Below are 53320 nucleotides of genomic sequence, written 5' to 3' on the forward strand. Positions count from 1 at the left end.
ATTAAAAACCATTTGACATCCCTTACCGGATATGAAGTAAAAAATCCATGGAAGTTTCGCTAAAAAAATAAGAGGGCTAGGTTGAAAGCACTTGCCAGTGAATTTACACATAAACAAGGACTTGACTTTTACAAATAATCCCCTAAACGAAAAGGCCTCTATTGTTTAATTATTTACATCAATAGAGGCCTTTTTTCCTTGAATTATTCACTTTATGAGACGGGGCACCCGCCAAAATTTATCCCAATCTCGTCCCATTCGGAACCGGCTTTTCGGGTTGTGCCAATACAGGGACAATGCCATCCGCATAGCCGATATCAAAAAGCATTCCTTCAGAAAGCTCGCCTGCCATTTTTCGTGGTGCTAGGTTAACGACAAATAACGCCTGCTGTCCTTCAATTTCCTTCGGATTTTCTCTTTCACCCTTCATTCCGGTTAAAATCGTTCTGGTAAAATCGCCAAAATCCACCGTCAATTTAATTAACTTTCTCGAGTTTTCAACGTCTTCGACTAATTTAATTGTGCCGACACGAATATCAACCTTTTCCAGCTCATCAAACGTAATCACAGGTTTTACTGGTGCTGTCATATAAAGTTCCCCTTTACATATGATATTAACTTTTGGACTCATTTTAAAAAAAGAATGGGACAATCAATGTAATTGTAACACTCTTTTTTACTGAAAAAAATCATACTCAGTTCCCTCTTCATATTTTTTCTCATTCTAAATCAATGCAAGTATCAGCCAAAAGTTATCCACCTTTAAAGGAAGCATAAGCTAGCTATTCCTCCCTAATTTATTCAATAATTTTCCATAATAAAGGACATTCTATATTTGACATTGGAAAAGAAGGGTGATGATGTTGAAGCATTTTTTTAAAAGGAGGGCAAGGCTTTTTCGTATTTTTTCATTATTGCTTATTTTGACGATAACGACATTGTTTTTCTATCAGCCCTCTAAAGGAAAAGAATCTAAGCAGTTAAACCTTAAATATGGTGACAAACCAGGGCAAACTTTGGACATCTACACACCTACTATCAACAAGAATTCTCCGGCCATTATTTATGTCCATGGCGGTGGTTGGATGAGGGGGGATAAAAGCAATGTTGCGGCAAAACCTGCCTTTTTTACCAATAAAGGCTATGTATTTGTATCCGTTAATTATCGTCTCGCCCCTCAAGTAACATATGAGGAAATGGCAAAAGATATTGCATCAGCGATTAAATGGATTTACCTTCACGCCGGACCTTATCATATTGACAAAAGGAAAATAAATTTGATGGGGCATTCTGCAGGCGGCCATTTGGTCATGCTGATTGGAACAAAACCTAACTTTTTAAATCGGGCGGGTCTTCCTCCGGAAATAGTGAATTCTGTCGTAAACCTAGATGGACCGGTCGATCTCATGAATTATATCCCGAAAAATAAAAAATACAAGCAAGTATTTGGTGACGATCAGCAAGTTTGGCGTGAGGCGTCGCCGATTACCTATGTTGCCCAGCGAAATTTACCGCCGATGCTGCTGGTTGGGCCCAATAATAAATCTACTTCCTCATTTTTAAAAATAGCAAAAAACTCTGGCAACACGTTACAAACATTTACAAGCAAAACATTGACACACCACGAAATTACAAAACTGTTAGGGGGGAAAAACGGATCAGAAGAGGCGAAAAACATGACTCAGGCAGTGGTGAAGTTTTTAGAAACGCATAATTCAGAGTTAAAAAAGGATGATTTCAGCAAAAGATTCAAAAAGGAATTACTTTTCGGTAAATTATGTTACTATAATAATAAACCCAAAATTGCTGGAGGTAAAAAAATGGTACTGCCAAACTTTGAAGAAAACCTACAAAAATACGCAAAGCTTTTAGTGGCGAAAGGAATTAATGTTCAGCCCGGAGATTGGGTAAAAATGACGATTAACGTTGATCAGGCACCTTTAGCACGGCTTATCACCAAAGAGGCTTATGCCTTAGGTGCGGAAAAAGTCATCGTCAAATGGTCTGATGATGAAATTACGAAACTGCATTACTTGCATCAGCCGACAGAAGTGCTGACGGACATTCCCGATTATGAAATCCAAGAATCCGAAGATCATGTATTAAATCATCGCGTCAGCAGGCTATCGATCGTCTCTAGTGATCCCGGCCTACTGAATGAAGCCGACCCTGCTAAGGTCGCGGCTTATCAAAAGGTAGCCGGCAAGGCGTTCAAAGCGCAGCGGGTGGCGACCCAAAATGATGATTTAAAATGGACGGTTGCTGCGGCTGCCGGAGCCGGCTGGGCCGCTTCAGTGTTCCCAGACCTGAAAACATCGGAGGAACAAGTGGATGCGTTATGGGATCAAATTTTTAAAACCTGCCGTGTCTATGAAGATGATCCTATTGCCGCCTGGGATGAACACAAAAATACCTTGGATGAAAAAGCAACGAAATTAAATGAAATTCAGTTTGATGCCTTGCATTATACAGCACCAGGCACAGATTTAACCTTAGGACTGCCAAAGAACCATATTTGGGCAAGTGCCGGAAGTTTAAATCCAAAAGGTGAAGAGTTTATTGCCAACATGCCAACAGAGGAGGTATTTACCGCTCCTGATACGCATCGCATGGAAGGCGTTGTTCGCAGTACAAAACCATTAAGCTACGCTGGGACCTTGATCGAAGGCATTGAAGTGCATTTTAAAGATGGCAAAATCGTCGATATTTCTGCTGAAAAGGGGGATGAAGCGATTAAGAAGCTGGTGTTTGACAACGAAGGCGGAACCGGCCTCGGGGAAGTCGCTCTTGTTCCGGACCCATCGCCAATTTCACAATCGGGGATCATTTTCTTTAACACGTTATTTGACGAGAATGCCTCCAATCACTTAGCGATCGGGGCAGCATATCCAACGACCATCCAAGGCGGGACAAAAATGAGCGAAGAAGAATTATTAAAACACGGTATGAATACATCTACGGTTCACGTCGACTTCATGATTGGCTCTGACAAAATGAATATCGACGGAATCAAACAAGACGGTACGGTTGTTCCAATCTTCCGCAACGGAGACTGGGCAATCTAACAATAGTATTGGGAGAACTGAGCCGGCCCTGTCGCCATGTGGTTATTCCACACTTCATGAGAACTGGGCTGGCTCTTTTTTTCTGCGGATTGTCTTCATAAACGCTTCATGAGAACAGAAAGCGGTGCCGGCGAGGTCTAATCGTTCTCATAAACGCTTCATGAGAACTTAGACGGAACTTTTTCTACTGGAGTTGTCCTCATAAACACTTCATAAGGACCTTTCGGGCAATTTTTCACCTTTTAGATTATTACATCAGGCTGGTTTAATGAATAATTTAGTGGGATACCTTTTACTCCATCGATAATAATCTGGCAGGTTCTTCGTTTTAATTCTGCTAATGATTCTTCCGAAACATAAGAAGAGTGCGGTGTGATGAAAACTTCCTTCATCGACAAAAGCGGATGGTGCAATTCCGGTGGTTCCTGTGCGAGTACATCTAGCCCTGCTCCTGCTATATGCCCTTCTTTAATAGCCCTCTCGAGAGCTTCCTCGTCAATGACGGCACCGCGGCATGTATTAACAATAAAAGCTCCTTTTGGCAGCTGTTTCAGCCGCCCGTAATTAAGCAGGTTTTCCGTTTCTGGTGTAAGTGGAACATGAAGGCTTAATATATTGGATTGTCGTAAAAGCTCATCCAGAGAAACAGGTTCCACGCCATGAGAACTGAAAACCTCCTCAGAAACGTATTCATCATGGGCGATAATACGGACGCCGAATGCCTTTAGTTTTGTTGCTACCATTCGGGCAATTCGGCCAAATCCCAGTAATCCTACCGTGTTCTGATTGAAACGGTGGATTGGCAATGTATCCAGCGGATCCCATTTGCCTTCCTTCACCTTTTGGTTAAACGCCGCGATCCGGCGCGTAATGGCCAGCATTAATGTTACCGTATGATCAGAGACCTCTTCAGAACAATAGTCGGGAACATTTGAAACAACCATTCCACGTTTCGTGGCTTCCTCGATATCGACATGATTAAAGCCAACACCGGAAATGGCAATGACCTTACACACATCCAGCTTATCAATCAGTTCAGCTTTACAAGGAAAGCCAACCTGGGCAACCACACCGTCGGCAAATGCGGCATAGACAGGTACGTCCTTTTCCAATGTATCGGACCGAGTAACCTTCACCTCAAACCCCTGTTGAGCGAAGATCTCCTTTTCTATGTCATGGTTTTTCCATTCATCATCCAGTATCCATACTAAAAACTTTCCATCCTTCACTCGTAATCCCTCTTTTCCCTAAGATTTTGCTAACTTAGCGCTGATCTTCCGTAATGACTGCAACAAACGTTCATTTTGTTCGGAGGTTCCAATGGTTATCCGTGCATGTGTTTTTAACCCCCAAGCCGTGCATGGTCGAATGATGATCCCATCGTGTAATAATACCTCACTAACCTTACTTACATTTTCCTTGACGTCAACAAACAGGAAATTGGCATGTGTATCATTGACATCAAAGCCAAGCCCGCGAAGCTCTTTGATTAGCTTTACAGCTTCAAAGCGATTTTCCCTAATGCTTTTTGACTTATATTCTGTATCATCAAGGGCGGCCAAAGCTCCGGCCTGGGCTATTCGATTAGCGGCAAACGGCTCTCTTACAGCACAAATCGGCTTTAGATGTTCCTTACTGCCGACGGCATAACCAATTCTTGTCCCTGCTAAACCATACAACTTGGAAAAAGTCCGAATGCAGATGACGGGATAGCCATCCTTTAAAAAATCAATGCCGTTTCGATAACCCTCACGAGCAATAAACTCCACATAGGCTTCATCAAGAACCACGATAACATGGGGTGGCAGTTGCTGAAGGAATGCTTCAAAATCGGCGTTCTCCACGATAGTTCCAGTTGGATTATTAGGATTGCAGACAAAAATTAGTTTCGTATTTTCAGTGATGGCTGCTAGAATCCCCTCAAGATTATAGGTATAATCCTGGGTCATCGGTACCTCAACGGGAATTCCCTCCATCAGCAGGGTAGTTGTTCTATATGCCGGAAATGTCGGCGTACAATAAATCACTTCATCACCCGGATTGATATAGGCCGTTCCTATTAAACTAATAACATTATCACCGCCGTTGGCTATTAATAATTGGTCGAGAGCAAGTTGATATAAGTTTGCTAGTTTTTCTCTCACTTCCCTGCCGGTAGATTCCGGATATAACTGACTATCGGCTACTGCAGCTTGCATCGCCTGAACTGCCTTGGGCGATGGTCCAAACGGGTTTTCATTCGAAGCCAGACGAATGATTTTATCTAATCCCAATTCCCGTTTCACTTCTTCAATTGCTTTACCGGGAATGTATTCCTTGAGCTGCCTTATACTTCTGCGCCACTGATCTTGAGCCATTTTTCCTTCTCCCCTTCAAAAAATCAGCGACGCCTCTTCTGCCCGCTGATTTTTGGATTGTATTTTGCATATCGTTCGTTCATTTGCCCTCAAATTTAGTTTTTCTGCTTTAGAGGTCAGATAGCGATCTTCTATGGGACAGTTTCACGAGTTCTCAAGCTGGTTTCGTCCCATAGAAAAAAGCAAATGTTTTTATTTTGCTTCCTGCATCGCCTTTAAGCTTTCCTCGCGAATCAGCTCTGTTAACTGTTCTTTATATTCGAGGAAACGAGGCGTTGTTTTTATATTATAAGGACGTGGATGCTCCAATTCGATTGGAATATCCGCTTTTATTCTCCCTGGTCGAGATGTCATGACAATTACTCGGTTAGCAAGGAATATGGATTCCTCGACGTCGTGCGTAATAAAAAGAATGGTCTTGTTTGATTTCTCCCAGATTTCCAGCAGAAGTTCCTGCATCAGCGTCCTTGTCTGATTATCTAGCGCCCCGAACGGCTCATCGAGTAACAAAATCTCCGGGTCATTCGCCAGGGCTCTGGCAATTGCCACCCTCTGCTGCATCCCGCCTGACAGCTGCTTTGGATAATGTTTCTCAAAACCTGTTAGTCTCACCAGCTCAACATATTCCTTGGCAATCTCTTTCCGTCTAGCAGCAATGACGCCTTTATTTTTCAGGCCGAATTGAATATTTTCCTCCACCGTAAGCCACGGAAACAAAGAGTAAGCCTGAAACACCATTCCCCGATTGGAAGAAGGTCCATGAACCTCTTGACCATCGAGATAGACATGACCGGATGATTGCTCTTCAAGTCCAGCGACAATCCGGAGAAGTGTCGATTTACCACAGCCGGACGGACCAAGGATGGTGATAAATTCATTCGTCATAATGTCCAAGCTGACATGATCAACGGCTAGGACTTGAGCATGCTTGCGGCTGCCGGAGAAGACTTTGACAACATTATCAATACGTACCTTCGGATTCGACATCGACATCATCACCTTCCATAATTCCAAGGGAACATTTTTCGGATGGCTACTTTTAAGATTAAATCAGATAGCAACCCTAACGCCCCAATGGTCAAAATACCAAATATGATATTGCTTGTTTTCAGCATTCGCTGTGATTCCAGAATCAAGCTTCCGATTCCCGATGCCGAGGCAACCAGTTCTGCAACAATGATATAAGACCAGGCCCAGCCAAGGATAAGCCGAATCGTCTCCATAATCCCGGGGATTGCTGCCGGGAGAATGACCGAGCGCAATACTCCAAAGGTGGAAGTTCCTAATGTATACGCTGCCTCTAAAAGCTCTCTGCGGACATTCGAGACTTCCACCGCTGTCATCAGGACAAGTGAAAAGAAAGTTCCAACGAAAATAATCGTGATTTTCTCCATTTCTCCTACCCCAATCCAGAGGATAAACAGGGGAATAAAGGCAGAAGCAGGCATGTAGCGAATGGACGAAATAATTGGTTCAAAAAATGCCTCCACTACTTTAAACGTTCCCATTAAAATACCCAGCGGCAGCCCAATGACTACGGCAATTAAAAAACCGGCAAAAACCCGATAGATCGTAATAGCAATATCATTGATAAAGCCAAATTCGGTAAACAGGGTGATGCCTGATTGAATAATCTCCGTCGGGGTTGGAAGAAATAGTGGGTCTACGATTCCGCTGTACGTCAGCAATGACCAGATCGCGAATAAAATAACGATGCTGGATACGCTAATCCAGAGATATAAATGATATGGAATATTTTCCTGCGGCTGCAGCCACTTTCTTCGTTTAGGTGTTCCATTCTGTTGGCTTTGCAATTGCAGCAGAGGTGCCTGTTCGGCAATTCCCTGCTTTTTGGCCACCTTTTCCATAGGATCTCCCCCTTCATTATTGAATGAATGAATAATCAACTAACTCATCAGTATTTGGTTCCTTATCGATGATTTTTAGCTCACTCCACAGCTTGGAGCTTAATTTCGTCAATTCCATTAATTTTCCTGGCTTTTCTTTGGTCCCGAAATATTCTTTATTCTTTTCTTGATCGTAGAAGCGTACGCCTTTTAACGACTCCTCAAGTTCGGCACTTGTCTGGCCCATCGCCTTGGCCATGATACTGATGGCATCTTTATGATCAGTTTCAATGTAATCCAGTGCTTCATACCAAGATTTCACTAACGCTTTTACCGCCTTTGGATTTTTATCAACAAAATCTTTACGCAGCCCGATTGTGTCAGCAATAACTCCAGGAGTTTGATCGCTGGATGTAAGAACACTTCCAAAGGATGTTTCTTTTGCTTTACTTAACCACGGCTCCCAGGTAACAGCTGCATCGACCTTATTTGCAACAAATGCTGCCCCGGCATCACCGGCTGTCATATTTTGTGTCTTGATATCTTTATAGTTGATTCCCTCCTGCTCTAATTGGTAGAGGAACCAGAAAAAGCTTGCTCCGCCGTCAGTCTGAACAGCAACCGTTTTTCCAACCAAATCTTTCAAACTTCGAATCTCTTTCTTGGCGACAATTCCATCTCCTCCATAGGAGTCATCCAGCGCTAACACTTGTACAACAGGGAGGTCACTTGCTGCCGTAACAACATGGGAATCTACAGTGGTAGCAAAGCCCTGAATACGATTAGCGGCCATTGAACTCCTGCGGTCGGAAACGCTCTCCATCTTCATCAAATCAACTTCAATGCCATTCTTTTTGAAGAAGCCCTTTTCCTTTGCGATATACAGCGGTGCGTACCCTATCCATGTAGACACGGCAATCGCAAACTTATCAACAGATTCACTATTACTTTTTTTCGCTGTATTATTGGAACATCCAGTAGCAATGACCATAACAAGAAGCAAAACAGAAATTATTAACTTTTTCATTTGCTTTCCCCCTATTACTCTCCAATTTTTAAAATATTTTCCTAAAATAATTTATTGATCTTATACAGATGCATGGCGAGAACCTTTTCCTACCAACTCCTTTCATAGCTTTTACCAACACAAAACTCAGACTAAAAAATATATTAAAAATATTCGGTTATTTATAACGATACCTATACTCTTTACGCATGCTTCCAGCTAACTTGTTTTCACTTTATTCGATACATTGGTTACTAACATGGAGTTTCTAAATTCACTGGGGGTCATGCCCATATATGCTTTAAATACCCGGCCAAAATAGCGGGAATTACGGTAGCCTACATCTTCCGAAATTTGATAAATAGTGCGGTTCAAATCCATTAACATTGATTTTGCCTTGTCCATTCGTAAATGGGTAAGGTATTCAATAAAGGAGGAACCAGTTGTCTTTTTGAAAATATTACTAAAATAATTCGGGCTTAAGTGAACCTGTTTGGATACACTTTCTAATGAGATTTCTTCTGTATAATGGGAATTAATATATAGCAGTGCTTTTTGAACGGACTTTAACATCGTTTCATTATGATTACTGATGATCTGATTTAAGAACTGATGAACCACTTCATAGAACCATTGGCAGATTTGTTCAAGGTTTTCCAGGACAAGCAATTCTTTAGCAAACTTTAGCTGCGTCGTTAATACTTCCTTCAGGTGTGCTCCCCCATCAATAGCCGCATGAGCCAGAGTAGAAAGCAAATCCAACGTTTGCAATTTAAACAAATTTGGGTTTATCTTTCTCTTTGATGCGATCTTCCTTATAACAATGTCTAAACTATGTTTAACCCCTTCAAAGTCCCCTATGGTCAGCTGATTGGCCATAACCGTTGCTTCTTGCATTTGAAGTAAATCCAGTTCATTAGAAAACGGCTCAACATCCTCATAATGGATGACTGTATTACTCCCGTTAAAAAACTTATTTGCCAGTGCCTGCAACGATTCTTTATAGGATAAATGAAGATTTCTCGCATCTTCATAATAATTGCCGACACCAATAGTAACTGAATATCCGGTATTTTTCTGGATCATTTTCCTTATTTTCTGAGCATAATTGGATGAGATTGTTTTAAACTCCATACTATTATTCTGTACAGGCAGCGAAAGAAGTACATTGACTATTTCTGCCCCATTAATGATAACCACCCAATCTTCCACTTGATTGTCTTCAAAATATTGATGGACAGACTTAATGACTCCTTCTCTTATTGACTGCCCCCATGACTCACTTTTATTTTCGATTAGCCGCTTAAAGTTATCGATACAAATAGTCATACATGTATTTGGAATATTTGATAATCCGGCTAATTGACTTTGATTCCATACTTTCTTGGAGTGTTTAACATTGCCAAAAATTAAATCATAGGCCAAACTTCTTTTTAGATCGTTTTGTAAAAGTTCATTTTTGTCGTCCGGTCTGGAATAGGAATAATTACGCTCCTCCTTAATGATTTCCAGGAAAAGTTGGTATATGGCTTCTTCATTTACAGGCTTTTTTAAACAGTCAAAAACACCATTTTTAAAAAAGCCTCTAATCTCTTCATGTTCAAAATGCTCTTTCAGAATAACAAAATGGAGGTTTCTTTGTTCCTTTATCGCCCCTATAACGAGATTTTGTTCTTTAATAGAGAGATGGTCTATATCAAAAAATACCACTGCTGCTTTGTCATCCAAATGATTCATACTATTATTCAAAAAAAAGGAATCAATTTTTTTTATTGAAAATGGAGAATGAAGCAGCTCATTTACACTGGCCATCTGCGCTAAAAGACTTGCATCTTCAGAAACAATGAAAACCCTAAAGTTCATTTCATCCCAACCTTTCAATACATAAGAAGTGAGCGAATATGTTATAAAGGTTTTTTCAAGCCCAGATCCTGTGCTTTATTGATCGCTTTAATATAGCCGGCATCAGCATGTCTGATAATATTTAACCCCGGGTCAATCGTGAGTAAGGTTTTTAACTTTTTTAAAGCCATTAAACTTCCATCTGCTACCGCTGTCATCCCTGAATGAATGGAGTTTCCTATCCCGACACCGCCTCCTTGCTGGATACTTACCATGGTTGCCCCCGACACGGCATTTAACATCGCATTTAAAATCGGCCAATCGGCGATCGCGTCACTGCCATCCGGCATCCCTTCCGTTTCCCTGCCAGGTGCCGCCATGGTGCTGCCTTCTGAATGGTCCCGGGTAATCGCAATTGGAGCTGATAATTCACCTTTTGCAACCATGCTATTAATTAGTTCGCCTATCTGGCTACGCTCCTGATAATCAAGCCAGCAGGTCCTCGCCGGCAATCCATAAAAATATATTTTCTCCTGTACATAGTTAATCCAGCGGCAAATTCTTTCGTCACTTCGAAAAGTAGATAGGATCACTTCGTCCAATTTATATATGTCTCCCGGATTTCCGGAAAGAGCAATCCAGCGGCATGGTCCTCGGCCTTCACAATAAAGTGGGCGCAAATATTCCGATACAAAGCCTGGAAACGAAAAAGCTTTTTCATAGCCGGCTTTATAGGCCTGACCACGAATATTGTTTCCATAGTCAAACACAACAGCACCTCTATGCTGCAGCTTACACATGGCATCCACATGAGCAATTAGCGTTTCCTCGGCCATTTGTAAGTACTTCTCAGGTTTTCTTTTTCGGAGGAAATTGGCTTGCTCTAATGACAAGCCACTGGGTATATACCCATTTAATAAGTCATGAACAGCTGTTTGATCGGTCACGATATCAGGAGTCACATCTTTATTGAGTATTTCACAATATATATCTGCTGCATTGCCATTCAGAGCAATGGCAAGCGGTCTTTCTGCCTCAATCGCTTCGTTTGCCAGCTTCAAAGCTTCATCAAGTGTATGAACTTTCACATCACAATAATTATTAACTAATCGTTTGGTTATTTTTGCTTCATCAACCTCGACAACAATACAAACACCACCGTTCATGGTTACCGATAAGGGCTGGGCTGAACCCATTCCTCCCAGTCCTGAGGTTAGAACAAGCTTTCCTTTTAAGGAACGATTAAAATATCGATTGGCGATTTCACTCATCGTTTCAAACGTTGCTTGTAATACGCCTTGAACTCCAATATAGGCCCATGATGCAGCAGTTGATTGCCCATACATTGTTAATCCCTTTTTTTCAAGCTTGGTAAAATACTCATCGTTTGCCCATTTTGGTACAACCATTGCAGTAGAAGATATAACACGTGGAGCAAATGAAGAAGTTTGAAATGTCGCAACCGGCTTTCCTGATTGAATCAATAGCGTTTGGTTATCCTCTAACTGTTTTAGTTCACGGATGATTACCTCAAACGCCCGCTTGTTTCTAGCAGCCTTTCCTCGGCTGCCATAAACAATTAATTCTTTACTATTTTCGGCTACACGAGGGTCAAGACTGTTCAGAAATAACCGTAACAATGCTTCCGTTTCCCAATTCTTACAATTTAATTCATTGCCGGTCGGTGACTGTATGGTTTGAAACATAAAATCGCTCCCTTTAAAACTAAAACAACACGGATAACTTATTAATTCACTAAAAACTTTTCATTTTCCTTCATTCGACTTTATTTTAAGAGATGACTGGCAATGACCATTTTTTGTACTTGAGAGGTGCCTTCAAAAATTTCCAAAATCCGTTGATCACGGTAAAAGCGCTCGACTGGATATTCTTTCATGTAGCCATATCCACCATGGATTTGAACAGCTTTATGAACGATACGGTTCGATATCTCGGAGGTAAATAATTTTGCAATAGAGGCTTCTTTTGATAGTCTGTACCCTTTTTTATCTTTAAGGCTGGCAGCATAATACGTGTATAACCGGCCTACTTCCAGCTCTGCCGCCATTTCGGCAAGCATCCATTGAAGCCCTTGGAATTGCGATATTGGTTGGCTGAATGCGATCCGCTCTTTTGAATAAGAAATGGCTGAATCTAATGCAGCTTGGGCAAGTCCAATGGCCATGGAAGCAATCCCAATCCGCCCGCGGTCAACAACCGTCATGGCAATTTTGAATCCGTCGCCTTCCTTTCCAACAAGATTCCCCTTGGGAATTCGGCAATTTTCAAAAATAACTTCATTGGTCCTGGCCCCGCGAATACCCATCTTGTCGTCTCCAGCCCCAAATGATAATCCCGGTGTTCCTTTTTCAACAATAAATGCGCTAATTCCCTTCGAACCTTTTTCTTGCTCGGTCTTTGCATATACCACATATGTATCGGCATATACAGCATTGGTAATGAATATTTTTGAACCGTTTATGATATATTCATCCCCTACAAGTTTAGCATTCGTCTTCATGGAGGAAACGTCAGTCCCCCCATTAGGCTCTGTTAAACAGAAAGCAAATAACTTTTCGCCAGCACAACCAGGAACTAAATATTTTTTTCGCTGTTTTTCATTGGCCGCTAAGTATAGGCCATCAATTCCCAAGTAGTGGGCTGTAAGAATAGAGCCAGTTGCCGCACATGCATAAGTGATTTCTTCAACAGCGATTGCCTCTGCAATCGAATCGGCCCCTACTCCGCCATCCTTTTCCGGATAGGCAATCCCCATTAACCCTAATTCCGCTAACCTGGGTATGTGTTCTGTTGGAAAGCGATTATCCCTATCTAATTCAGCCGCTTTGGGTTGTAAAACCTCCCTGCTAAATTCCCGCACCATTTGGCGAATGCTTCTTTGTTCCTCTGTTAATTCAAAATGCACCGTTATTCCCCCTTTTTCCATTGTATTAAATGATGCCTTGCTTCCTGTATTTGCTGAGAATTTCATCTGTATGTTCACCAAGTGAAGGGCTCGGCTTATTGATAATTGCCGGTGTCTTGGAAAACTTTACAGGATTTCCAAGGATTTTTGTTTTCCCGGCAATTGGATGTTCTAATTCAACAAGCATTTCGCGAACAGCAATATGATCATCTTCACAAATCTCTTGAATATTTAATATTGGTGAGCTTGGAACACCGCCATTATTCATCATTTCAACTGCTTCCTCGACGGTATAAGCCCGGAGCCAATCTTCAATGATAAGTTTAAGCTCATCCACATGTTTTGTTCGTAACGCATCCTTACAGAACCGTTCATCCTGTTCCAGCTCTGGACGACCCATAATGGAACATAATCGTTTAAAAAGAGAATCATTTGCCACCGCAATCACAATGTACCCGTCTTGGGCCTTAAAAATATCGAAAGGTGAACTAATTGGATGACGGCTGCCAATTCTTTCTGGTACTATCCCTTCAATCGTATAGCGCATAACATTGCTTTCTAATAAGGAGAAAATAGAATCTACCATTGCCACATCAATACATTGACCCTCACCTGTTCTCTGCCGGTGAAATAGGGCAACCATAATTCCATAGGCCGTATACAAAGCTGCACTCATATCACCTAGGGAGGATCCAACTCGGGTTGGTGGTTGCTGCGGATGACCGGTAATACTGGCCAACCCGCCCATTGCCTGGGCAACGAGATCATAGGCCGGCCGGGCGCTATAGGGACCATACTGACCAAACCCGGAGATAGAAGCATAGATAATTCCGGGATTGAGTTGCTTTAAATTCTCATAATCTAAACCAAGTTTTTTCATTACCCCCGGACGAAAGTTTTCAATTACGACATCAGCTTCTTTTATAAGCTCCTTAAGGAGTTCTATCGATTCATTACTCTTCAGGTTTAGTTCAATACTTTTCTTTCCTCTGTTTAAAAACATAAAGTAACCGCTCTCATTATTTTGATAAGGCCCAAACCCCCTTGTATCATCCCCTGTACCCGGCTTTTCAATTTTTATTACTTCCGCTCCCATATCCGCCAACAGCATCGTACAGTAGGGACCAGCCAACACTCTGGTAAAATCTAACACTTTAATATGCTCAAGTGGACGTTGCACGACGATTCTCCTTCCTTTTTCCTAACTATTAATAGTAATTTTCATATGGATGACATTTCGTAACAAGTGTAATATCTTACTTTTTTGTGCACTTTTTTAAGAATTTTCTAAAAAAAGTGCACATGAAACAAAAAACTCAACCCAAATAATAACTGGGTTGAGTTAGTTTGTTATTTCTATCAGTATTTTTGTTCTGTTCTATCATAAACCGTCCGTCCCGCAACCACCGTTTTTACCGCTTGGGCTTTTAGCATATCCTCTGAGGTGCCGGCAAATAGATCACGGTCAAAAATCGAGAAGTCGGCAGCGTAACCGGGTTTAATCAGCCCGCGCTCGTGCTCTTTACAAATAGCCTGGGCACTGCCGACCGTATACATGCGAATGGCATCAAACCGGGAGATTTTTTCCTTCGGCACATATCCTTCATGCGCGGCATAAGGCCTTTTCCGCTCTACCGCAGCATAGATCGAAGCAATCGGATTAAAATCCTCGATTGGGGCATCCGTTCCTGCGGCACACATAATGCCATGATCTAATAAGGTCTTCCAAGGATAAGCATATTCCAAACGTTCTTCGCCAAGGCGGTCAATGACCCAAGGAAAATCAGATGGAACAAACGCTGGCTGCACATCGACAACTACCGGCAATTTCGCCATCCGTTCGATTAAATCTTCACGCAGAACACAGGCGTGGATTAAGCGGTCACGTTTGCCGCTTGGCGCCGGATACTGCTCAATCACATTGAGAATTTGTTCCGCCCCGGCATCACCAATCATATGTACGGCAACCACTTCATCATATTTACGGGCAAGCTTGACAAGCTCCTCCAGCTGTTCATCAGTTTGCACCAGCAGCCCGTTATGGCCCGGCTGATCGGCATACGACTTGGATAACGCAGCGGTTGAACCGCCTAATGACCCATCCGTGAAAATTTTCATCGCTCCCGGCTCAATAAATGGCGCGTCAAAGTCAAGATTCGCCTGCATCATTTTTTCAAAAACAGTATAGTGTCGAAGCAGGTTTACACGGAAATGATGTTTCTCACCAATAACACGGTGAAAGGCCGTCAGCGGATTATGAAAATCGCCGAAATAGGACATATCTTCCGTATGGGCACCTGTTAAGCCGACCGACAGCATCTGCTCAACCGCAAGGCTTAGCTCCGCTGCCAAAGAATCAATATAGGCTTCTCCTCCCCGGGGAATCGCATTGGTCACGAGGTCTGAGGCTTTTTCATATAAAAGCCCATTTAACTTTCCAGCGGGATCCCGGCCGATCTCCCCTCCGGCAGGTGCCTTACTTGTTTCCGTTATTCCGCCTGCCTGCAGCGCCGCTGTATTTCCAAGAACAACATGATGACAAACCCTAGTTAAAAGGATCGGTCCTTTTCGAATCGCATCAAGTTCAGCCATGGTTGGAATTCGCTTATCAGGAAAATTATTTTCATTCCAGCCTTCGCCAAACAGCCATTGATCAGCAGGTGTTGTCTCCGCTGCCTCCTTGACCATCGCTAACATCTCTTCCGCCGAACGGGCTTTTGTTAAGTCGAGCCGAAGTAACTTTTCTCCTTGAAAAATCAGATGAAGATGGCTGTCAACGAACCCCGGGTACATGACCGTACCTTGCAAATTGATGCACTCATCTGCCTGGACATGAAGCTCAGCAAACGAGCCGACCGCTAGGATTCTATCATTCCTAACCAGAACAGCTTCAACCGTTTCATTTTCTTTTTCCATCGTGTAAATGGTTCCACCATACCACAGTTGTTTCATTAAAATGATCCCCTCACCGCAATAGTTTCCTTAAATCAGCTGAAAAACCAGCACACATTCAACGGCCCAGCTTATTCAATCTCTTTTCCTTGCCTTAACAGGACCAAAGTGCCCAGCTACCTTTTTCCAAATTCCAAAGATTATAGATGAAAATAAGACACAGCAGAAGAATAACAAGATCTATGTCTATTATAATCGATAATAATGGAATGCTGACAGGAATCAATTTTAAGATATATTTATTTATAGGTTCCTTTAATGCTGATTTTATAGCCCAAATTTACGAGTAAGTTATGAAGCAAATTGACCCGTGATACTTTCATTCTCTTACATATCGATTTCCAGGAGTAAAATTCCTTCCTAAACCACATATATCCTTCGAATAGTTCTTCAGCAGTCATTTGTTTCGGTTGATAGGCAACTCTTGTTTTTCCGTTATATGCACTCCAGTCGTCTGTCAAAAGCCTTCCTTCTCTTTTATACTGTTCATAAACCGGGGTTTTGGGTAACGGTGTCAGAATGCTGACGGTTACCCCATCAATGCCAAGGTGATTGCAGGCATCCAGTGTTTTCTTAAAAACATCGCGGTTATCTGTATCAAAACCAAAAATGATTCCCGCCTGCACTGAAATGCCGTGCCTGTGAATATCGCCAATGAGCTGCTCATACTTTGCAACATTGTTGATCCGCTTGTTCACACTTTGCAGGCTTTCCTCGGAAAAGGACTCAATTCCGACAAAGAAATAAATACAGCCGGATTCTTTGGCAAGCTGCAATAGTTCCTGATCACGGCACCGCTCCAGCGTCACCTGGGCAGCCCAGCGCTTGTTTAAGCCCTTCAACTCTTTCATCAGTGCTTTAGCATACCTGATGTCACCAAAAAAGTTATCATCCCAAAAAACAAAATATTTGCTCTTCATTTGGCGAATATCTTCAATTACTTCAGCAATCGGCCGTGTTCTGAACGAATCATAATAAATTTGTTTAAGGTTGCAGTACGCGCAATGATAAGGGCAGCCTCTTGAGGAAATGACCGCACCTTTTGTAAAGAATCGCTTATGAATTAAATCCCGCCTTGGAATTGGAATTCCAGCCAAGAAAGGGATCTCACCCATCTGATAGAGCTTTTTCTCACATTCGCCATTGTAAAATTCCGAAAGAAACTGTGGCCAAGTTTGTTCTGCCTCGCCAACAATCAGATAATCACAATGCTCCATTGCTTCGTCCGGTAAAAGGGTGACATGCGGTCCGCCAAAGACAACCTTTGCTCCCATTTCCCTGAATTTTTCCGACATTCGATAACAGTGGGCAGCGTTTGAAGTATTCACGGTGATCGCTACTAAGTCAAAATGCCGGTCAAAGGGGATCTTTTGGTTGTACTCATCCACTAAGGTTACGAGATATTTTTCCTGGTCAACAAAGGCGGCCAGATACGGCATGGTAATCTGGACAAAGTTATTAAATTGCCTTTTTCTAAAGCGATTGATTTCTTGATTCTCCGGAGTAATCATCAATAATTTCTTTTTCACTCTGCATCACTCTTCACTATTGAAATATCTCAGATTGTTATGTATCGTGACCTAACAAAAAATCTATCTTCCATATAGGTTGGGACAACGGCGGTAAATATGATAGTCTTATTAAAAATATGTTTATAACCCTTAGTAGGAGCGTGGCTGACTTACCTACCCATCATTTAGGAGGGACTCTGATGACATCTTTTCAGCTTAATGAAAAAACAGCAGCCTTTTTAGCGAACTATAAACTATTTGAAGACGATGTAATTCAACGGGTTCAATTGCAGCATCGTTTAAGTTTAGTAGAAGCATTTGCGATTCAAACAGGAATGCATGTATTGGAAATTGGCTGCGGTCAAGGCGATACTACCGTTGCAATAGCAGATGCAGTGGGAGAAAATGGCTTTGTTACGGCAATTGATATAGCCAGCCCTGATTATGGTGCACCGCTGACATTAGGCCAATCTGCTGATCGAATTATGAACTCCGCACTAGGAAAACGTATCTCCTTCCAATTCGAAACCGATTTTGACAAATTTGAATCGACTGCACTATTTGACATGGCGGTCCTCTCACATTGCTCATGGTATTTTAAGAGACCGGAGGATGTACTGCATTATTTTAAAAAACTGCGGGGCATGACTAAACGTCTATGCTTTGCAGAATGGGATCTTGACTTTACCAGCATGGCGCAGCGTGCTCATTTTTGTGCGGCTTCGATTCTGGCGTTATATTCAAACTTTATAAATAATGATGGAAATATCCAAAATTTATTTGATAAAACCCAGATAAAACAGCTGTTGAAACAAGCAGACTTTCAAATTGAAAAACAACTTGTAGTTGATGCAACGTATTTGCAGGATGGGCAATGGGAAAAGAGTTACGCCAATAGTATTCGCCAACAATTTAGCCATGCTTTACCAATGATTCAAACATTGGTCAACAGTTATTATGAATTGATGAATACCTCAACTGGAAATGAGCAGTCATTAAATAGTTTCATTCTCTGTGCACACTAAAAATCAAAGATAAGAGAGACTAACCTCTATTTTAAGAAGATTAGTCACTCTTATTTCTAAAGATTCATTTCCATCCCATTGATCCGAAAATATGATTTAAGCAGTTTGTTTTTTCCATCACAATTACCGATTGGGGCAGCCGCTTCCATTACGATTATTTCGCTGTGTCGTATTCCGGCTCTTTCCAGGCGAGTGTGATTCCAACGCCCACCACCAACATCACCGTAGCAAAATAAAAGGGATAATTAAGATTGACATCGAACAAAATCCCGCCTATGATCGGGCCAATCACGTTGCCAATACTTGTAAACATCGAATTCATCCCGCCAACAAACCCCTGTTCGTTTCCGGCAATCCTTGATAAATACGTTGTAACCGCCGGCCGCATTAGGTCAAAGCCAACAAACACAGTGGTGGTAACAAGCAGAATCGTTGCATAGGTGTTGACCACGGTTGTTAAAAACACCAGAACTGTTGAAAAAATAAAACAATAAAGGATTAAGCGAATCTCACCCAGCCATTTTATCAGGGGGCCAAAAAAGACAATTTGAAAAATGGCTCCGAAAATGCCGCTGCCTGCTATAATGATGGCAATGTCCTTTGGCGTAAAGGCAAATTTATGATCGACAAAAAGGGAGAATAACGATTCAAAAGAAGCTAGACCAAACTGTGAGATGAAAATGACCATAAAAGCAATAAAGTACATCGGTGCAAAAATCCGGCGAAACCCTGTTCTTTGTTTGGCCACTTGCTCATTTTCAGTATTTCGTTCCGGCTCATGAAGTAAAAGAAAAGATAAAATCCCGGCAAATAATCCAAGGCCGGCGGCAAAGAAAAACGGCAAGCGGGTTCCAATTTCCCCCAAAAAGCCGCCAAGCCCCGGCCCTAGAATAAAACCTGCTGAAATAGCCGCCGACATATAGCCAAGCGCTTTTGCCCTTGTATCCAATGTGGTAATATCAGCAATAAAAGCCGTTACCCCCGGCATGATAAAGGCTGCACTGACACCGCCGAGCATGCGCGAGACAAACAGAACTTCCACTGTTTTGCCGATTCCGAATAAATACTCCGAAAGTCCAAAAATGACCAATCCAATAATAATGATATTTTTCCGTCCGAAGCGGTCTACCCAGCGGCCTGCTATTGGAGACACAAACAGCTGCGTCAGCGCAAAGGCCGCGACCATATAGCCGACAACAGACCCGGTTATATGTAGTTCATTCATTATCGCAGGGGTAACCGGAATAACAAGGCCGATTCCCAAAAAAGCGATCAATAGGTTCATCAATACAATGACTAATGCCATGTTTTTTTTCATATGGTTCTACTCCTCCAGATAACCATTATAAAGCAATACTAAGATAATTTCATACCTTTTACCTCCCGAACAATACAGTTATTTTTTTGCGGATCATCGCCTTTTACTTGCGGATGGCCATGCTTTACTTGCGCTCTGCTAATCTACTTGCTGATAGAGTACTTTCTTGCGGAGACAATTTTTCCAAAAAAAACACCCAACCCCGGAACTTGGATTGGGCGTTGCGTATTATGATTCCTTCCAAAGAAGAACACCTGCTACCATAATTTTCAAAGATCAATAATATAGTGATGAAGTTCACTATTTTTTACCAACTATAAGCACCAGGACATTCCACTGGCTCATAATAACAATGCTGTTTATATTGTCCTGCAAATGGTTGATCGTACCATGTTGGTGGACATGGGGCATGGGGATTAAAATACCATAAGGCATGTTTAGCCGGGAAATTCCTCCAATAATCTAAGGTTTGTTTGGCCAGTCTTCTCTCAGAACTTCTCGCAGCCTGGTAAAATACATTCCCCTTTTGAACTGCTTCAAAGGAATAGTTTCCTCCTTGTACTTGAAAAATTACCTGTGGAATTGTCCGTAACCCTTTAAAGTCTAAACAATTAGCCTTTACACGATTCACAATTACATTTCCAACAAGCAACATTCCCATTTTTCCTTCACCTTCGGCTTCAGCTCGCATCATCCTTGCCATCAAATCAACATCAGAAGATCTATATTTTGCTCTCGGCATCTTTTTCACCTCTGATTTAAATGTATGATTAAAAGCCTTCAATATGTTAACGGGTTCGGTTAAAACATTATCCTTGGACTTAGAAAAGCGCAAGCGCCTTGATCAGCGGCGTATGGCCTCCTCAAAAAAGCTATCGCTTTTCCTTCGTGCGATGCAAATGCTGTCGAAGCCTTCCTTGTGGAGCGCTCCAACTGAGATAAAGGAAACACGATGCTCCTGCGCCAAAGTCAATTCGAAGAAGAGAATGTTCAGCTCGTCGCAAAGCTACATGATGTTTTTTCATAGAAGCTGCTTTGTTGACTTATCGTAGGGCGGAGAGCGAAGGACACTAGCCGCTAGGCGCTGGAGCTGGACAATTCTCAAAGTCGAAAATTTATACTCCCTTATCTTTTAAAAAAGGGAAGTTGTTTGTAATAACCCAACTCCCTTTAATATTAACCTTTTAACAACAATTACTTTCATTACCTAATAACACGAGTCCATTGGCCTCTTGATTAAAATCAAGGGTGAGATTCTCCGTATAGGGCTCAATATCTGGATCAATTGCTACCGTTATTTCATTAATGGCCACTACTTGATCATTCTTAGTCGGCTCCTCCAGAGCCAGTCCTACTTTTGGCTCTGCTCAGCCAAAGCCTGCAAAATAAACACGGATATTTTCAGCATTGTATTGTTGAAACAATTGCTTTAATACATCACGAGCTTGATCTGTGATTATCATTTTTCCATCGCCTTTCTAAAAATTAACTTCATTATATCACTTGGTTCTTATCATAGATAAAGTTTTAATTGTTCATATCCTCTATTCTCTTCGCTCATTAAAGGGACTATTGCACTCTTTTCAGCCAATTCCGCAGTCACTTTCCGGATCCATGCAACTTCTGCATTAGCTCTTCCTTTTAATACAGGATCATTTGTTTCGGCAGCGTTCAGACTCTGGTTAATCACCCACCATTGAGGAATAATATTTGCACGTTTTAAATCGTCCTGCAAACGACCGGCCTCTAAAACCGGGGTCGCTTCGGCTAGGGTAACGATCACCACACTCGTTTCCTTCGGGTTTCTTAAACGAGGCAGCAAATGCTTGGCACTCTCTGGAATATCCCCTGTTGAACGGGCAAGCTCTTTATGATAGGCTTGAGCGGCATCCAAAAGGAGAAGGGTGTGGCCAGTTGGGGCAGTATCAATCACCACAATGGCATCCTTTGAACTAGCAACAACTTCCGCAAAAGCACGAAAAACGGCGATTTCCTCTGTACAAGGAGAGTTTAAATCCTCTTCAATATAGGCAAGTGCTTCTTCATCCAGGTCACCGCTAACTTTAGATAGCACTTCAGACCTGTAAGCCGCAACTTCCTCTTTTGGATCAATTCGACTGATGGTCAAACGGTCATTGAATTCGCTATTTTGAAAAACAAACTCTAAATGGGCAGCAGGGTCTGTTGTCGTTAGGTGCACTTTATGGCCTTTTTCTACTAGCCCTACAGCAATGGCAGCTGCGATCGTGGTCTTACCAACACCACCCTTACCCATTGTAAAAATAACTCTCTTATTGTTGGCAGAAAAATCCTCAATCACTTGATTTAGGCCTGGTAAAGATATTTTCTTTTCGTCCATCTTTGCTTCTGCAACCGGCAGCGTATCCTGTTTAAATAAATGCCGTAGACTTTGAACGCCTGTTAAGGAATATGATACAAATGGCAAGGAATATTTGACCATTTGCTTTAAGTCGGCAGGTGTTTGTCTTATTGCATGCTGCTGCCGCTGATAAACTGATGCAGAAAGTTGATCATCAGACAGATACGACTGCATTAGCCCATTGATGATCAAAGTTTGATTGGAAATGCCAATTTCTTTTAATTCCTTAGCTGCTCGACTGGCTTCAAGTAGAGATGACTCATCAGGTCTGGCAACAAGAATCAACGTTGTCTTTGCTGGATCAGAAAGTGCCCTCATGGTTTCCGCATAGATTTCCTTCTTTTCGGATAATCCTGAAAGCGGACCGAGGCATGAGGCACCATGGGTACTTTCGTCCAAAAAGCCACTCCAGGCTGTTGGTAATTGCAATAGGCGAAGTGTATGCCCAGTTGGAGCTGTATCAAAAATGATATGATCATAAACATTTACAACTCTTGGGTCTGCAAGTAAGTTGGTAAATTCATCAAATGCCGCAATTTCAACCGTACAAGCACCTGATAATTGCTCCTCCATGGTCGCCACTACTGTATCAGGAAGTTTTCCGCGATAGGGCCCGATGATTCTGTCCCGGTAAGCCCTTGCAGCTTCCTCCGGATCAAGATTACAAGCATAAAGGTTAGGGACATTGGGTATTGCTATTGGAGCATTCGTTAACTCCACTTCCAGAACATCCTGTAAATTTGAGGCAGGATCTGTACTAACAAGCAAAACTCTGTTTCCTTCGTCCGCTAAGCCTACAGCTGTTGCACAGGCGGTTGAAGTTTTCCCGACGCCGCCTTTTCCTGTAAAAAATATGAACTTTGTATCCGCAATCACTTTCAGATTGAAGGATTGAAACATGATTTCCCACTTCTCTCTTATTTTGATGGTTTTAAATCAATGGTCAGACGTGGTTTTGGCTTTTCGGCAAGTTCCTCTACTTTTACCCCAAACCATTCAGCAAATTCTTCATTGGTTGGGTAGGCTCCAATTTTTGCTGTTTTTCCCTCAACCAAAGTAACCGGAAGTGAATCTGGGCCCTTTTCATGAAGGATTTTATTTACCTCCTCGTTCTCAACAAATATTCCTGGTTCTGTTCCCAGGTTATATCGTTTAATGTCATATCCTCTCTTCTCCAATAAAAAGATGGCCGTTGCTACTCTCGTTAACTCTGGATTAACATTTGGACCGCATACACCTGTTGGGCAACATAATGCCGGGTCAAAAATCTCTACTTTACTCATTACTGTCCCTCCTATAATTATATAAGTATTTACTTATATGAAATCAATAATCAAAGCCATGAGTATTGAATCACTCAGCTATTTAATTACTTACCCGTTTCGCCAAAGCGTTTTACCCGATCTTCAATTTCGTCACGGACACGCAGGAAAACCGCTTAACAGCCACAACGAAGCGTTGGATTGCTTTTTTCAATTTGTTTGATTTTCTCTGTCTGTTCAGGAACATGCTCTAAAATATCTTCCATAAGTCCATATAGTTCACTATTCTCATTTAGGGAATAGTAAATCCATTGGCCCCTTCGTTCTTCCTTAACCATCCCTGCATCTTTTAATTTACGGAGATGCTGGCTTATCGATGGCTGGCTCATGTCAAAGACCTCCTGAAATTCACAGACACAGCATTGTCGTTGTTTTAACATGGCCACAATCGTTAAGCGTGTTTTATCACCTAATAATTTCAACATATTTGCGGCATGTTCTATTTCCACCAAAGATTTTTCCATGGTATACACCTCTTCTCAAGCAACATAAATAAATAATTATTTACTTATATAATAGAAAAATATTCAATGGATTTCAAGACTTAAAAATGGGAGAACGTAACAACAGTACGCCTCCCAATTCTTTTTCATTGCCATAAAAGAATTTTCCCTATCATTTCCTGGAATTTAACACAAATCTTTGCAGCCTGACGCTGTACCAATGCGATTTTTCCGTGGCTTGTTTTAATGATCGGGTTACTAAAATCAGCTTCAAGCGAAGTTAGGGATTACAATATTAAACTCTCCCCTTGGCAAAAAACCAGACGCAAAATGATCGCGTTAAATAAAACGAAAGACAGATAGAAATCCAAGAAATATACCATTCCCAATGTATGTATTTGATGAGATCAGTGTATTTTTCAATCACCACTTCAGCCATTGTCAACACAGAAGCATATCCAACATAATACCCTATTTGAATAAGTCTGCTTCGGTCGTTTGGATACCAAACATTAAAGGCGGCACAGATGACCGGAAAGGCATAATACTCATAGGTGAAGCTCGTCCGACTGACAGAGGAAAAAAATCGAATAGGGTATTCAAGCAGCCCCAGCTGTACGACTACTAAACCGATAAGGAAGGTAATAATCTGTTTAAACAAAAAGGCCACGACTGCAAGCCGTATTTTATTTTTTGGTGTGAAGAAAAGAATTCCGGTTGCAACTGCGTACACCGCTAATAAAATCCACCATTCTATTCTCATGAGGGCCTCCCGTCTGTTTGAAACAAGGCTTCATCCTTGTAGAACCAATTGCAGCAAGCTTGACTTACGTAATTGAGAAAGCCAATATAAATCCACATCCCATACCACGTCAATAATTGATATTCTAATAAATCTGTATATCTCTCAAGCATAATATCAAACAGCGTCGTGCCAGTAGCCCATACAAAAAAGTAGGTAAATCTATACCATAGACTGCTCTTTGGTTGATAACGGACGTAATATATGGCAAATAATACTGGATAAAAAAAATAATTAATTGTCAGAGGAAGATCAGTCGCTTTTGGCAGCTCCCGTACAGGGGCACTTAACAAACCATATTTAAAGGAAGGCATGTCACAAAGCCAAATGACCGCTTGAGACATCAAGAATGCCAACAGTCCTTTGCGCCATTCTTTGCGTGGAATAAACAGAAGAAAAGCAATAAAACCAAACAGCCACATGGCTAACAGGATCAAATGCTCCATCAGCATACCTCAGAAATCCCCCTCTCCTAATTAAAACTATTATTAACATTAAAGTATTTTCCTTTTTCTTAAATCATATTCAATAACACCGGGAGCAAAATAAGGGAGTTAATCAAGCGGAATGCATACAAAGAAAAAGGTTGTCTAAAAAGAAGATTCCCCTTAAGACAACCATCATTATCTAGATGGACCGGTACCCGTATCGACCATCGTTGAATTCTTCCCTTTAACCTGCTTTAACGTCGCTACGATAAGAAAGCTAACAATCACTAATAAGAGCCAGGAACTCACCTTACCGAGATGAACGGGACTCCATACTTCGGTTTGATTTGGATATTCCCAAGCTCCAAAGAACGTTGCGATGTTTTCGGCAATCCAGATAAAAAATCCAATGAGTACAAAAGAAAGTGCAAGTGGCATGCGGTATCGAGTTCTATCAACTTCGTATGTGACCCATGATTGCCAAAAGACAATTATGACAAGCCCGGATAACCACCAGCGAACATCAATCCAATAATGGTGGGTGAAAAAATTTAAATAAATTGCAGCGGCAAGAGGCACAACCTGCACAAATGGTGGCCACTTCACCAGTTCAACCTTCAGCCTCCTCCATGCCTGGCAAAGATAGCTCGCCACACTTGCATACATAAATCCGCTATATAAAGGAACACCAAAAATTTTGAAATATCCTTCCTCAGGATAAGACCAGGAGCCCATATGTGTCTTGAAAATTTCAAGTGCAAGCCCAATGAGGTGGAACAAGGTGATTACCTTTAGTTCATCCCGTGTTTCCAACCCAGAACGTACCATCACCCACTGCATCAGAAGACAAATGATGAGCAGCCAATCATACCGGGGCAGGAAGGGAAGCGGGAGGATTTTTGTAAAAGCCAACGAGGCAAAAATTACAACTGGAAACAAACAAGATAGGGCTTGCTCCCAGCCAAAACGAACGAGTTGCCTTAGTGCTCTCACGGTTTGTGCCTTCAGGGTTTTTCTCTGAGAATTACTTTGGATGGTTAGATTCAAAAATAACCCCCCTTTATGAATTTTCGGTGCCATCATCACTTCGATATTCTAAAATATCGCCCGGCTGGCAATCTAAAGCCTTACAAATTGCTTCTAAAGTTGAGAACCTGATCGCCTTTGCCTTTCCATTTTTCAATATCGAAAGGTTAGCCATCGTTATTCCAACCCTTTCCGAAAGTTCTGTTACACTCATTTTTCTCTTTGCCAGCATCACATCAATATTGATAATTATCGCCATTGTTTTCACCTCAGACCGTTAAATCATTTTCTGATTTTATATCAATAGCTTCCTGTAAAAGTCTTTGAAGAACTGCAGCAAAGACGGCGATCACAATAGAACCAAAGATAATGATCAATCCAATTACTATAATACCTGGGGCATCGTCTTTCTCCGCCATAAGATAAAACAGCGGCATGCCTGCTACATACAAGATACTGATAGTGATGGCACAGTTTTTAATTTTTTTTAAAGCCATTACAGAAATTTGCGCAAAGGCTTTGTTCTTGTCAATATAGTGTAAAAGTTTAAAAGCCTGATACAAAGCAAAGTAAAAAGGGATCGCTGCTCCATACACGACAAGTAAAACGATATATTTCATAAAGGCAACATCCGGATACAATTCTGCTGTAAAATTGCCGATCTTCGGCACCAAAAAGATGCACAAAGCAAGCACAGGGATTCCAATAAGAATAACAGCAATTTTTAAAAAAAGTGTTGATCCTCGTCTCATCAAAAGCACCTCGATAGTTTATTTATCAATATTTTACCCTTATATTTATCGATTATCAATAAATATTTATCATTTATTAATGAATTATTACCGATATTCAATTATTCACCTCTAAATACTCATTCCTTATAACGTTAAAATCTAAACCTTGAATACACAATGGTTCTAATGCGTTTAGATACTAACTATTTAGCTGCAAGCCGACTTTAATGACACTTGGAGAGGCAGAATAAAGAAATAGAGTTATCCTGCTCCTCCTTAATGCTTTATCTCTTTAACACTAGTTTCTTATCTTCTATGACATAAACACAATCAGCCACTCTCTCTATAAAAGTTCGATCATGCGATACAAGGAGAACAGTTCCCTCATATGCTTTAAGGAATCGTTCCAAGGCTTCAATACAAAAAACATCTAAAAAGTTTGTTGGCTCATCTAAAACTAGTATATTATATCTTCCTAAAAACAGTTGACACAACACGAGACGAATTGCCTCCCCACCGCTTAAATGGCGGACATTCTTTTTTAAATCATTTCCTGTAAAACTCATAGAGTGTAGGACAGAACGAATTTTTCTCTCATCGTAGTCGCTTCTATCTTTCATAAAGCCGAGGACCGATTCATTTTTTGTTAATTGATAATCCATCTGTTCAAAGGAACCGATAACGGCTTTTGGAGAAATTGTAATCCCTTCACCCCGCTCTAATATATGGCGAAGCAAAGTTGTTTTTCCTGAACCATTCTTCCCAGTAATGGCGATTGTCTTACCTAATGGAAACTGGAAGCTCGCTTCTTCGAGAAGTACCTTATTCCCTGCTTTTATCGTTAAACGGTCCGCTATAATTGGAAATTTATTGTGTAATTGAAGAGCATTTGACTGGTGAAAACGAATGATTTGCTCCTCTTTGGGAGGTTCCACCGCTTCAAGCTGTTCCACTCTCTGCTCGATTGCTTTTGCTGCTCGTTGAACGGCCTTTTGACTTGTATCCTTTGATTTTGTCATAAACATTTTATTCGCCTTTGCTTTTGTTTCTTTTTTGGACATACGCCCGTTCGCCTGTGTGATTTTCTCAGCCTTCTTCATTTTTTCCTCTGCAGCTTTAATAAGACGTGATTTTTCTTTGAGGTATCGATCATGTTGTTCCTGTTGCTGTCTTTTCTGAAGCTCTTTTTGGCGAGCGTATTCGGAGTAATTCCCTGTATATTCGGTTACCATTCCATCTTCCAGTTCCCAAATCTTCGTCACAAGTTTATCCAATACATACCGATCGTGACTCACAATGATTAAAGCACCATAATAGTAAGACAATTCTTCGATGAAAAATTGTATACCATCTCCATCTAGATGAGTGGTTGGCTCATCAATTAATAATCCTTCATGATAGTTTGAGAAAATTTGAGCTAACTTTAGTCTTGTCTGTTCACCACCGCTAAAGTTTTCAATCTCCGTTTCTGGAATTGACAGTCTTCCTTTTAGCCCGTAATCTACCTCGGTTTGTTCAGGTGATGTTAGTTGATCAAAATAGGCAAAATCTATGAAGCGTTTCACATGGCCTTTATCTGGCTTAATTTGACCAGCCATAAGTTTCAGCAGGGTACTTTTTCCCGCACCATTCTTTCCAACAATGCCAATTCGATCAAACTGGTGCACGGCCAACCTCGGGATATTTAGTACTACTCTATCTAAAAATGAAAGTTCTATATTTTCCATTTGAATACATACATTTTCCATTACTCTTCGCCCTCCTTCGTCTGTCTATTTACTCCTACCAAAATATCTAAATCAACGGTAATCTCAGAAAAAACTTGATTTGTAAATTTATCAATTTGTTCCTTCTTCGAGTTCCAGGCAAGTGGAGACATTTGAACTAATTTTGATAAATCTGATTGAGGTAATTTCTTGGTATAGCTTAAATGGATCATGTTCACTAGTTGAAAATGCTGGTTAAAAAGTGACACCGTTTCATCATTTTTATAAGTCTTCATATCCATATCATCGAAAAGTGCTTTCCGAAGTTCTTTAAGATAATTTGTGCGAGGAACCACTTTAACAATGAGACCGTCTGACACTAAAATCCGCTTGAAATCCTTATAATTGGCAGGAGAAAGGATATTCAAAATGATATGGCACGATTGAGCCGATATGGGTGGGTGAGCTAAATCACCGACAAGCCAGATGGATTCTTTGTAATTGCTGGCTGCCATTCTAATGCCTTCCTTTGAAATATCTACACCTAATCCTGTAATTGTCCCATTCTTACCTTTATCTAAAATCCTTTGTAAATGGGAACCTTCGCCACAGCCAGCATCAAGAATGATGATTTCACCAGTAGAAGCATGTATCTTTTCATTGATAACTTCTGAAATTTTCTGATGAAGTGAGGTATATAAGTTACTTTCCATAATGATTTTTTGTCTTGCCTTAAATAATTTCTTGTCGTAATGGCTATGTGCAGAACGAGTCATCATGTTTACATATCCCTGCTTTGCAAAATCAAACGTATGATTATTCAGGCAGATAAGGCTTTTTAAATGAGTAACCGCCATTGGACTATTACAAAGTGGGCAACTGAATACCTGAACATATTTACTAGCTAATTCAGCACTTTTTTCTTTATTAGTCATATTTCCTCTTCCTTTCAAATAAAAAAATCACAAGCATCTGCCTGTGACTTGAGAGTAAAGGGAGTAGACCCATCCTTATTCCGTTAGGGGGCTATTAAAAGCCGTCAGAAAATAAACCTGCCTTTGGAGTACACAAAGTAAGGTTAAAATAAGACAAAAATAAAGAAAGGCAGAATAAGCCGCCTTTCTGTACATTACATATTTTTTCACGCATAATCAGGCATCAGTGACCCCATTCAAAAGTTGGTTAAGTGGAGAAACAAATTGCCGGTATAGGGTGAATGACTACTTCACAAATATGAAATGAAGATTATTAAAAAAGGACAGACTAATCCCGTTTACTCTGCATCACGAACAGAGCCTTTGACCGTATTCAATTACTGGTTCAAAGTTGGGAATCGTAGTCTCATTGCATGTGTCATTTTTTAATAATCCTCCTAAACGTTTATCATTCACTTATAATTGTATACTGGCCTTTTAAAGAAGTCAAAGGTAATATGTATCTAAGTGACCAAGTATAGTCGAGATTCACTAATTTCAGAATTCAGCAAATGGTTGGTGCCTGACACCCCGAGTGGTGTCAGGCACCATTTCGACTTAAACCGTTACTTCCAATGAGTAACCAGTTTGTTCTTGAATTTTTTTGCTGATTTCTTTTTTATTCTTAAACAAAAAAGCCGATTTTCTCGAACAAAAAAGGCAATCAGCTTTTTTGAGATATCCTATTAACGAATGTAATCCATCTTAATTATATTTTTCACCTCACATTTTTGATTACAACTTGGCTATGGGGGATACTTGGCATACTTACCAAACTATAACTTAAGTCCTGTGCAGGGACTTCATAATCCATTTGGTTGACAAGAAAATCAAGGCACACTTTCATGATTTCAATCGTGACCCATTCACCAGCACAGCGATGCCCCATCATGTAGTCTCCACCACCTTGTGGGATGAATGAAAACGGGCTCCCTTCCCAATTGGCAAAGCGGGCAGGATTAAACACATCCGGATTGTCCCAAATTTCAGGGTCATGGTTTGTGCCATAAAGGTCTAAAAGAGTTAGAGTATCTTCTTCAATTTGATAGCCGTTCCAGGAAAAATCTGTCTTCACCCGTGCGATGACAAACGGAAAAAACGGATAAAAGCGGCGAACTTCCTGAATAAACATCTGAGCATATTTTGCATCTCCGGATTGGAGTTTCTCCCTTTCTTCCGGATAATGATGTAATGCTAAAGCAACGAAATTAATAAATATGGCAATTGCTACAATGGGTCGTAGAATATTGATGACTTCAACAGCAGCCGTTGCGGAATCAAGGAGATTCCCATCTAGATCACGATGCCAAGAGAATCTATGTAAAGCTGTATTTTCAGGAGGTTTCACAGTCCCTTGACGGACCTTTTCAATCAGTTCGCCCATCCATTTTTCCACATCATTTCGGGCATTTCTTCCCAGCCAATGGCTGGGCCCGACTGCACCTGCGGATTCGAACATTGCTCCCAAATTCTTGGTCAAATTCTTCATTTCATCTTCCTTCATTGGTACTCCAGCCCACTCACAGGCTATCCGACATAATATTTCCTTGGTTTCTTCATAAAAAATTAGTTCATCCATTTGCTCCCAATTAGCTATAGCTACCTCCCATTGTTTTTTGGTAAGGCTAGATAGCCTGCTAAGTTCATCAGGGGACATGATGGACATAAACATTTCCTTGCGATGTTGGTGGGCTTGTCCATCTAATGCTTGAACACCATTCTGACCAAACAAGGTTTGGATCGCCCGGTTAGGTGCAGCGCCTTTCCTTTGGAATTTCTCGGTGTCATAAAAAACTTTCGCTGCCTCTTTTCCCCCCATGCAGATTGCTTTCTTCCCAAGCAATCGAGTCTCAAAGACATCGGAATGAAAACTGCGCCGTCTATTCAAGATGTACATATAGCCTTCTCTCATCAGGCTTAAACTATGGTCTAATCCTTCTTCTCGAGGCATATTTTGTTTATTTATCATAGAAACCTCCATTTTTATGAGTTAGTCCTATTATTTGTCAATCCATCCTTGTTTACTCAAAAGAGTGCTTTCCTCTGCTTATTTTACAAAAGAATGGCAATCATTAAGGATTTCAATTGAGGGAAAATAATAACAGCTTTTGAGATACTGCAATGGTGGTGAACATTCTTGAAAAAATTTGTAATAGTAATCCTAGTCTTTACTGAAATTTTTCTCCCAGTTCAACAAATAAAAGCAAAGAAACACATGAACTTCCTCCACATTGGCAAGACATAGTAAAACGGAAAGCCCGGTAAACAAGTGACAACCGCAACAAAGAGCAGGGTAATTCATATGAATTCGCCCTGCCTTTTCTTTTGCTATACCACTTAATAATGAGATTCATCTTAAGAATTGTTAAGAAATTCCACCACTGTTTCTTTAGGTTTTAAGTCTATTCTAACCATAGAAATACAATTTCGAAGGAGTGAATAGGCTTGAAATCAATAATGTTTTTTCTTCAATATCTCTTTTGTCCAAGAAAAATCGGGGCTGTTTTGCCAAGTTCAGATTATCTTGCCGATAAAATGATCGAGACGGTTGAATTCCAATCAGCTCAATATATTGTTGAATATGGAGCGGGAACTGGTGTTTTTACAGATAAAATCATAAAATACAGAAGACCAGATACCGTGGTTATGTTGTTTGAGAGCAACAAAGTGTTTTACGAGACGTTAAAAGAAAAATACAAAAGTGAAAACAACCTTATTATCATAAACGACACGGCAGAGAATATAGACAAATATGTAAAAAAATATGAAATTCCCTATATTGACTATGTTATCTCTGGTTTGCCTTTTGCGAGTTTGCCCAAGAATGTCTCGAATGTTATCTTAAATAAAACAAGGAAGTTGTTGAAAAACAGGGGTAAGTTTATTACTTTTCAATATACCCTGTTTAAAAAGCCACTGTTTAATCAATATTTTGAACAAATTAACATTAAACGTGAATACCGAAATATTCCGCCTGCTTTTGTATTGAGTTGCCAAAATTAAAGTGTAGGTTACTAGATGGTACGTAAGGGATGTGAAATAGATTGAGTACAAAAATTTTAATTGTTGATGATGATAAGGAAATCAGAAACCTTATCTCTGTCTATTTAGAAAACGAAGGAATCCAGACAAAACAGGCAGAAGATGCCCTTGAAGCGTTAAAACTACTGGATAAAGAGGTGTTTGACCTCATTATTTTAGATATAATGATGCCGAAAATGGATGGAATTGAAGCCTGTATGAAGATTAGAGAAGAACGCCATATGCCCATCATCATGCTTTCAGCGAAATCAGAAGATATGGATAAAATCCAGGGGCTTGCTTCTGGTGCAGATGATTATATGGCGAAACCATTTAATCCATTGGAACTCATAGCAAGAGTAAAGTCTCAACTTCGACGATATAAAAGGTATAATGCCGAAGCTGATAATGACAAAAGCATCATTGAAATTGGCGATTTAAAAATAAATACGGATACTCGCCAAGTATGGGTGGGGAAGAAGGAAGTAAGGCTTACACCGAAGGAATTTGATATACTTGAACTTCTTGTCCGTAATAAAGGCATAGTGTTAAGCGTCAGCAAAATATACGAAGCTGTTTGGAAAGAAGACTTTTTTAAGTCGGATAATACGGTAATGGTGCATATCACAAAAATTAGGGAGAAGATTGAAGAAGATCCGAAACATCCCATCTATATCAAAACTGTTTGGGGAGTCGGCTATAAAATATGAAGAGATATCGAATCAAGAATTCATTACTTGTAACACTTTTGGTAGCAGTTGCTATTAGTTTTTTTGTTTCGATTGTTGTCATGACAATTATCTCTCAAATTATTTTGCATTATTATAATATTAAATATCTTACTATTGATGAAATTGGAGTAACTACCTATAATTTTATCGTTTTTTTAATATTTACTTTTGTTATCCTTTCTTTTATTGTCACTTTCTTAGCAATGATTCGAAAAAAAATTATGTATATAAAGCGTATTACAGAAAGTATTAATGATATTGCCAATGGAAACTTGGGATTAACCATTGAAATGAAAGGAAATGATGAATTAAGCAGACTTGCTGAAAACGTCAATAGTATGTCTAAAGAATTGGCGAGCAAATTTGAATATGAAAGACAATTGGAAATGGCAAAAAATGAACTAATAACAAATGTATCCCATGATTTGCGTTCGCCTTTAACATCCATAATTGGATATTTAGACTTGTTGAGAAAGGGTAAGTATTCAGATCAAAGTCAACTAATTGAATATCTTGATACTTCTTACTCAAAATCAAAAAGACTTGAAGCTCTAATCAATGAACTTTTTGAATATACTCGTTTAACAAGCCCTGATGTCCAATTAGACTTTAATGAAGTGGACTTGGTGGGTTTATTAGTACAATTAATCGGGGAATACGTTCCCATTTTTGATAAGGAAAAACTAACTGTTGTAAAGGAAATACCCAATGAAGAAATTTCCGTTATAATGGATGTTGAAAAAATGGTACGGGTTTATGAAAATCTTCTTGCAAATGCAATAAAATACAGTTTAAAACCGTCAGAAATACACATCAAGTTGGAAAAACAGGGTTCTATGGCAATTTTGAAAGCATCAAATCAAGTTGAATCTCCTCCTGTTGACGATATAAATAAACTATTTGATAGATTTTTTATAGGGGATAAGGCAAGAAGGAATAATCAAGGTACGGGTCTTGGACTTGCCATCTCAAAAAGAATTGTTGAATTGCATGGTGGAAACATTCGAGCAGAACATAAAGAAGGTTGGATAACCTTTATAGTAGAGCAACCGATAAAACAATGACTTATGGATTAAAGTCCCATAAGTCATTGTTTTTTATTGGAGCTTAAGAATTCTTAAGGATTTCCCATACTGTTTCTTAATTCTCTTTGCTTATGATGTAAATATCAAATACAAAGGATGTGAGCCAATTGAAAAAGAAACTTGTTATTGTTGCAATATGGATTTTATCCGTTTATATATTAAAGCAAAATCATTTACTGTCACTTCATTTGGATGCATTAAAGGAATTTATCACTGGAAACACAAAATACGCAATGTTAGTATTTGTGGGTCTATGGATCGTAAGGCTTTTTGCCTTTATACCAGGTGTGACGTTAATGATTTTAGGTGGTATTTGCTTTGATCCACTATTGGGCTTTTTTCTATCCATGGCGGGAATGGTCATTAGTGAAACATTGGTATATGTTCTTTCCAAAATACTTTCAAGCAAAAAGTTAAATCAATTTCTTGAGCATAAAAATCCACAACTAAAAGCACTTCTGGAAAAGTACAATTATAAGTTTTTGGCATTGGGTATCATCTGTCCAATAGCCCCGACTGATGCAATTTGTTTTTTGTCGGCATCCGTTGGGATTCATTATCGAACCTACATCTTAACGATCATGATTTCAAACATTCCAGTCGTGATGTTGTATAGCTTTCTTGGAATAACTATTGGTGAATCACTACTTGGTGTTACCTTGATCGTAATTTCTGTTGTAGTAATTGGAGTTATTACGGTAAAAATTTGGAACAATTTAAAACAGAAACCATGCAATTTAACGGCAAATAAAAGCATTACTTCAATAGAGGTATCACTTTAACGAATAAATGCCATTTCTCTATTTACAAGAGCATCTTTTAACCATCGTGGATGCATTTTCAATAAATCATGAGGCAGGTTTAGTTGCCCAAAAAATTTAATTTCAAGTGATTCATCTGAATTACATCTAAGTTCTCCTCCTGTAATTTCAGCAAGAAAACAAGTTGTTATAAAATGTACTACTTTACCATTTGGATAAACAAATATTTGTGAATTAGGGTCAGAATAAACACCAATTAACTTTTTAATACTGATATCTAAGTTAGTTTCCTCCTTTACTTCCCTGATGGCTGCTTGAGAAACTGTTTCTCCTATTTCTACATGTCCCGAAGGAATGCCCCATAGTCCTACATCTGCTCTTTTCTGTAATAAAACTTGATTCTCCTCATTAAAAATGATAACAGCAACACCAGCCCTTAATTCATCAATTCTCTCCATACGAAAAACCTCCTTTTAAAATTAAAAAAAGGCCGAAAGGAAAGATGTCAACGCATAACAAATACGCTGAACCTTTCCCCTCGGACCTTTTATGTCAATAGGTGCCTTTTACATTTTGTAAAAGATGTAGACCTCGGTCACAGTCCTATATAAATAGCGGAACCCTATCTACAATTTTCCAGATCAAAAACGAAGATTATTATTTTTTGTACATTTTATATTGTACAACAAATCTTAAAATAATTGAACTTGATGTATATGAAAAATAGTAAAGATAACTTCAAACAATAATAAACTGTGATTGATTTAATACACACAAAAAAGCTTCCCTCCATTCCTGGGGAAGCTGCTTTGGTCTTTATCTATTATTTTTTTATTGTTGTTGCATATCCTTTTGTTTTTCTTCCAATGTTGCTATCCGGTCCTCGATTCCTTGATTATAAATGAATAATATTACTTTAATATCTTTCGTTTCAGCAGGTCTTATTTTGTATTCTGAATTCATCTCATTTCCCCCCTTGCTCCGTGGCTGGTGCACTTACTTCTCTGCTTGGATGATTGCTGAAACAATGTATTCTTCGAGCCTTCGGCCAGAATTCCATTCTTTGATAAATTCTTTTGACTCATCTTTTGGGATAATGGTGATATTTTAAACCCTGCTTGTTCCATTAGCTCATACAATTGCTCTATAGCTGAGGCTCCCAAAACACAGGAGTATAATTGCATGTCTGACTTGATCTTGTCCGGAAGATTCGCTGTTAAAACAATTTCGGAAATTACCAGCCTTCCCCCGTTTTTCAAGACACGATATACTTCTTCAAAGACTCTCTCCTTATTTGGGGATAAGTTAATGACACAGTTTGAAATAATTACATCAACTGAACCGGCTGCAACCGGCAAAGTTTCTTACACTATTTCGAATTTCGTCATCTCTTACTCCGCTCATCACAAATCTTCTCCTCAAAATATTTATATATAAGTATACGCTTATTTAAAACATACTTATTCTCCTGTTTCCGCAAACCGTCTGATTCTCTCTCCAATTTCATCCCGGACACGCTGAAATACGCTCCAAACTTCTTCCAGTGTTCCTTCTGCCTTTGCCGGATCATCAAACCCCCAGTGGACCCGTTTTACTTTTGGTGGTGTAACAGGGCATTTATCAGCAGCGTCACCACATAAGGTCACAACCAAATCTGCACTGTTCAAATATTCAGGATCGATAAGATCGGAAGTATGGTTCGAAATATCAATTCCAACTTCTTTCATCGCTTTTACTGCATATGGGTTCAAGCCGTGTGTCTCAATACCAGCACTTCGAATTTCCCATTCATCACCTAAATATTTTTTTGCCCAGCCTTCCGCCATTTGACTACGGCAAGAGTTTCCTGTACATAAGAAGTAAATTTTCATTTTGTTTTCCATGTTGGGTTCCACCTTTAGGCCGCTGATTCAGCAAAATATTTTCGTTTAAACCATAATGCCATTAACCAGCCCAATCATGACTGGCACTTCTACAAGCGGACCAATGACGGCTGCAAATGCTGCACCAGAATGAATTCCATTATAATGTTGTTGCTGTTTATGCTTACTTGTTTTCTTCGGTTCCAGTGTCGACTATGTGACAATAGATACCGATTCAATGGCATGAGGAAACCAACTGAAAGGTAAACGAAGCAGCTTAACTCTTACGGGGCAAGGATTGCTGCTCTTTCGCTATTCAACCATTTAATGTCTTGGACCCCAAAGCATGATGGAGACCCCAATTAAACAAATGGCCGCTCCAATCCAATCGTATGTATCAGGCGTTTTTTTATCAACACCCCAACCCCACAATACGGAAAGAATAATAAATACTCCACCATATGCCGCATATACTCTTCCAAATGAAGGAAATTTTTGTAGAGTAAGGATGATTCCGTACAAAACTAAAATAATCCCTCCGATTATTCCATACCAACATGGGTTGCCTTCACGTAACCATAACCAGACTAAGCCATTCTTTTTCTAAGCTTATATAAAATATGGTCCTACTCAGCTCGTTAAAAATACTTTCCCTTTATTCCTTCTTGAAGATTCAGCAACACGAACAGCCTCTTTTACTTGCAACAAATCGTATTGAGAGTCTTTCTGCATAAGTGTTAATTTTTTGTCATTTATGAGCATAATCAAATGATGAAACGTTTCTTGCCAGGCTCGCACTGATACTTGTTGATTCCAATAACGTAGATGAAATAACTTAGTATTCACTTCTGCCTGTAGTGAAACTTTCTTCCAGTCCACAGGTATTCCTGATAATAAACCAAGAGTTAAAAAAATCCCATTAGGGCGAACACAAAACGCTAATTCAGTACCATCATTGCCCCCAACTGAATCAATGGCGGAAGTTGCCCCCAGTCCATTTGTTAGTTCCATAACAGTATCGTGTAATGCTGTCTCTGATGTATTGATTACATAGGAAGCACCAAGTTGAAGTAAGTCTTTTGTATAATTGTTGTTTCTTGTTACAGCAATAAGCCGAAAACCGAGAACTTTTGATAATTGAGCAAAAATACGACCAATGGCAGAACCACAAGCATTTACCAATAAAACATCATTTGGTTTCAGACTTAAAACCTCTGTACATATTACCCATGCTGTTACGGGATTTATGTATAACTGTGAAGCTGTATAATCATCAATGGAGTACGGGATTGGCACTGCAAATTCTGCAGATGTCTTAACAAACTCTTGCCATGTCCCTTCCCCACGCAAAGGTAAAACACGTTTACCAATTAGCTCTTGTGAAACAGAAGCCCCTACGTCTTCTACAATTCCTACGCCTTCATAACCAGGGATATTAGGCAATGAAATCCGATGGGAGTATGCCCCTTTTATTGGAATTAAGTCAGATGGATTGATAGGGCGAACTTTCATACGAACCAGAACTTCTCCGTTCTCAGGTGGCAGGATATTTTTACGTTCAACTTTTAAAACATTTTCTGGACTTCCGAACTCATAAAATTTAATTCATCTTGCTTCCAAACCAATATGTCCCCTTTAAAAAATCAGATTTATTTAATAATATTATCTCTACATGGTAAAGAAGGTAAAGTAACAGTAACGTACCGTTCACATGAATTTCTCATATTATTTGCACAATCTTTTAAGACACTCAAACGATGTTTCCTAAGACCCTCTATATTCGAAACGGAAGGGATGAATAGTTCGTCTAATGAATAAAATGGGAATGGGGTATTAAAGAGGTGAAGATCGCAATGAAAAAGCTGTATTTGTCTACATTGACTCTTACGCAAAGTATCGCTTTGTTTGGCTGTACCAATAGCACAGAAATTGTAAAAAACACGAAAGAAGATCATTATAAGCAAAAAATCATTATCATGGGCTCAGTTAATGATCCACTCCCGCAAGAAGCCAAAAATGTTGAATATATGCCAAGTAATTTAGAACCGCAACAAATTCCAAATTTTAATCTTAAAGAGCCAATTATCATGACCCGAATGCCTTACTACGAAAAGAAAAACAGTGATAATTCTCCATCTAATATAAACAGAAGGTAAAAAGAGTTCCAATTTCATTTTTGGGAAAGTAGTTTTTTATGGATTAATCTCTTATTTCACTATTTTGACTAAAATTTCTAAACACCAATATTTCCACTCATTATCATTAGTCGCTAAAACATCTTGAATGAGTGAAACAATTTCATTCGGGAACGTAAGTAAAAATTCCGCCACTTCCTTTGCTATTGGCCAGTTTATATCCTGAATCCATTCCAGAAGACCTAGCAACAAAAGCAATTGTTCATTTCTACTTAACTTCTTTATTTGGTTTACTTTTACAAAGTCATGCTTATTTCTTGGCATAAAGTCAGCGTTATAACTCATGTTAAGATGACCCTACCCAGTACCAACTTTTATCCAGCTTTTCAATCTCTTTAAAATCACCATCAAAATCATTTTTATAAGGTCTTTGGTCATTTGGCACATAAACAAATCCGGAAAAGTTGTCTAAAATACCACGATAAGTGAAGAACAGAACCGAATAATTATTTTCATTCCTCTCCATAATAATTTCACCGCCACCTTTATCTTCTTCTCTATACTGTCGAGTCGCCTTTTTTGCTTAGTTAAATAACGAAAGATAGATAAATAACAAGGTCTTATCTCCCTTAGTTCCCTGAATCATATCTCCGAATCCAATCCAAAAAAGGTTCGAGGCTCTCCCAACATACTGCAATTTTAATCCGACTAATTTCTCAACTTCAGCTTTAATTTTTTCCTTCATCCATTACTCCTTATAAATGTCAGTTATTTGCTTCGACGGAGAGAAGTAAAACTCTGTGGCCAAAATATATACTCCCAATAATCCAAGGCAAATCAGGGTTATTGAAAATATTAAATAAAAAAGGTTCATTATTTTTATAGTCCACCTCGTAGGAATGACAATTTTTAATATTTTATATATCCAATCCCAAATAGCCCGTACAAAAAGAAAAAACTACGCTTATTCCATTCCAACAATTCATTGAAATACTCAACCAGATGTTTATCCCAAATGGATTTCAATGTTTTTATTCCTAATAAACAAATCCTGATAACATGATTGTTAAAATCATCAGCCCAAAATAATATCCAATATAGTCCCATTTCGACACCATCAAAACCTCTTCTTAGCAGAATATTTTTTAAGGTCATAACCCTTGCTGAATATTGCATTATTAAAGCCCCTTATGTAGAAAAAACTTGGGCTTTAATCAAAATAGACAGGTTCTTGTGGATTATGCATATGTTTAAATGCTAATTGAATTTGTGATTCTGTATTTCTAGCTATTGACAAAGATGGTAGTTCATTTTCTGCAAAAAATTCAACTGCATTTGTTTCAATACCCTCTTGTGGTTTTCCACCAATGACTTCACATTGGATAAACATTTTATAAACGTGATATGGGGAAGGTGGATGTGGATGGCACTTCTTATCAAATACAGCTATCAATTTTTTTGCTTTCACATCAAACCCTGATTCTTCTTTTACTTCTTTAACTGCAACTTCACTCGGAGATAAACCTACGTCGCCCCAACCCCCAGGTAACGCCCAATCCCCATCTGTGTTTTCCCTAACCATTAAAATTTTATTATCTTTAAACACAACAGCTCTAATGTCTACTTTAGGAGTTGCATAACCTGTTTCATTGGCAAACAAATCTTTTATTACAGTCTTACTAACATCTGTATGTAGTGACAACATTTCAACGCTAATGTCTCTAATCATTTCAAATCTTTCCAAGTCATATATATCTTTCGAATAAGTTAGCCCTGCCTGTGCAATAGATTGAAGCTGTTTTGCCCATTCTAGCCATTTTGGTTCCATCTATCTTCACCACCGAATCAATTTAATACCTAAGTTTTAATTTTTTATTTAACCCAAATAAAGAAGCTACCTCTTGGGGTCGCCCACGTTGCATAATTACTGAACTATTCTTTAAATGTTTCTAATGCCGTATGCCTTCGTTTTTGGAAAGTTGGAATCGTGTACAAAACGCTTTTACCCTTTTCCGTTACTCTATATATGGAATTTACCCTTAGTCCTTCCAAATCCATTGGTAAACCCTTCAACTCCATTCCCACAGAGGAAATTATTTATGTTTCAGGTTTCAATTTCATCATCGCACCATAATATTGTGAAGCCGTCGTAAAAGAAATAAATGCGCATAATTCACTTATTTCCTCTTCAGTGAAACATTCTCTCAAAATATCAAAAGTTGAATCAGCTATGTCTCCCTTTTGCTTTAAAAAGACTTCTGCAAATCCTACTGCAATAGATGTTTTTTCATTAAATTGATCTGGGTCTGGTTTCCCTTTGGCCTTACAATACTCACATCCGTTACTTTGAGCTAATGTTTTTCTCACTTGTTCCTTTAATTCAGACGTTAATAGTCCATCTTTTTCTAACACATCTCCTAACCGATTCCATCCTTCCATTATATCTATATTATGCCCCAATAGTCGTTGAAAAGGTGTTTCTCCAAAATTAGATTCCACAATTCTTGCCATAAAAGTTCCTCCTTGTTATATTTAACTATGAATTAATTATAAAAAACAAAATAACTAAATCACATTAAATTCACAACAATTATCAAACAAATTCTATTTGAAATTGACGATTTTTGGAGGAAAAACTTTAAAAATGAAAATAGATGATATTGATAAAAAAATTTTAGATGAACTACTTAATAACAGCCGTTTATCAATGAGCGAGCTTGGAAGAAGGGTAAATCTGTCCTCCCCATCAGTAACGGAACGGGTAAGACAAATGGAGTCATTTGGAATAATAAAGAAATATACTTTAGAAGTTGATTATGAGAAATTAGGTTTACCAATCCAATGTATAATTGAAGCAACAGTTAAAAAGGGTGACTATAAATCTTTTAAAAATTATATTGAGAAACTTCCAAATGTAGAATTCTGTTATCGAATAGCAGGAAGTGCGTGCTATATGCTTAAAATGCAGTTTGAAACTTTCGCTAAAGCAGAAAAATTCATTGATGAAGTAAATCCAATCGCACATACTGTAACACATTTTATTTTTTCACAAGTTCCGACGAATTTAAAAATTAATATGGATTGAATAGTTTTTAGTTAGAGGCATTACTCTAAATTACCTGACACGTAGTAAAAATAACCCAGCATTAATAATGATCGAGATTCTCGAACAGATTCCTGCTTATTCCACAAGATGGCTCTAAAATGAAAATGAGCGCTGATTCTTGTTACTGACGCCCGTTTGTGGAAGATGGCTATCGAACTAAAGCGTTAGTTGAATAAACCTGATCCGGGACGTAGTTTATATTTTTTTGAGATACTTGGATCCTGGCTGTTTTTTAAAAATTGGAGCATATATAGTAAAGCATCTTTATCTTCATTGGACATAGGAAGCTTTACTTCTTGGGTCCTCTTTCGTAATATAGCAGAACCTTCTTTTACTATATCTTTCATAGTAATTATGTATTCTGGACGAAACTTACTCATATATAAACACCTCGTCTACTTTCCTATTTAAAACTTTTGAAATTTTAAAAGCTAATTCAAGAGTTGGATCATATTTATCATTTTCAACACAATTAATGGTTTGTCTTACAACTCCACATTCCTTAGCAAGATCTTCCTGCGTAATTCCTAATTTTTTCCTTTGACAGACAATGAACCTGATCGAAGCACAAAAGTATAATCCTTCCATTCGAGTCTGTCTTCTAATAGCCAGATTTTTAGAAAAACCTTTAGACGAGTTATTTTGGATCGATGATTAAGAAGAATTTCAATAAAATCAACAGTTATGAAAGGGGAGTTTCAAATGCGTTTACCTAAATGGGGGTTATTGACATTCAATATTCTGTTGTGTGTGGTATTCGCATATGTAAGTATTTCGTCATTTTCTAATGGAGCAACTATCTGGTGGTTGTGGGGGTTAATCTCTATTCTATATGGCTACACCACTATAACCCGATTTGTAAAGGGATATAACGAAGGTTGGTCCTCCACTGAAATTGTTGAGGATGAACGAACTTGGAATGTTCGACTGGTATCATGTTTCATCGCTTTTATTTATATTCTGCTTTTCTTAACTGCTGGAATTATAGTATTTTATATGGGATATCTTTCCTTCGACCCTGTTATTTATATGATTCTTGCTGTTAGTACAAGTGTAGCGGTTTTTGCCATTTCGCAAATTGTACAAACAATTCCAAGATAGGGAGTTTTCGGCTCCTTATCTATGGATATGGAAATTAATTTAATTTCGTAGGGAGAGATAAAATTGAGCAAGAAAGCATTCCATATATACAATATCATTGTCTTGGTTCTGCTCTTATCATTTAACCTTTTAGTCTTATTTGCCTTTGGGATTGGCGAGGGTGGAATGAGATTTTCGGATTGGTTTCCAATAGTCGCTTCATTTATCATTTGGGGTATCTTTTACCGTATTCAATTTTCACGTTCTACCAATACGTGGAGAATATCTTGGTTTTTCATTATGTTAGTGTTTCTTTTCTTCTGGGAAACTGGTCTTGGTGCAACTTTCGGGAAGTTGTTTAGTTTAAATTAGGGCATTATTTTATTTAAACGAACGTTTGATTAATGATCGAATAAAGTGAAACTTCCATTATCCGATTTCTTTAGTGAAGAGGAATATTAATCGCTTAAAGAGCAGGTGAAGTTACACTTTCCTGCTCCCTTACATTCATTTTCTCCATACACTCCAAAAAGTTCACTTAATCTTTTGCAATATTTCAATGGCGGTTTCATCAAACTCTTCTAACTTCTCTCCTGCTGCTGGTCTTTCAAATGGCATCCTTCTCATTAATTCCACTCCAATCTCTAATCATCTTCTACTTCAAATAAACCCGAATATTTATTTGCAAAAATTTCCCCCTAAGCCAATTTAACTCCTTTTAAGTAAAGAGCAACATGTATCTATAAAGTACGTGATTTCTCCCCGTCAATTAACTTAAAATGAATACCATTCGATGTTCCCCCGTCAATATGTTTAGGAACACCTGATAAATCGAGTAATTCCTTCAAATGGATAGACTTTTTACGATTTGCTTCTATCGTAATATTGTAAGGACCAGCTAAATTCATTAGCGACTCCATTCGTACTCCATCTTCCATGAAGTGGGAATCCAGCAATTCTAATTCAAATGATACGTCTTTATCGCTTCGATTATGTAACACAAAATTACATTCTCCATTCAATAAGTCTTCGCTGACATTCTCAAAATTGCAATTACCATTACCATCGTATGAAATGGCTGTAATTCCACTTGCCAACGTTTCTTGGTACATTGTGATTAGAATATTTGGTAAAATTGCATATACGATTACAACTATTACAATTGTCCGAAAGCGATATTTCTTCATGCCAATGAAAAGTAAAATTATGGCGATTATGAATAAAATGGACCCAATGATACCGAGGGGGATAAATCCATCTTGATTACGGATTGGAAACGACATGAATATAGAACGTGCTTCTAACATTACGTTATTAGGAAACGGGAAAAATAAATACATACATATACCTAAAATAACAACTGAACTAATGAGTGACAGTTTACTTCTTATCATCATACCCCTCCGCTATTTAATTTCGTTTACAAATATTTATCTCACTTCTAAAGCAAAGGCATAGGTAGCGTCATCTTTTGATACATTAGCTTTCTTTTTGTCCATCCACCATACACCGTAAGAATAATAATAGACTCCCTTTTCCCTAGGTGCGGTAAAATGATTATCTTCCACTGCTACCTCCGTTTCCCTGTTCCTATTTATTTGAAGTACATGAAATTCATTGGGCTTTGGTTCATAATCCATCTCGAACGTCACTTCTTCTCCAGCTTTTACTCGGATAGGCTTCACATTCTTTAATAGTTCAACTGGCCCAGCAGTATCGACACAGGTGCTTTTGTTTTGCACTGTCCAACAATATGAACCAAGTTTTGTTGAAAAGGTCTCCTCGCCAATCTTAATCTTGGCTATGGGTGGTTTGATTCCAGCCATCTCATTAATTGAACTCTCAGTTTTTGAACATCCTGCAATCGTTATCGCTATCAAAACGATAAAAGACAAAAACCATTTATTCATTTAAATGCCCCCTTCAGCCCTTTGCCAACCTCACACTATAATAACGCATCGCCTTCAAATTACCTTCCATCTCAAAAACACCTTTTTCTATCAACTTTCTTAGCCGATACTCGAAGAATGCATCCCCCATATATTGGTCTAAATACCCTATCACTTCCCCTATTAATCTTGCGGATTTCATAAATTTCTCAGGTTCTTGCTCACGTTCTCGCTCAATCTGAAGTTTTTTCGCCATATTTATCATATATTGGTCGTAATAGTCCTCTTTGACGCCCTTTATCTTTTCATTTCGCCAAATACGTAAGGTTTCCTTCGTATCAGCAAGAGCCAGCCACTCTTCTTCAAGTTCCTTTCTTTCATGCACTGATAAAGATTTTGATTGACCTTTCTCGTAAATAACTTGCAATTTTTCAGGGGAGATTTCCCCTGTTTTCAGAACCGTATATTGAATATCTGGTCGATTAAAATGTACAGCATGTGCCTTGGTTGTATTAATCACCTTGATTTTATTCGTTTTATCCCGTAATAAATATAAAACATAACGCAATCCTGTCTGCTCGTGAGAATTATCAGCCACCCATATTGTAATCGGCACATTCACTGGGATAGAATGTATTTGATTGACAGTGTTATAAAACCACTGTTGATAATCTTGGAAATCGCCATCTTCGTCATTCATCACATTTTTCATCCATTGAAATCTTACATCTTGCCCTGCCTTTTCGTGTAGCATCCGGACTGGACCAATCGAAAATATATCCCCAAAAGCAATAATTTGTTCTATCTTGTGTACCCTCATTGCCTTTAGAGCCATTTTTAATGACCCAGCACCAGACAGCCCAAAAAGAATATGTATCATTTGAAAATCCCCTTCTTGTTTTACTTCTGACCGTTCTTTAACCAAAGAAAAACCATTTCTTTTCGTAAACTAAAGTTTATTTTATTGAGAAATAGACGACTTTGTTTCTAATTCCTCATCTGATGAGTCCTTTGAAATAAAGAAAATAGCAATCAAGACAAAGAACATGCCTAACAAATGTGTAAGTGAAAGCTGTTCTTTTAAAATGAAAAAAGATAGAATTACCGAGCTTAAAGGAAGTACACTTGTTAGAACTCCTGCTGAACTTGCTGAAACTTTTGATAACCCTTGATACATTAAAAGAAAAGCAAGTACCGTTACAACAACTCCAAAATATAAAATATTAAGCCAATCCCCTATGCCCACACTTGAAAGGTCAAAATCTTTAGCTTCATATATTGAAAATGGTAAAAACATTATAAGACCAAAAATACTCATCATCGTTGATATTGTAAGGGGAGTTAATCTATTAGATACTAATTTTCCTAATATAATAAATAACGTTTCACCTAAAACTGCCCCAAATACAAAAGGTTTCCTAATAAGGAATTGGTATCTCCATTAATTACTTTTTATTGTGAAGAAAAGCCGTCTTGCTAAAATAAGAAGAACGGCTTTTTTAATAGATTGTTTTTGTTAAATTTATTCAAAATTCCTGTCTAACAAGGCCCCTGTTTGTTCAGCCATGACACGGGCTGGTAAAGGCATTCCATTCTTGAACCACCATTCTACTGCCCCAACAACCGCTGAACCAAAGAATTGAAGAATCACATCATCACTTAATCCTTGATTTTTTCCTTTGGTTGTATCCACTTCAGGTTTAAATTCTTCAATAACTAAATTAAGAAAGCGACTTCGAAAATAAGGAGCCCCTTTACTTGCCAACATAGTTGAAAAGAATAAATAATTCCGCTCAAAGTATTCGAACCAAACATAATTTCCTTCTTGGAAAGTCAATTCGGAAGCTGACCGGCAAAGTTCCCGGAGTTTGTTTATATGTTCTTCAATTATCTTATCCAGTAAGTCGTATTTATCAGTGTAATGAAGATAGATGGTTCCCCGGTTAACATTTGCTCTGTCTGCAATATCCTGAATGGTAATGTCGTCAAAACCCTTTTCAGACATCAGTTCCGTAACAGCATTTTTTATAGCTACTTGACTTTTGGCTATTCTTCTATCTACTTTAGATATTTTCATTCACCAATCTTTCTGGAGATATTCAACAATTTTAATGGATTTGTTGAGTAATCAACGAATTGTGCTAAATTAACCATTGAAAGCATGAAAGTCTTTTTTATAATTATAAACATATGTTGATTATTCAATCAATATTTATTTTAAACAAGCATTAAGTTCAGCTACCTTTTGGAATAATAAAAGTAAATGAAGTTCAAGTAGGAGGCTATTTTATGGGCCGTATTGAAAAGAGCAGAGAAAAATACAAACAGCTATTTGGTGATGGAGCACCTGCAACATACGCTACCGATCCTGATTTTCAGGACATTCTTAGCCGCTTTATTTTCGGGGAAGTTTTTTATCAAGGCAACCTGGATGACAAGCAACGTGAACTAATTACTCTAGTTGTGCTTACAACCAATCAGACTTTGCCTCAGCTCAAGGCACATGTTGGTGCGGCACTAAACGTTGGACTCACACCTGTAGAAATCAAAGAGGCTATCTACCAGTGTGCCCCGTACATTGGATTTCCCAAAACATTAAACGCCATCAATGAAGTCAATGAGGTTTTCAAAGCGAAGAATATTCCTTTGCCGATTGAAAGCCAAAAACAGGTTGATGAAGATAATCGTTTTGACAAGGGGCTTTCGGTGCAAGTAGAGATTTTTGGTGATATCATTGCAAAAAATCGGGGGGCTGTCCCGGCTAATCAAAAGCATATTCAGGACTATCTTTCCGCTTTTTGCTTCGGAGATTTCTACACTCGTGGCGGACTCGATTTGAAAACACGGGAGTTGTTAACCCTCTGCATCATAAGTACGTTGGGTGGTGCCGAAGGTCAGGTGAAAGCTCACGTGCAAGGTAACAAAAATGTAGGAAATGACAAGGAAACATTGATCACCACCATTACCCACTGCCTTCCATATATGGGCTTTCCGAGAACATTGAATGCATTGGCTTGTATAAATGAAATGATTCCGGAAAATTAAGAAACTTTATTTATACGATGTAAAAAGTCAATAAAGTATTACAAAAAATATAACCATACAAAGGGAGAAAAACATGTTTAACGAAACTTACAAATTATCAAATGGCGTAGAAATTCCAAAATTAGGTCTTGGCACCTGGCTGCTTGATGATGCACAGGCAGAACAGGCAGTGCGTGATGCGGTATCTATCGGATATCGCCATATTGATACTGCTCAGGCTTATATGAATGAAGCAGGTGTAGGCGAAGCAATCCGTTCCTGCGGTATCGCAAGAGAAGAACTTTTCATCACGACAAAGGCTGCTGCAGAGTTAAAAACCTATGGTGCTGTTACGCAGTCCATTGATGAGTCTTTAGCAAAATTGGGACTGGATTACATTGACATTCTGATTATCCATAGCCCACAGCCTTGGAAGGAATTCCGTGAGGAGAAGCGTTACTTCGAGGAAAACAAGGAAGTATGGAAATCTTTGGAGGATGCTTATAAGACAGGCAAGGTAAAGGCAATCGGTCTTTCTAACTTCCTTCAGGATGATATAGAAAATATTCTTTCAAGCTGTGAGATTAAACCGATGGTCAATCAAATATTGGCACATGTAAGTAATACTCCATTTGAACTAATCGATTTTTTCCAGAAAAATGACATCCTGGTAGAGGCATATTCTCCAATTGCACATGGAGCCGTTCTTGATAATCCAGAGATTAAGGTAATAGCTGATAACTATAGGGTATCTGTTGCACAGCTTTGTCTGCGTTATTGCTTACAGCTTGGTCTTGTCGTTATTCCTAAGACGGCAAATCCGGATCATATGAAAAACAATGCAGAGCTTGATTTTGTTATTCAAGATGCAGATATGGAGACTTTAAAGAACGTAGAGCACATCCAGGATTATGGTGAGCATAGCTTCTTCCCGGTATTTGGCGGGAAATTAAAATAAACAGGTATTGAATAGAGGACGACAGATCTTACTTGTAACGGAAGTTCGAAAGCAGGAGGTATTAAACGATGGAATATCGAATTAATCCAACCGATGTATAACTTGGTTAAACGTCAAGCTGAAGTTGAAATTTTACCGATGGCTGCCTCCGAACAAATGGGGGTCATTACTTACAGTCCTCTTGGGGCTGGACTTCTTACAGGTAAATATGGAGTAAACAAACGTCCTGAGCATGGCAGAATTGTAGATGAGGCCCGCTATAGCGACCGTTACGGTGCCAATGAGGATTTTGTTGCAGCTGAACGGTTTACCAAATATGCACAGGAACATGGCGTAAAACCTGCAACTTTAGCAGTTGCTTGGGTAATGGCTAATCCCGCTGTTACTGCCCCTATCATTGGAGCACGTAACCTAGAACAATTAGAAGATTCGTTAGCTGCTTCGGATTTTAAAATGACACCAGACATGTATGCTGAAATTTCACGTTTGTCAAGAACACCTGCTCTCGCAACGGATCGAACAGAGGTATTGACTGGTAAATGGTCGTAAATCCAATTAATAATAAGGAAGTAGAGGGTTACATTATGAACTTAACGGGTTCAGTTAAGAGGTGTAAAAACTTCTTTTGACCATTATTATGACCAACAGAATGACAAGTCATTTTAATCAAGATTGACAAGAAAAAGGATGGCAAACGCCATCCTTTTTGACATATATTGAACAGATACCGTATTTCAGGAAACTTAAAGGATTAAGAAATGATGGTTACTTAAAATTGTAAAAAAGGAAATGATATATGGTGTACACGTGTATTTAATCATTGTTCGTTTTTCCCTGTTCCAACTTCAATCACTTAAAGGGCAATACAGCTAAGATTTATTTAAAAAAATGTCCTGCAAATAACAAAGTTTATTTTATATAATCTTCCAGTTTTACAAATTTATATCCTTGTTTTTGAAGGATAGGGATTGCATCCTTAAGACCTTCAAACGTTTCACCTTTTGGCTGATTCATGTGCATGATAACAATAGACCCTGGTTTTGCAGATAGAAGGGCATTCTTTACCTGTTGACGATTAAAAATTGCTTCCCTTCGGACCACCACAAGCATCAAACGTTAGAGCAATGACTTTTTCATTTGTCGGTAATCTAAGTATCACCCCAGGGATTTTCTCTCCCCAGAATTTGGGCTTTTGACCGACATACTTGTTTTGTATATAAGATTTCATTTTATGAAGATCAGTTTCAGCTTTTACCATTGGAGTGCCGATAGTGCCTGACACAAAAAGCAAAAAAAGGGAAATTACCATTAGTTTTGATTTCAAGATGAATCATCCTTTCCATGTACTTTTCTTCTATTTTCTTGCTGTTACCTTTCTTAAAAACGTAAAAAAGCCCACCTATAAAGGCAGATGCTTCCAACTTAAATACAGGTAATCGCATCACTATCTTGTATTAACGAAGGAGAGGATAGCGTTTTGTTGAAGTAAAGGCAGTTTTTATAAAGAGATGTAATAACCCACTAACGCACTCGTTTAATAGGGCTTACAACTATTACCCGATGTTCTGGGAAACACTGTCACAATCACCCCATCCATATTGTTGCCTGAAATTTCATACTGGCCATTCGCAGGCATAGCGAGCGTTGTATTTTGGGAGATAGGATAGTAAAAGATTTTATAGACTTGATGGTCTATTGTAGCCGTAATGGACTTCTGTTCCTTCAAAAAATCCATATATTCTTCTAGAGCGAAATTCTTTTCTTTCATAATCGCGCTGTGAGGGAAACCAACATAACGGATATGCCAGGGTTCATATTGAATTCCAGTAACATCCGTTTTATCCATTGGATAGCGTAATATAAAGCCGTATTTCCAGGCATTTTCTTTCAGCCACTTTCCTTCAGGCGCACGATCCATTTTCGTTACGCTTGATCCTACATCAAGTGATAAGCCTGAATTATGTTCACTATAACCTGCTGGCAAGGCATAATCAGCCCCCATTTCTTGGTAAAGCACACTTTGCTCATCAAAGTCACGATAGCCACTATTAATAATAAAATGACTAACCCCTTCCTTTACAGCATCATTAACCATCTCTGAAAATTTTTCTGTTATTCCTTTTGACAGATAAATATTCGTATCAAGCAACCCATATCCCTTTACCAATTCATGATGTTTAAATAAATTTACGATATCTGACTTCACACTTGCTTGGCGAACCGGATATTTACTGTTGATTAAGAGCAGATTTCCTTGATAAATCTGTTCTTTTCTAATTGTTTTCGTTTGGGTACTTTCAGAAGACTCTCTTTTATCTAAATGATCTTTGAAATTTTGATTATATTTTTGTATTTCTACTTTATCCTGAAAAAACAGTGCTTTATTCATGAAGACAAAACCTAAGCACAATAAAATTAACAATAAAAAACTCCACTTCTTCATTTTCAGTTTCCTCCTTAAGTGAACGTCTTGGTGATAATGCTGCGCAGGGTCAGCACACGGGATTTCGGGTATGTAGTCCTTAACGATAGCTTTCTGCAGGGTGATGACATTACAAAAAGGCTCGTTCTTACGGTTTTAAGTCTACCGCATAAGAACGAGCCGTTTTTTAATATTAAATTATTAATTTCCTAAGAAAAAGTAAAGATGACCTTGAGATTTTCCTAAGAAACGAGGTTCATTTCTTAGGAACTCCTTTTATCAACTAAGTCTGACAAGGCCGGAAGCTCTACCGTAAACGTCGTGTAGTTATCATTGCTTTCCGCGTAAATCTGCCCGCCATGCTGAACAATGATTTCTTTTGCAATCGCCAGTCCAAGTCCTGCGCCGCCCGTACCAGAAGAGCGGGCATCGTCCAGCCGGTAAAACTTTTCAAATATGGCAGCGAGCTTTTCTTTGGGGATGCTTCCGACATTCTTGAAAACGATGGACACCACATCTCCGGAAAGGCCTGCGGTAATGTCAATGACGCTGTTGTCCTCGCTGTATGCAGCAGCGTTTTTCAAAATGTTGTTAAAGACCCTCGCCAGCTTATCGGGGTCGCCGAATACGGTCAAATCCTCAGAAGCATGGATAACCGTTTGTTTTCCATTCGCGGCAAGCTGGGGATAAAATTCATCGGCCATCTGCACTAGCATATAGTATAGGTCTATGTGCTTTTTCGTAAGCGTAATCGCTTGGAGGTTATACCGTGTAATCTCAAAAAACTCGTCGATTAGCTGTTCGAGGCGATACGCTTTGTCCAACGTGATATGTACATACTTTGCCTTTTGCTCTACTGGCATGTCTGGAGCCTCGTCAAGCAGGCTCAGATAACCGATAACGGATGTAAGGGGCGTTTTAATATCGTGCGCCAAGTACATAACAACGTCATTTTTTCTTTGTTCGGCCAGCTTCGCATCCAGCTCTCGCTTTTCCAAAGTCCGTTTTAATGTGCCCAGCTTCTGTTCCATGAACTCCATTTCCGCAGAAAGCTCAATTTGTTTATCTTCGTTGTGAATAAGTATATCAATGCCGGTATTGATCTCGTCAAAGTATTTTGCAAATTTTGCAAGCATGATGCGGCATAGAATAAGAATACTAATGGCAATCGCCACATAAATAAAGATTTCCATATTGTTACGTATGGAATACTGATATATTTTCATCGCGTCTTGACGTTCTAAGTAAAAACTGTTTTCCAAAAAACGTACGATCCACTCCCCAAGTCTCCCCTTGAAAAATAATCGCAAAAACAATACGAATACAAATGCTGCCATAACAATCACAACGAGATACAGGTAGAGTTTTCGTTTTAGTTTGGAATAATCGGTTTTTTTATTCTTGTTTTTATTTTTCAATTTTATAACCAATCCCCCATACCGTTTTTATATACTTCGGATTATCAATGGTGTCGTTCATTTTTTCGCGCAGATGCCGGATATGCACGGTGATGGTATTGTTACTCTTGCTGAAATATTCTTCGCCCCATATCTCAGAAAAAAGCTGCTCGGAGCTAACCACA

At 39.0% G+C, this 53320-nt stretch carries 59 protein-coding genes and 5 pseudogenes; 14 read left to right on the forward strand and 50 right to left on the reverse strand.

Annotation, left to right across the window (positions count from 1 at the left end; translation table 11 throughout):
- Window positions 1–238: 238 nt before the first annotated feature.
- Entirely contained in the window at window positions 239–589 is a 351-nt protein-coding gene (locus JK635_RS19400) for a hypothetical protein (protein WP_202655592.1), read from the reverse strand.
- Between the two features lie 271 nt (window positions 590–860).
- Between JK635_RS19400 and JK635_RS24810 the strand changes: the two are divergent.
- Window positions 861–1517, forward strand: a pseudogene (locus tag JK635_RS24810) (alpha/beta hydrolase fold domain-containing protein); the annotation flags it as partial.
- A 303-nt stretch (window positions 1518–1820) separates the two neighbouring features.
- Window positions 1821–3065 (forward strand): aminopeptidase, encoded by a 1245-nt coding sequence (locus JK635_RS24440; protein WP_235888241.1) that lies wholly within the window; start codon window positions 1821–1823, stop codon window positions 3063–3065.
- 242 nt (window positions 3066–3307) lie between these two features.
- Here the strand turns inward: JK635_RS24440 and JK635_RS19410 are convergent, their stop codons facing one another.
- The 11 genes from JK635_RS19410 to JK635_RS19460 form a co-directional block, all read right to left on the reverse strand.
- Window positions 3308–4294: a C-terminal binding protein gene (locus JK635_RS19410; protein WP_202655594.1), complete on the reverse strand. Its 987-nt coding sequence runs from the start codon at window positions 4292–4294 to the stop codon at window positions 3308–3310.
- 18 nt (window positions 4295–4312) lie between these two features.
- Window positions 4313–5422 carry a histidinol-phosphate transaminase gene (hisC, locus tag JK635_RS19415; RefSeq protein ID WP_202655595.1) on the reverse strand — a complete coding sequence of 370 codons (1110 nt, stop codon included), beginning with the start codon at window positions 5420–5422 and terminating at the stop codon, window positions 4313–4315.
- A 192-nt stretch (window positions 5423–5614) separates the two neighbouring features.
- On the reverse strand, window positions 5615–6409 hold the full coding sequence (locus JK635_RS19420; RefSeq protein WP_202655596.1) for an ABC transporter ATP-binding protein: 795 nt from the start codon (window positions 6407–6409) through the stop codon (window positions 5615–5617).
- An 8-nt stretch (window positions 6410–6417) separates the two neighbouring features.
- A complete protein-coding gene (locus tag JK635_RS19425) occupies window positions 6418–7290 on the reverse strand; it encodes an ABC transporter permease (RefSeq protein WP_202655597.1) in 873 nt (290 codons plus the stop codon).
- Window positions 7291–7306: 16 nt separating this feature from the next.
- Entirely contained in the window at window positions 7307–8296 is a 990-nt protein-coding gene (locus tag JK635_RS19430; protein ID WP_202655598.1) for an ABC transporter substrate-binding protein, read from the reverse strand.
- A gap of 198 nt (window positions 8297–8494) precedes the next feature.
- Entirely contained in the window at window positions 8495–10138 is a 1644-nt protein-coding gene (locus JK635_RS19435) for a helix-turn-helix domain-containing protein (protein ID WP_202655599.1), read from the reverse strand.
- Between the two features lie 41 nt (window positions 10139–10179).
- Window positions 10180–11823: a urocanate hydratase gene (gene hutU / locus JK635_RS19440; RefSeq protein WP_202655600.1), complete on the reverse strand. Its 1644-nt coding sequence runs from the start codon at window positions 11821–11823 to the stop codon at window positions 10180–10182.
- Between the two features lie 80 nt (window positions 11824–11903).
- Complete coding sequence (locus JK635_RS19445) at window positions 11904–13043, reverse strand: acyl-CoA dehydrogenase family protein (RefSeq protein ID WP_202655640.1); 1140 nt, start codon at window positions 13041–13043, stop codon at window positions 11904–11906.
- A gap of 25 nt (window positions 13044–13068) precedes the next feature.
- Window positions 13069–14223 carry a CaiB/BaiF CoA transferase family protein gene (locus JK635_RS19450; RefSeq protein WP_202655601.1) on the reverse strand — a complete coding sequence of 385 codons (1155 nt, stop codon included), beginning with the start codon at window positions 14221–14223 and terminating at the stop codon, window positions 13069–13071.
- A gap of 179 nt (window positions 14224–14402) precedes the next feature.
- Window positions 14403–15995: an amidohydrolase gene (locus tag JK635_RS19455; RefSeq protein ID WP_202655602.1), complete on the reverse strand. Its 1593-nt coding sequence runs from the start codon at window positions 15993–15995 to the stop codon at window positions 14403–14405.
- Between the two features lie 239 nt (window positions 15996–16234).
- Window positions 16235–17524 (reverse strand): B12-binding domain-containing radical SAM protein, encoded by a 1290-nt coding sequence (locus JK635_RS19460; RefSeq protein ID WP_202655603.1) that lies wholly within the window; start codon window positions 17522–17524, stop codon window positions 16235–16237.
- A gap of 182 nt (window positions 17525–17706) precedes the next feature.
- On the opposite strand from JK635_RS19460, the gene JK635_RS19465 reads away from it, so the two are divergent.
- Window positions 17707–18531, forward strand: coding sequence for a class I SAM-dependent methyltransferase (locus JK635_RS19465; protein WP_202655604.1), 825 nt, complete (start codon window positions 17707–17709; stop codon window positions 18529–18531).
- A gap of 154 nt (window positions 18532–18685) precedes the next feature.
- On the opposite strand, the gene norA is transcribed toward JK635_RS19465, so the two are convergent.
- The 14 genes from norA to cypC all read right to left on the reverse strand — a co-directional run bounded on the left by norA (window position 18686) and on the right by cypC (window position 31633).
- Window positions 18686–19849 carry a multidrug efflux MFS transporter NorA gene (gene norA, locus JK635_RS19470; protein ID WP_202655605.1) on the reverse strand — a complete coding sequence of 388 codons (1164 nt, stop codon included), beginning with the start codon at window positions 19847–19849 and terminating at the stop codon, window positions 18686–18688.
- 307 nt (window positions 19850–20156) lie between these two features.
- Complete coding sequence (locus tag JK635_RS19475) at window positions 20157–20591, reverse strand: cell wall hydrolase (protein WP_202655606.1); 435 nt, start codon at window positions 20589–20591, stop codon at window positions 20157–20159.
- Window positions 20592–21362: 771 nt separating this feature from the next.
- Window positions 21363–23129, reverse strand: a complete 1767-nt coding sequence (arsA, locus tag JK635_RS19480; RefSeq protein WP_202655607.1) for an arsenical pump-driving ATPase — start codon at window positions 23127–23129, stop codon at window positions 21363–21365.
- A 17-nt stretch (window positions 23130–23146) separates the two neighbouring features.
- On the reverse strand, window positions 23147–23512 hold the full coding sequence (gene arsD / locus JK635_RS19485; protein WP_202655608.1) for an arsenite efflux transporter metallochaperone ArsD: 366 nt from the start codon (window positions 23510–23512) through the stop codon (window positions 23147–23149).
- A gap of 155 nt (window positions 23513–23667) precedes the next feature.
- Window positions 23668–24015 (reverse strand): ArsR/SmtB family transcription factor, encoded by a 348-nt coding sequence (locus tag JK635_RS19490; RefSeq protein WP_202655609.1) that lies wholly within the window; start codon window positions 24013–24015, stop codon window positions 23668–23670.
- Between the two features lie 274 nt (window positions 24016–24289).
- The gene (locus JK635_RS19495; RefSeq protein WP_202655610.1) at window positions 24290–24757 is read right to left on the reverse strand and encodes a CBO0543 family protein; all 468 of its coding nucleotides are present in this window, start codon (window positions 24755–24757) and stop codon (window positions 24290–24292) included.
- Window positions 24754–25248: a CBO0543 family protein gene (locus JK635_RS19500; RefSeq protein ID WP_202655611.1), complete on the reverse strand. Its 495-nt coding sequence runs from the start codon at window positions 25246–25248 to the stop codon at window positions 24754–24756. The genes JK635_RS19495 and JK635_RS19500 overlap by 4 nt, the downstream gene beginning before the upstream one ends.
- 171 nt (window positions 25249–25419) lie before the next feature.
- Window positions 25420–26217, reverse strand: coding sequence for a DUF817 domain-containing protein (locus tag JK635_RS19505; protein ID WP_202655641.1), 798 nt, complete (start codon window positions 26215–26217; stop codon window positions 25420–25422).
- A 67-nt stretch (window positions 26218–26284) separates the two neighbouring features.
- Window positions 26285–26509, reverse strand: coding sequence for a helix-turn-helix domain-containing protein (locus JK635_RS19510; protein WP_202655612.1), 225 nt, complete (start codon window positions 26507–26509; stop codon window positions 26285–26287).
- 10 nt (window positions 26510–26519) lie between these two features.
- Window positions 26520–27002, reverse strand: coding sequence for a DUF2975 domain-containing protein (locus JK635_RS19515; protein WP_202655613.1), 483 nt, complete (start codon window positions 27000–27002; stop codon window positions 26520–26522).
- A 266-nt stretch (window positions 27003–27268) separates the two neighbouring features.
- Window positions 27269–28732, reverse strand: coding sequence for an Msr family ABC-F type ribosomal protection protein (locus JK635_RS19520; RefSeq protein WP_202655614.1), 1464 nt, complete (start codon window positions 28730–28732; stop codon window positions 27269–27271).
- On the reverse strand, window positions 28732–29625 hold the full coding sequence (locus JK635_RS19525; RefSeq protein WP_202655615.1) for a putative RNA methyltransferase: 894 nt from the start codon (window positions 29623–29625) through the stop codon (window positions 28732–28734). Before JK635_RS19525 ends, JK635_RS19520 begins: the two co-directional genes overlap by 1 nt.
- Before the next feature lie 377 nt (window positions 29626–30002).
- Window positions 30003–30047, reverse strand: a complete 45-nt coding sequence (locus tag JK635_RS26100; RefSeq protein WP_142301762.1) for an erythromycin resistance leader peptide — start codon at window positions 30045–30047, stop codon at window positions 30003–30005.
- Window positions 30048–30382: 335 nt separating this feature from the next.
- Complete coding sequence (gene cypC, locus JK635_RS19535; protein ID WP_235888236.1) at window positions 30383–31633, reverse strand: CYP152 family fatty-acid peroxygenase CypC; 1251 nt, start codon at window positions 31631–31633, stop codon at window positions 30383–30385.
- 476 nt (window positions 31634–32109) lie between these two features.
- Here cypC and JK635_RS19540 point away from each other — a divergent pair, with 476 nt between their 5' ends.
- The 4 genes from JK635_RS19540 (at window position 32110) to JK635_RS19555 (ending at window position 35283) form a co-directional block, all read left to right on the forward strand.
- Entirely contained in the window at window positions 32110–32667 is a 558-nt protein-coding gene (locus tag JK635_RS19540) for a class I SAM-dependent methyltransferase (RefSeq protein WP_202655616.1), read from the forward strand.
- A 41-nt stretch (window positions 32668–32708) separates the two neighbouring features.
- Window positions 32709–33395 (forward strand): response regulator transcription factor, encoded by a 687-nt coding sequence (locus JK635_RS19545; RefSeq protein ID WP_202655617.1) that lies wholly within the window; start codon window positions 32709–32711, stop codon window positions 33393–33395.
- Window positions 33392–34480 carry a sensor histidine kinase gene (locus tag JK635_RS19550; RefSeq protein ID WP_202655618.1) on the forward strand — a complete coding sequence of 363 codons (1089 nt, stop codon included), beginning with the start codon at window positions 33392–33394 and terminating at the stop codon, window positions 34478–34480. Before JK635_RS19545 ends, JK635_RS19550 begins: the two co-directional genes overlap by 4 nt.
- Window positions 34481–34608: 128 nt before the next feature.
- Window positions 34609–35283 carry a TVP38/TMEM64 family protein gene (locus tag JK635_RS19555; protein WP_202655619.1) on the forward strand — a complete coding sequence of 225 codons (675 nt, stop codon included), beginning with the start codon at window positions 34609–34611 and terminating at the stop codon, window positions 35281–35283.
- On the opposite strand, the gene JK635_RS19560 is transcribed toward JK635_RS19555, so the two are convergent.
- The 7 genes and pseudogenes from JK635_RS19560 to JK635_RS19585 all read right to left on the reverse strand — a co-directional run bounded on the left by JK635_RS19560 (window position 35280) and on the right by JK635_RS19585 (window position 38729).
- Window positions 35280–35720, reverse strand: coding sequence for an NUDIX domain-containing protein (locus tag JK635_RS19560; protein WP_202655620.1), 441 nt, complete (start codon window positions 35718–35720; stop codon window positions 35280–35282). The genes JK635_RS19555 and JK635_RS19560 overlap by 4 nt on opposite strands.
- 373 nt (window positions 35721–36093) lie before the next feature.
- Entirely contained in the window at window positions 36094–36225 is a 132-nt protein-coding gene (locus JK635_RS24445; protein WP_306792975.1) for a hypothetical protein, read from the reverse strand.
- Between the two features lie 33 nt (window positions 36226–36258).
- A pseudogene (locus tag JK635_RS19565) lies at window positions 36259–36626 on the reverse strand (methyltransferase domain-containing protein); the annotation flags it as partial.
- Between the two features lie 96 nt (window positions 36627–36722).
- The gene (gene arsC, locus JK635_RS19570; RefSeq protein WP_202655621.1) at window positions 36723–37145 is read right to left on the reverse strand and encodes an arsenate reductase (thioredoxin); all 423 of its coding nucleotides are present in this window, start codon (window positions 37143–37145) and stop codon (window positions 36723–36725) included.
- Window positions 37146–37159: 14 nt separating this feature from the next.
- Window positions 37160–37283: pseudogene (locus tag JK635_RS19575) on the reverse strand (arsenical-resistance protein); the annotation flags it as partial.
- A gap of 165 nt (window positions 37284–37448) precedes the next feature.
- Window positions 37449–37715, reverse strand: a pseudogene (locus tag JK635_RS19580) (YnfA family protein); the annotation flags it as partial.
- A gap of 39 nt (window positions 37716–37754) precedes the next feature.
- Window positions 37755–38729: a zinc-dependent alcohol dehydrogenase family protein gene (locus tag JK635_RS19585; protein ID WP_368857108.1), complete on the reverse strand. Its 975-nt coding sequence runs from the start codon at window positions 38727–38729 to the stop codon at window positions 37755–37757.
- A gap of 248 nt (window positions 38730–38977) precedes the next feature.
- On the opposite strand from JK635_RS19585, the gene JK635_RS19590 reads away from it, so the two are divergent.
- A complete protein-coding gene (locus JK635_RS19590) occupies window positions 38978–39280 on the forward strand; it encodes a hypothetical protein (protein ID WP_202655622.1) in 303 nt (100 codons plus the stop codon).
- Between the two features lie 51 nt (window positions 39281–39331).
- Here the strand turns inward: JK635_RS19590 and JK635_RS19595 are convergent, their stop codons facing one another.
- From JK635_RS19595 to JK635_RS19620, 6 genes are all read right to left on the reverse strand, one after another.
- Window positions 39332–39604: a DUF5071 domain-containing protein gene (locus JK635_RS19595; protein WP_202655623.1), complete on the reverse strand. Its 273-nt coding sequence runs from the start codon at window positions 39602–39604 to the stop codon at window positions 39332–39334.
- 1 nt (window position 39605) lies between these two features.
- Window positions 39606–39785 (reverse strand): hypothetical protein, encoded by a 180-nt coding sequence (locus tag JK635_RS19600; protein ID WP_202655624.1) that lies wholly within the window; start codon window positions 39783–39785, stop codon window positions 39606–39608.
- A gap of 57 nt (window positions 39786–39842) precedes the next feature.
- Window positions 39843–40004, reverse strand: a complete 162-nt coding sequence (locus JK635_RS19605) for a hypothetical protein (RefSeq protein ID WP_202655625.1) — start codon at window positions 40002–40004, stop codon at window positions 39843–39845.
- A 164-nt stretch (window positions 40005–40168) separates the two neighbouring features.
- A complete protein-coding gene (locus JK635_RS19610; protein WP_202655626.1) occupies window positions 40169–40435 on the reverse strand; it encodes a hypothetical protein in 267 nt (88 codons plus the stop codon).
- A gap of 34 nt (window positions 40436–40469) precedes the next feature.
- Window positions 40470–41087, reverse strand: coding sequence for an NUDIX hydrolase (locus tag JK635_RS19615; protein ID WP_202655627.1), 618 nt, complete (start codon window positions 41085–41087; stop codon window positions 40470–40472).
- A gap of 269 nt (window positions 41088–41356) precedes the next feature.
- A complete protein-coding gene (locus tag JK635_RS19620; protein WP_202655628.1) occupies window positions 41357–41770 on the reverse strand; it encodes a carboxymuconolactone decarboxylase family protein in 414 nt (137 codons plus the stop codon).
- Window positions 41771–41903: 133 nt separating this feature from the next.
- On the opposite strand from JK635_RS19620, the gene JK635_RS19625 reads away from it, so the two are divergent.
- On the forward strand, window positions 41904–42344 hold the full coding sequence (locus JK635_RS19625) for an Lrp/AsnC family transcriptional regulator (RefSeq protein ID WP_202655629.1): 441 nt from the start codon (window positions 41904–41906) through the stop codon (window positions 42342–42344).
- Window positions 42345–42538: 194 nt separating this feature from the next.
- Here JK635_RS19625 and def read toward each other — a convergent pair.
- Together def and JK635_RS19635 are read right to left on the reverse strand one after the other, a co-directional pair.
- A pseudogene (gene def / locus JK635_RS19630) lies at window positions 42539–42745 on the reverse strand (peptide deformylase); the annotation flags it as partial.
- Window positions 42738–42953, reverse strand: a complete 216-nt coding sequence (locus tag JK635_RS19635; protein ID WP_202655630.1) for a helix-turn-helix transcriptional regulator — start codon at window positions 42951–42953, stop codon at window positions 42738–42740. The pseudogene def and the gene JK635_RS19635, both read right to left, overlap by 8 nt.
- A gap of 114 nt (window positions 42954–43067) precedes the next feature.
- On the opposite strand from JK635_RS19635, the gene JK635_RS19640 reads away from it, so the two are divergent.
- Together JK635_RS19640 and JK635_RS19645 are read left to right on the forward strand one after the other, a co-directional pair.
- Entirely contained in the window at window positions 43068–43466 is a 399-nt protein-coding gene (locus JK635_RS19640; protein ID WP_202655631.1) for a hypothetical protein, read from the forward strand.
- Window positions 43467–43529: 63 nt separating this feature from the next.
- On the forward strand, window positions 43530–43817 hold the full coding sequence (locus JK635_RS19645) for a hypothetical protein (protein ID WP_202655632.1): 288 nt from the start codon (window positions 43530–43532) through the stop codon (window positions 43815–43817).
- Window positions 43818–44185: 368 nt separating this feature from the next.
- Here JK635_RS19645 and JK635_RS19650 read toward each other — a convergent pair whose 3' ends face one another.
- The 5 genes from JK635_RS19650 to JK635_RS19670 all read right to left on the reverse strand — a co-directional run bounded on the left by JK635_RS19650 (window position 44186) and on the right by JK635_RS19670 (window position 47405).
- Window positions 44186–44728 (reverse strand): hypothetical protein, encoded by a 543-nt coding sequence (locus JK635_RS19650; protein ID WP_235888237.1) that lies wholly within the window; start codon window positions 44726–44728, stop codon window positions 44186–44188.
- Between the two features lie 147 nt (window positions 44729–44875).
- Complete coding sequence (locus tag JK635_RS19655) at window positions 44876–45355, reverse strand: hypothetical protein (RefSeq protein ID WP_202655633.1); 480 nt, start codon at window positions 45353–45355, stop codon at window positions 44876–44878.
- Window positions 45356–45368: 13 nt separating this feature from the next.
- Window positions 45369–46259: a DUF1835 domain-containing protein gene (locus JK635_RS19660; protein ID WP_235888238.1), complete on the reverse strand. Its 891-nt coding sequence runs from the start codon at window positions 46257–46259 to the stop codon at window positions 45369–45371.
- 36 nt (window positions 46260–46295) lie between these two features.
- Window positions 46296–46757 carry a DMT family transporter gene (locus tag JK635_RS19665; RefSeq protein WP_202655646.1) on the reverse strand — a complete coding sequence of 154 codons (462 nt, stop codon included), beginning with the start codon at window positions 46755–46757 and terminating at the stop codon, window positions 46296–46298.
- A gap of 99 nt (window positions 46758–46856) precedes the next feature.
- On the reverse strand, window positions 46857–47405 hold the full coding sequence (locus JK635_RS19670; protein WP_202655647.1) for a TetR/AcrR family transcriptional regulator: 549 nt from the start codon (window positions 47403–47405) through the stop codon (window positions 46857–46859).
- A 218-nt stretch (window positions 47406–47623) separates the two neighbouring features.
- On the opposite strand from JK635_RS19670, the gene JK635_RS19675 reads away from it, so the two are divergent.
- The 3 genes from JK635_RS19675 (at window position 47624) to JK635_RS19685 (ending at window position 49865) form a co-directional block, all read left to right on the forward strand.
- Window positions 47624–48379 (forward strand): carboxymuconolactone decarboxylase family protein, encoded by a 756-nt coding sequence (locus JK635_RS19675; RefSeq protein ID WP_202655634.1) that lies wholly within the window; start codon window positions 47624–47626, stop codon window positions 48377–48379.
- A gap of 73 nt (window positions 48380–48452) precedes the next feature.
- A complete protein-coding gene (locus JK635_RS19680; protein ID WP_202655635.1) occupies window positions 48453–49316 on the forward strand; it encodes an aldo/keto reductase in 864 nt (287 codons plus the stop codon).
- A gap of 84 nt (window positions 49317–49400) precedes the next feature.
- A complete protein-coding gene (locus JK635_RS19685) occupies window positions 49401–49865 on the forward strand; it encodes an aldo/keto reductase (protein ID WP_368857109.1) in 465 nt (154 codons plus the stop codon).
- Window positions 49866–50391: 526 nt separating this feature from the next.
- On the opposite strand, the gene JK635_RS19690 is transcribed toward JK635_RS19685, so the two are convergent.
- The 4 genes from JK635_RS19690 to JK635_RS19705 form a co-directional block, all read right to left on the reverse strand.
- Window positions 50392–50640: a hypothetical protein gene (locus tag JK635_RS19690; protein ID WP_202655636.1), complete on the reverse strand. Its 249-nt coding sequence runs from the start codon at window positions 50638–50640 to the stop codon at window positions 50392–50394.
- Between the two features lie 210 nt (window positions 50641–50850).
- Window positions 50851–51759 (reverse strand): VanY-A/VanY-F/VanY-M family D-Ala-D-Ala carboxypeptidase, encoded by a 909-nt coding sequence (gene vanY, locus JK635_RS19695; protein WP_202655637.1) that lies wholly within the window; start codon window positions 51757–51759, stop codon window positions 50851–50853.
- 242 nt (window positions 51760–52001) lie between these two features.
- On the reverse strand, window positions 52002–53168 hold the full coding sequence (vanS, locus tag JK635_RS19700; protein WP_202655638.1) for a vancomycin resistance histidine kinase VanS: 1167 nt from the start codon (window positions 53166–53168) through the stop codon (window positions 52002–52004).
- On the reverse strand, window positions 53146–53320 hold a 175-nt coding region (locus tag JK635_RS19705; protein WP_202655639.1), incomplete at its 5' end, for a winged helix-turn-helix domain-containing protein. The genes vanS and JK635_RS19705, both read right to left, overlap by 23 nt.

Source organism: Neobacillus paridis (assembly GCF_016765675.1).
Lineage (GTDB): Bacteria > Bacillota > Bacilli > Bacillales > Cytobacillaceae > Neobacillus > Neobacillus paridis.

What these genes read in the sequence shown, in the direction of transcription:
- JK635_RS19400 (WP_202655592.1), bottom strand. Translation starts at nt 589, where the DNA reads ATGACAGCACCAGTAAAACCTGTGATTACGTTTGATGAGCTGGAAAAG.
- JK635_RS24440 (WP_235888241.1), top strand. Translation starts at nt 1,821, where the DNA reads ATGGTACTGCCAAACTTTGAAGAAAACCTACAAAAATACGCAAAGCTT.
- hisC (WP_202655595.1), bottom strand. Translation starts at nt 5,422, where the DNA reads ATGGCTCAAGATCAGTGGCGCAGAAGTATAAGGCAGCTCAAGGAATAC.
- JK635_RS19420 (WP_202655596.1), bottom strand. Translation starts at nt 6,409, where the DNA reads ATGTCGAATCCGAAGGTACGTATTGATAATGTTGTCAAAGTCTTCTCC.
- JK635_RS19425 (WP_202655597.1), bottom strand. Translation starts at nt 7,290, where the DNA reads ATGGAAAAGGTGGCCAAAAAGCAGGGAATTGCCGAACAGGCACCTCTG.
- JK635_RS19430 (WP_202655598.1), bottom strand. Translation starts at nt 8,296, where the DNA reads ATGAAAAAGTTAATAATTTCTGTTTTGCTTCTTGTTATGGTCATTGCT.
- JK635_RS19435 (WP_202655599.1), bottom strand. Translation starts at nt 10,138, where the DNA reads ATGAACTTTAGGGTTTTCATTGTTTCTGAAGATGCAAGTCTTTTAGCG.
- hutU (WP_202655600.1), bottom strand. Translation starts at nt 11,823, where the DNA reads ATGTTTCAAACCATACAGTCACCGACCGGCAATGAATTAAATTGTAAG.
- JK635_RS19455 (WP_202655602.1), bottom strand. Translation starts at nt 15,995, where the DNA reads ATGAAACAACTGTGGTATGGTGGAACCATTTACACGATGGAAAAAGAA.
- JK635_RS19465 (WP_202655604.1), top strand. Translation starts at nt 17,707, where the DNA reads ATGACATCTTTTCAGCTTAATGAAAAAACAGCAGCCTTTTTAGCGAAC.
- norA (WP_202655605.1), bottom strand. Translation starts at nt 19,849, where the DNA reads ATGAAAAAAAACATGGCATTAGTCATTGTATTGATGAACCTATTGATC.
- JK635_RS19475 (WP_202655606.1), bottom strand. Translation starts at nt 20,591, where the DNA reads ATGCCGAGAGCAAAATATAGATCTTCTGATGTTGATTTGATGGCAAGG.
- arsA (WP_202655607.1), bottom strand. Translation starts at nt 23,129, where the DNA reads ATGTTTCAATCCTTCAATCTGAAAGTGATTGCGGATACAAAGTTCATA.
- arsD (WP_202655608.1), bottom strand. Translation starts at nt 23,512, where the DNA reads ATGAGTAAAGTAGAGATTTTTGACCCGGCATTATGTTGCCCAACAGGT.
- JK635_RS19490 (WP_202655609.1), bottom strand. Translation starts at nt 24,015, where the DNA reads ATGGAAAAATCTTTGGTGGAAATAGAACATGCCGCAAATATGTTGAAA.
- JK635_RS19495 (WP_202655610.1), bottom strand. Translation starts at nt 24,757, where the DNA reads ATGAGAATAGAATGGTGGATTTTATTAGCGGTGTACGCAGTTGCAACC.
- JK635_RS19500 (WP_202655611.1), bottom strand. Translation starts at nt 25,248, where the DNA reads ATGCTGATGGAGCATTTGATCCTGTTAGCCATGTGGCTGTTTGGTTTT.
- JK635_RS19510 (WP_202655612.1), bottom strand. Translation starts at nt 26,509, where the DNA reads ATGGCGATAATTATCAATATTGATGTGATGCTGGCAAAGAGAAAAATG.
- JK635_RS19515 (WP_202655613.1), bottom strand. Translation starts at nt 27,002, where the DNA reads ATGAGACGAGGATCAACACTTTTTTTAAAAATTGCTGTTATTCTTATT.
- JK635_RS19520 (WP_202655614.1), bottom strand. Translation starts at nt 28,732, where the DNA reads ATGGAAAATGTATGTATTCAAATGGAAAATATAGAACTTTCATTTTTA.
- JK635_RS19525 (WP_202655615.1), bottom strand. Translation starts at nt 29,625, where the DNA reads ATGACTAATAAAGAAAAAAGTGCTGAATTAGCTAGTAAATATGTTCAG.
- cypC (WP_235888236.1), bottom strand. Translation starts at nt 31,633, where the DNA reads ATGATAAATAAACAAAATATGCCTCGAGAAGAAGGATTAGACCATAGT.
- JK635_RS19550 (WP_202655618.1), top strand. Translation starts at nt 33,392, where the DNA reads ATGAAGAGATATCGAATCAAGAATTCATTACTTGTAACACTTTTGGTA.
- JK635_RS19560 (WP_202655620.1), bottom strand. Translation starts at nt 35,720, where the DNA reads ATGGAGAGAATTGATGAATTAAGGGCTGGTGTTGCTGTTATCATTTTT.
- JK635_RS24445 (WP_306792975.1), bottom strand. Translation starts at nt 36,225, where the DNA reads ATGAATTCAGAATACAAAATAAGACCTGCTGAAACGAAAGATATTAAA.
- arsC (WP_202655621.1), bottom strand. Translation starts at nt 37,145, where the DNA reads ATGGAAAACAAAATGAAAATTTACTTCTTATGTACAGGAAACTCTTGC.
- JK635_RS19590 (WP_202655622.1), top strand. Translation starts at nt 38,978, where the DNA reads ATGAAAAAGCTGTATTTGTCTACATTGACTCTTACGCAAAGTATCGCT.
- JK635_RS19595 (WP_202655623.1), bottom strand. Translation starts at nt 39,604, where the DNA reads ATGAGTTATAACGCTGACTTTATGCCAAGAAATAAGCATGACTTTGTA.
- JK635_RS19600 (WP_202655624.1), bottom strand. Translation starts at nt 39,785, where the DNA reads ATGGAGAGGAATGAAAATAATTATTCGGTTCTGTTCTTCACTTATCGT.
- JK635_RS19605 (WP_202655625.1), bottom strand. Translation starts at nt 40,004, where the DNA reads ATGAAGGAAAAAATTAAAGCTGAAGTTGAGAAATTAGTCGGATTAAAA.
- JK635_RS19610 (WP_202655626.1), bottom strand. Translation starts at nt 40,435, where the DNA reads ATGCAATATTCAGCAAGGGTTATGACCTTAAAAAATATTCTGCTAAGA.
- JK635_RS19615 (WP_202655627.1), bottom strand. Translation starts at nt 41,087, where the DNA reads ATGGAACCAAAATGGCTAGAATGGGCAAAACAGCTTCAATCTATTGCA.
- JK635_RS19620 (WP_202655628.1), bottom strand. Translation starts at nt 41,770, where the DNA reads ATGGCAAGAATTGTGGAATCTAATTTTGGAGAAACACCTTTTCAACGA.
- JK635_RS19625 (WP_202655629.1), top strand. Translation starts at nt 41,904, where the DNA reads ATGAAAATAGATGATATTGATAAAAAAATTTTAGATGAACTACTTAAT.
- JK635_RS19635 (WP_202655630.1), bottom strand. Translation starts at nt 42,953, where the DNA reads ATGGAAGGATTATACTTTTGTGCTTCGATCAGGTTCATTGTCTGTCAA.
- JK635_RS19640 (WP_202655631.1), top strand. Translation starts at nt 43,068, where the DNA reads ATGCGTTTACCTAAATGGGGGTTATTGACATTCAATATTCTGTTGTGT.
- JK635_RS19650 (WP_235888237.1), bottom strand. Translation starts at nt 44,728, where the DNA reads ATGTCGTTTCCAATCCGTAATCAAGATGGATTTATCCCCCTCGGTATC.
- JK635_RS19655 (WP_202655633.1), bottom strand. Translation starts at nt 45,355, where the DNA reads ATGAATAAATGGTTTTTGTCTTTTATCGTTTTGATAGCGATAACGATT.
- JK635_RS19675 (WP_202655634.1), top strand. Translation starts at nt 47,624, where the DNA reads ATGGGCCGTATTGAAAAGAGCAGAGAAAAATACAAACAGCTATTTGGT.
- JK635_RS19680 (WP_202655635.1), top strand. Translation starts at nt 48,453, where the DNA reads ATGTTTAACGAAACTTACAAATTATCAAATGGCGTAGAAATTCCAAAA.
- vanY (WP_202655637.1), bottom strand. Translation starts at nt 51,759, where the DNA reads ATGAAGAAGTGGAGTTTTTTATTGTTAATTTTATTGTGCTTAGGTTTT.